Raw genomic sequence first — 55,428 nt, 5'->3', positions numbered from 1 at the left:
GACCGCGACCGCGCGGCGGACCGAACGTCCTCGCCATCCTGTCGCTGGTCTTCGCCTTCGTCTTCGCCCCAGCCGGCATCGTCCTCGGCCACCTGGCCAAGCGGCAGATCCGGCAGACCGGCGAGGAGGGCGACCAGCTCGCCACCTGGGGCCTGATCCTCAGCTACGTCTTCACCGCCATCGGGCTGCTCGCCTGCTGCGGCTGGATCGCCGTGGCGTTCTGGGCGAATTCCGACGGCGGCGGCTCCTACAACTGAGCCGGCCTCAGCGGAACTCCGCCTCGCGGACGCTGTTGCCGCCGTCGACGACGAGCATCTGACCGGTGATGTACGACGCGGCCGGCGAGCAGAGGAAGGCGATCGCCGCGGCCACCTCGTCCGGGGTGCCCGGGCGGCCGACCGGAGTGCCGAGCCCCTGCTTGATCTCGGCCATCGTGGACGCCGCCGTGTAGATGGTGCCGGGGGCGACCGCGTTGACGGTCACCCCGTCGGCGATCATCTCCATCGCCAGGGCCCGGGTCAGCCCGACCACGCCCGCCTTCGCCGCCGCGTACGCGGCCTCGGTGGGGAGCGCGTTGACCGCGCCGGCGGTGGCCGCCAGGTTGACGATCCGACCCCAGCCGCGCTCGGCCATCCCGCTGATGAACGCCCGGCTGCACAGGAACGCGGTGGTCAGGTTCCGGTCGATCTCGCCGCGCCACTCGTCGTAGCTGAGCTGGACCACCGGCCGCAGCACCTCGGGGCTGGCCCGGCTGGCCAGGCCGGCGTTGTTGACCAGCACCTCGACGTCGCCGAGCTGCTCGGCCACCGCGTCGGCGAGCGCGCCCACCTCCGACTCGTCGGTCAGGTCGGCCACGAAGCCGGTCACGCCCAGCTCGCCGGCCCGCTCGTGGATCCGCCGGGTGGTGGAGACGATCGCGACCCGGGCCCCCAGGTCGGCCAGCCGGCGGGCGGTGGCGTAGCCGATGCCGTCCGGGCTGCCCGCCCCGGTGACCAGGGCGACCCGGCCGTCGAGGCGCATGGTGACCGGTTCGGCGAGCGGCGCCGGCTGGTCCTGGTCGGCGGAGCCCGCCGGGGCGGTGCCTCGGCTGCGCCGGACCAGGCCCGGACGGCTCACATTCCGTCTCGGTCGACCACCACGCGCGTCAAGTGCCATGCCGCGATCCTGCCCGCTGTGGACCTTCCGGGCAACGCGGCACCCGGAAAGGGGGTGCTCGGTTTTGGGAAGGGCTGGCTACCCTGACGGCGCACCCGCAGCCAACGGAGATGAAACCTGATGAGCTATCCCCCGCCGCCCGGTGGTTGGCACGACCCGTCCACACCCGGCCAGCAGTCCACGCCGCCCGCCGACCCGACCCTCGCGATGGGCGGCAGCCCGATCCCCACCCAGCCGACCTCGGCCGACCCGTACGCCCCGACCAACCCGTACGCCGGGATGCCGGGCGGGCAACCCACGGCCGACCCGTACGCGGCGGCCGGCTACCCGCCGCCGGCCTACCCGGGGTACGGCTACCCGGTTGCGGCGAGGACCAACACCATGGCCATCGTGGCGCTGGTGCTCTCGCTGGTCGGCATCGCCTCCTGCATCACCGCGCCGATCGGCGCGATCCTCGGCCACGTGGCCCGCAAGCAGATCCGCGAGACCGGCGAGCAGGGCGAGGGGATGGCCAAGGCCGCCATCATCGTCGGCTGGATCCTCACCGGCCTGCTGGCGCTGCTGATCGCCTTCTACGTCGTGGTGATCGTGATCGCGGTCACCAACGGCGACACGAGCAGCCGCAGCTACTGACAGGGAAGGGCCGTCCCGGTCGGCCGGGACGGCCCCCTGCGCCGCCCCGACGGGGGCGGGCCGCGCTCACTCCGACGGCGGGGTGAAGGTCGACGTACGGGTCATCCCGGCCGCGCGCCCCTTGGCGGCGATCACCAGGGCCATCTTGCGGGACGCCTCGTCGATCATCTCGTCGCCGAGCATCACCGCGCCGAGCTTGCCGCCCGCCTCCGAGGTGTAGTGCTCGTACGCGTCGAGGATCAACTCCGCGTGGTCGTAGTCGGCCTGGGCCGGGGAGTAGACCTCGTTGGCCGCGTCGATCTGGCCCGGGTGCAGCACCCACTTTCCGTCGAAGCCCAACGCGGCCGAGCGCTTGGCCACCTCACGGAACGCGTCGACATCCCGGATCTGCAGGAACGGGCCGTCGATGGCCTGCTTGTCGTGCATCCGGGCGGCCATCAGGATCCGCATCAGGATGTAGTGGTACGGGTCGCCCGGGTAGTCCGGGATCAGCGCGCCGACCACCAGCGACTTCATGTTGATCGAGGCCATGAAGTCGGCCGGGCCGAAGATGATGGTCTCCACCCGGGGCGAGGCGGCGGCGATGGCGTCGACGTTGACCAGGCCGGCGGCGTTCTCGATCTGCGCCTCGATGCCGATCCGGCCGACCTCGAGGCCGAGGGTCTTCTCGATCTGGGTGAGCGTCAGGTCCAGCCACTGCACCTGGGCGGCGTTCTGCACCTTCGGCAGCATGATGCAGTCCAGGTTCGCGCCGGCGCCCTCGACCACCTCGATGACGTCCCGGTACGTCCACGGCGTGGTCAGGTCGTTCACCCGGACCACCCGGGTCTTGCCGGCCCAGTCGCCCTCGTTCAGGGCGGCGACGATGTTCTTCCGGGCGTCCGGCTTGGCCAGCGGGGCGACCGCGTCCTCCAGGTCCAGGAAGACCTGGTCGGCCGGCAGGCCCTGGGCCTTGCCGAGCATCTTGACGCTGGAACCGGGTACCGCGAGGCAGGACCGGCGGGGGCGACCGACAGCGGCCATGGATGCGCTCCTTCCAGCGTCCGGCGGGCACGCCGACGCCGATGAATGAAAAGCCGAAAACTTAACGATCCCAAAGGGCGTGGTGACGTCACGGTAACCTCGTGCCGTGACCGGGGTGAATGGACCTGTGGAAGATCTCACTGGGCGTCGGACCGTGGTGGTGACGGGCGCCAGCTCCGGCATCGGACTGGCCGCCGCCGTCGACCTGTCCCGCCGGGGCGACCGGGTGGTGCTGGTCGGCCGGGATCCGGCCCGGCTGCAGTCGGCCGGGGACCGCGTCCGCGAGACCTGCGGCGACCGCCCGGAGCTGTTCCGCGCCGACTTCGCCGTCCTCGACGACGTCCGCCGGCTCGCCGGGCGGCTGCGGGAGTCGTACGACCGGATCGACGTGCTGGCCAACAACGCCGGCGCCATCGTGCTCCAGCCGGCGACCACGGTCGACGGTTTCGAACTGAGCATGCAGGCCAACCATCTGGCCCCGTTCCTGCTCAGCAACCTGCTCGCCGACCGGATCGGGCGGATGGTGGTGACCGCCTCGGGCGCGCACCGCAGCGGGGCGCTGGACCCCGACGACCTCAACGCCGCGCTGCGCCGCTACCGACCGATGCAGGCGTACGGGACCAGCAAGCAGGCGAACATCCTCTTCACCGCCGAGGCGGCCCGGCGCTGGCCGGACGTGCCGGCGTACTCGTTCCACCCGGGCGTGGTGCGGACCCGGTTCGGCAACGAAAGCCGGCTGGTCGCGCTGGGCATGCGACTGCTGCCGTTCCGCAGCCCGGAGAAGGGCGCGGAGACGCTGGTCTGGCTGGCCAACCAGGACCCGTCCCGGCTGGTCGACGGCGGCTACTACCACGACCGGCGACCGCGCCGGCCGCTCGCCAAGGCGGCCGACCCGCGGCTCGCCGCCCGGCTCTGGACGGCCAGCGCCAAGGCCGTCGGCATCGCCGGCTGACGGTTTTCCGGTGGCGTCCGGCCGCGGACCGCTGCCACACTCCGCGCCATGACCACGGAGAACGCCACTGGGACCGGCAGCGCCGACACGGGTCGCGCCGACGGCGCGACAATGCGGGTGGGCGGCGCGGACGCGGAGCTGGAGGCCCGGATCGGGCGGGAGCTGACCGCGTTCAACAACGCCGCTACCGACACCGACGACGAGGCAGAACTCTCGGTGCGGGTCACCGACGCCGACGGTGAGCTGGTCGGCGGGTTGACCGGCTGGACCTGGGGCGGCCGCGCCGGGCTCAACACGATGTGGGTCCGCGCGGACCGCCGACACCAGGGCTGGGGCGGCCGGATGCTGCGGGCCGCCGAGGAGGAGGCCCGGCGCCGGGGCTGCACCGAAATCTCGGTGTCGTCCTTCTCGTTCCAGGCGCCCGGCTTCTACCGGCGGCACGGTTACTCCGACACCGGCATCCGCGACGGCATCCCGGGCGGGCACGTCGACCACCATTTCTGGAAGTCGCTGGTCGACGACCCGGCCGCCGCGCTGCGACTAGTCGCGCTGGTCGAGCTGGCCGCCGACGCGGTCGAGGCCGGTCAGCGATACGAGGACCAGGTGCTCACCCTGCTCGGCCGGCACGGCGGACGGCTGGAGCGGCGGCTGCGTACCGGCGACGGGCGGACCGAGGTGCACGTGATCCGGTTCGCCTCGCGGGCGGGTCACGACGGGTACCTGGCCGACCCGGAGCGGGCCGCGCTCCGGGCCCGGCTGGGCGACGCGGCCCCCACCGCCCGGCTGCTGGAGGTCCACGACGTCTGACCGGCCCCTCCCCCTCACTTCATCACGGGTCGGTGGGAAGAACAAGACTTGATCTTGGCATGTCGGGCTCTTGCTGAACTGTCCACGCTTCAGTCTGGTTTGGTCACGGCCCCGGCGATTCCGCGTGGCCGACCTGCCCGTACCCATAGCTGGTAGAACACTGCGGCGACGAGCAGTGCGGCGGCCAGGGAGGCGATCGGGTAGCCGCGGGCAAGGTTCACCGCCAACGTGAAGGCGACTCCGAGAGCACCTACGAGGCTGACCGCGAGCTGCACAGGCCGCCGGTCGCGACGGAAAAACACCGCCATCGCGGTCAGACCGGCCAGGAAGCTCAGAAACACCGCAACGGCGTAGAAGGCCACCAGCCGCTGCTCACGTCCGTTGGCCGCGACCGTCACAACAGCCGATATGGCGATGAACAGCAGTAGACCCCAGAACGGGGTGTGGTGAACGTTCGTACGTCCCAGCGGAGCCGGCAGGATCCCGGTTGTCTGGCCCTCGGACAGAGTCTGGCGAGCGAGCGCCTTGAGCAGCCCGGGTCCGGCCTGGAAGGAGGAGCAGGCGGCAGCCAGGAGCAGCAGTGCGGTCATGAGCTGGAATGCAGCGAACAGCGGGGCCGGCGCGGCGGCGCGGGCCAGCTCGGCGAGCTGTGTCGTGTTCGCGGGCGGTTCGCCGATTCGCAGCCGGCTGGCCTCGATCGTCAGGCCGAGCGTGATGGTGCCGACGATGCCGAGGGTCAGCCATAGGGTGATTCGCCCGAACCGGCGCCGTCCTGCGCCAACGAGTTGGCCGAGCTGAGCGATTGCCGATGAGGGGGCTTCGACTCCGGTTGCCAGGGCCATGGCGACCGGGAACGCCAGCGCGATCGCCACCGGCGGAGGGTGGGGCGGCGTCGGATTGATGGTGCCGGTGGGATGAGGTTGGGCTAGCGCCCCGTACACCAGCACCAGCAGGGCCGCCGCAATGAATCCCACGGTCATGGTCGCGAACACCGCCCGGCCGAGATGCCCGAACCAGGTCAGGCCCGCGACGGCGACGATGAGCGCAAGAGACAGAGGTACCCGCCACGGCGCCAGGGCCGGCAGGTACGCGATCAGCGCGGCGGCCGCCGCAGCGCAGCTGATGGCGATGGTGAGCACGAAGTCCACGATCAGCGCACCCATCGGCACGAACGCCCAGGCCTCGCCGAACGCGTCCCCCGCGGCGGCCGCCGCGCCGCCGCCCTGCGGATACCGGGCCACCAGCTGGTGGTAGTTGAGGATCACCAGCGCGATCAAGCCCAGGACCAGGCACATCGTGGGCAGGAGCAACGACAGGTCGCCGTTCAGTGCCCGCAGCGCGGCTTCGATGGCATACGCCACCGAGGAAACCGGGTCGGCCATGATCGCGAACGCGAACGCGAACAGCAGGACGGGACGGCTGTGCAGCCACATCAACCGGCGCGGAGGCTGTCCCGGACTGCTGGCACTGCTGGACACCGAACCTCCGCCCGCCGTGAACAGGGACTCGTCGAGACTTCCCAGGACGCCGAGCCGTAGTCGCCTCGAGCGACTGCTCGTCCCTAACCGCCCGCCGCGCTGGTGGTCGAGCACTTCGCGGCGTACCTGTGAGGCTCACTCGGGAGGGTGGACCGGGACGCTGGTGACCACCACGCCGGGCAGGGCTCGCAGGGCACCGCGCAGCCGCTTCTCGGCACGGCTGTGCAGCGGCCGGTGCCAGCGGCGGCGCAGCACCACCTCCGGCACGATCACGGTCAGGGTCAGTTCCGGCCGGGTGGCGTGCAGCGCCTCCAGGTAGTGCGCCAGCGGCCCGATCACCGCCCGGTACGGCGACACGATCGTCTCCAGCCGCAGGTGGTCGCCCCAGGCCCGCCACTGCTCGCGGAACCGGTCCGACTCGGCCTCCTCGGGAGCGATGTGCACGGCCAGCGTCGGCTGGCCCAGCGACGCTGCGTACGCCAGGGCGCGCAGCGACGCCCGGTTCAGCCGGGCCACCGGCACGACCACCAGGTGGCGTACCTCCTGGGGCAACTCCTCCCCCTCGGCGGACCCCGCTGGTCCCGGCGGCGCGCCACCTGGCGCGGACCCGGACGCCGACGGGGGCGGCGCGGGTCCGGCAGACGGCGGTGGGTGCAGCGCCAGGGCGTGGTGCAGCGTGGCGTAGTGGCGCTGGATCCGGCGGGCGAGCAGCACCAGCAGGGGTACCGCGATGACCACCACCCAGGCGCCCTCGGCGAACTTCCCGATCCCGGCGGTCAGCAGGACCACCCCGGACAGGGCGGCGCCGACCGCGTTGATGGCCAGCCGACGCCGCCAGCCCCGGTCGCGATGGCGTCGCCAGTGCACCACCATGCCGGCCTGGGACAGGGTGAACGCCAGGAACACACCCACCGCGAAGAGCGGGATCAGCGCCTCGGTGTTGCCACCGAAGGCGGCGAAGATGACCGCCGCCGCGAGCGCGAGCGCGACCAGGCCGTTGTTGAACGACAGCCGGTCCCCCAAATGCAGGAACCGGCGGGGTGCGTGTCCGTTCCGGGCCATGAAGAAGAGCAGCCGGGGGAAGTCGTTGAAGGCGGTGTTGGCCGACAGCAGCAGGATCAGCGCGGTGGCGGCCTGGAGCAGGGCGTACCAGGGGCCGACGGGGAAGGTGACCCGTCCGAGCTGGGACAGGATCGTCTCGCCCGGCCGGGGCGCCAGGCCGTTCAGGTGGATCAGGCCGACCAGCCCGACGAAGAGCACTACCAGCATGGCGACCATCCAGCTGAGCGTGGTGCGGGCGTTGCGCCACTCGGTGCGCCGGAACGCCGGTATCGCGTTCGACACCGCCTCGATGCCGGTCATCGACACCGCGCCGGAGGCGAACGCCCGCAGCACCACCAGCAGGCCCAGCCCCTCGACCGCCGGCACCGTCGGCGGCGGCACCGCCGTGAAGCCCCGGCCCGCCGCGCGCAGATAGCCGATCACCAGCAACGCGAGGACCGCGACCACGAAGGCGTACGTGGGCAGCACGAAGATGTTGCCGGCGGTCCGCACTCCGCGCAGGTTCCCGGCGAGCAGCACGGCGATCGCCAGCACCCCGAGCGGCACGGTGGCCGGTGCGAGCCCGGGCAGCGCCGAGGTTACCGCGTGCACCCCGGCCGCGATCGACACCGACACGGTGAGCACGTAGTCGAGCATCAGCCCGGCCGCCGCCGCGAGTCCGGTTGTCGTGCCCAGGTTGTCACTGGCCACGATGTACGACCCCGCCCCGTGCGGGTAGGCCGGGATGGTCTGCCGGTACGACAGCCCCACCGCGATCATCAGCACCACCAGCAGCGCGGCCAGCGGCAGGGAGAGCCCGAGCGCGGCGCTGCCGGCCAGCACCAGCACAGCCAGCATCGCCTCCGGCCCGTACGCGATCGAGCTGAGCAGGTCGGAGGAGAGGATCGGCAGGGCGACGACCTTCCGCATCCGCTCGTAGAGCACGGCGGAGCTGGACAGCGGCGGGCCGACCAGCACCCGGCGCAGCCGGGTGAGCATCCGCCCGGCCCGGGAGCCGGGCAGGTTGGCCGGCTCGGCGGCGACCAGCTCGTCCGGCTCCTCGACGGTGAACATGTCGATCGGCGTCAGCCGCCCGAACCGGCTCGGCGTCGGGCCCGGCCGGTTGCGGCCCAGGGTCGGGTCGACGGGCAGCTCGTCGGGGCCGCGCGGGGCACGCCAGCGCTCCCCGATCCGGCTCAGCGCCGCCCGTTCCTCGGGGCCCAGCGGCGGGAACTCGGCCGAGGGCGTGACGAGCGTGCCCCGATCGGCCTCGTCGTCGCCCCGCCGCACCTCTCGCGCCCCCACCCTCCGCACTCTCACCGAAAGCGGTGGCTCGGGTGGCCGAATGGGCACACTCTCCGGGAAAGTGTGGCCGCCACGTCCCACGGTGGTCGCGGGCGCCGGTCGCGTCAGTCGGCGAGCGGGGCGGCGTCGGCGGGGACGGGGACCGGCTCGGTGCGGCGGCCGGCGCGGGAGCCGCCGAGCACGACGACGGCGACGCCGGCCAGCAGCAGGGCCAGCCCCGGCAAGGCCAGCGGCCGGGGCAGCTGGCCGAGCCACACCCAGGCGATCAGGGCCGCCCCCGGGGCCTCCAGCAGGATCAGCACGCTGACCGTGGTGGCGGAGATCCGGTGCAGGGCGTAGTTGAACATCGAGTGGCCGAGCAGCTGGGCGCCCGCCACCAGGCCGAGAACGGCCAGCCAGGTGGCGCCGTCGTAGCCGTGCAGGCGTACGCCGCCGAGCAGGCAGACCACCAGCAGGATCGCCGCGCAGACGCCGTAGCAGATGGTGGTGTACGTGGTGGTGCTGATGGTGGCCCGGGCCCGCTCGCCGAAGGCGGTGTAGACGGCGGCGAACATCCCGCCCGTCACGGCGAGCAGGTCACCGGCGAAGGCCCGGCCGGAGGCGCCGAAGTCGGCGCCGGTGGCCAGCGCCGCGCCGACCACCGCCACCGCGATGCCCGCCCAGACCGCCACCGGCAGGCGCCGACCCTGCCAGCGGGCGATCAGCCCCTGCCACACCGGCTGCGTCGCGCCCAGCGCGGTGGCCGCGGCGACCGAGGTGAGCTGCGCGCTCGGCATCCAGGTGGCGAAGTGCGCGGCCAGCGCCACCCCGGACAGCACGCAGTACAGGCCCTCCCGCCGGCCGGCGCCGACGGTCAGCGCGCGGAACTCCGCCCGCCGCTTGACCAGCGAGAACGGGCCGAGCACGGCCACCGAGAGCAGGTTGCGCCAGAACGCGATGGCGAGGGCCGGGGCGGCCGCGAAGGCGACCAGCGGGGCGGAGGACGAGACGGCCGCGACGGCAACCACGACCACGCCGACGGTCAGCGGGTCCAGGGGCGGGCGGTGCGGATCGGAGGACACGGAGAGCAATCCTCACACGACGCCGGACAGCACGGACCGTCAGCATTCCGTTACGATCACGCACGTCCGCGCCGGCGACCCCCTCGACGCCCGGAGGCGCTCCCCATGCCCAGGTTCCAGGCGGTGCTGTTCGATTTCTTCGGCACGCTCACCCGGTCCGTCCAGCGCGGCGCGGCCCACCGCTCCACCGCCGAGCTGCTCGGCTGCCCGAGCGACACCCTGGTGGAGGTACTCGACCGCACCTACTACCAGCGGGCCAGCGGGCTGCTCGGCAACGCCGAGGCGACCCTGCGCTGGGTCTGCGACCAGGCCGGCGTGCATCCGTCGGACGGGGCCGTCCGGGCCGCCGTCGCGTCCCGTCACCGGGCCGTACGCGCCGACACCCGGCTGCGGGACGAGGCGGTGCCGGTGCTCGCCGGGCTGCGCCAGCGGGGCGTACGCACCGGCCTGATCAGCGACTGCACGCACGAGCTGCCGGCGTTCCTGCCCCAGCTGGCGATCGCCCCGCTGCTGGACGTCCGGGTCTTCTCGGTGCAGGTGGGGCGCTGTAAGCCGGACGCGGCGCTCTACCTGGCCGCGTGCCGGCGGCTCGAACTGGCCCCGGCCGACTGCCTCTACGTGGGCGACGGCGGCAGTCAGGAACTCACCGGCGCCGAGCGGGCCGGGATGACGGCGGCCCGGCTGGCCGCGCCGGACCTGGCCGAACACATGGTCTTCAACGCCGAGCGGGGCTGGGCGGGACGGGCGCTGACCTCGCTGACCGAGGTCCTCGAACTGGTCGACCCGGCCGTGGAGCCGATCGCCTGCGCCGTCCCCTGGCCCCGCCGCCGGCGACGGGTCGGGGGCGGTGCGTAGGGCGCCGGGGTCAGCGGCGGCGGACCTTGTGCAGCCGGAACGGCTTGCGGGTGGCCCGCACCACCGGAGCCGGCCGGGGCTCCTCCGCCAGCGACTCCGCCGGCAGGTCGGCGCCCGCGACGGGCGTACCCGCCGGCGCCAGCCGGTTCAGCGCGCAGCCCTCGGCCGCCCAGCGGTCGACCAGGGCGGCCGAGGGGCCGGACGCGTTCAGCCGCTTCGCCGCGACCAGCGGCGCGGCCGTGGTCCACTCCTCGGTGCCGGGCCGCAGCCGGGTCACCCGGGCCGGCCAGGTGACGATCCGTCCGCCGTGGTCGCCGCGGAGGCTGACCCGGGCCTCGGTGGCGTCGGCCAGGCCGGGCGCGGACTGCTCGCCGGGCCCGGTGACGACGAGCAGCGCGCCCTCGAGCGGCAGGCACCACAGCGCGTACGCCGGCCCGTCCCCGACGCTCACCCAGCAGACGGCCGCCTTCTTCATCGCCTCGTCGACCAGCGGCGTCGTCTCCCGGCCGTCCAGCTCGTCCGTCACCCGGACATCCTCTCGTACGCCGCCGGCCGGGCCGGCGGGGACCGTCAGCCGCACGGTATCGCCCGGCACGGCGTCGTGGGCGGTACCGCGGCGCGCCGGCCGGGGGTCGGTCAGCCCACGAAGGGTGGGACGGCGATCTCGCCCCGCGCCACCGGCATCACCTGGCCGGCGACGGTCGCCCCCACGGCCACCCCGCCCGCCGCGGTGACGGTGCAGGCCAGCGCGGACGGCCGGTGGATCTCGACGCCCTGGCGGACGGCGTACTCCGAGCGCCCCTCGCCGGGGAGCAGCCCGCTGGCGACCAGCCAGACGCCCAGCCCGAGGGCCGCCGAGCCGGTCGCCGGGTCCTCCGGCACGCCGAGGCCCGGCACGAAGACCCGGGCGTGCGCGGTTTGCGTGTCGGCGTCCCAGGAGAAGACGCTGACATGCTCCACGCCGTACCGCTCCGCCGCCGCCGCGTTCACCCGGGCGCGGGCCACCGCGTCCGGGCGTACCGGAAGGTAGGGGAACTCCAGGCCGCAGCCGGCCACCCGCGGCGCGGGGCCGGCGTGGTCGGCGGCGGTGAGGCCGGCCATCTCCAGCAGCGGCTCCGGGTCCAGCTCGGGGCCCAGGGTGGGCGTGCCGCCGGTGAGCGTCGCGCCCGTCACGGTCACCTCGATCGGCAGCACGCCGGCGCCGCACTCCTGGGTGACCCGGCCCACGTCGAACATCCCGCGGCGGCTGGCGGTGACCGCGGCGCCGACGCTCGGATGCCCGGCGAACGGCAGCTCCTCGGCCGGGGTGAAGATCCGCACGCGGTAGGTCGCCCCGACCTGTGTGGGCGGCAGCACGAACACCGTCTCGGACAGGTTGAACTCCAGCGCGAGCGCCTGCATCTGCTCGGTGGCCAGCCCTTCGGCGCCGAACACCACGGCCAGCGGGTTGCCGGCGAAGGGCCGGTCGGTGAAGACGTCCACGATCTCGTAGGCCAAGGTCGACATGTTGATAAACACTAGGCCTTTAGGCTGGTGCCCGTGAGCACGCCGAACCGGGTCTACATCGCCCGACTCGCCGGAGTCGCCGTCTTCGACCCGAACGGTGACCAGGTGGGTCGGGTGCGTGACGCGGTGGCCCGGCTCCGGGCGACCCAACGTCCGCCGGAGGTGGTGGGGCTGGTCGCCGAGATGCCCATGCGGCGGCGGATCTTCCTCTCCATCAACCGGATCACCTCCATCGACGCGGACGCCGTCGTGCTCGGCAGCGGCACCCTCAACCTGCGTCGCTTCGAGAAGCGCCCGAACGAGCTGCTGGTGCTCCAGGAACTGCTGGACCGGCGGGTGCAGCTGGAGCCGGGCGGCCAGGCGGGCACGGTGGTCGACGTGGCGATGGAGTGCAGCCGGGGCGGCGAGTGGTCGCTGACCCGGGTCGCGGTCCGCGAGCAGACCGGCCGGCTCACCCGCCGCGGCCACCTGCACCAGGTCGAGTGGGACCGGGTCCGCGGCCTGAGCGACATCGCCGCCAACCGGGGTACGGCCAACCTGCTCGCCGTGCTGGAGGACATGCGCCCGGCCGACCTGGCCAACGCCCTGCAGGACCTGCCCGACGCCCGGCGCAACGAGGTCGCCGCCGCGCTGGACGACGAGCGGCTGGCCGACGTGCTCAGCGAGCTGCCCGAGCACGACCAGGTGGAGATCCTGGCCGCGCTGGACCGGGAGCGCGCGGCCGACGTGCTGGAGGAGATGGACCCGGACGACGCCGCCGACCTGCTCAACGAGCTGCCCCCGCCGGAGCAGGACGTGCTGCTCGACCTGATGGAGCCGGACGAGGCCGACCCGGTCCGCCAACTGCTGCGCTACGCCTCGGGCACGGCCGGCAGCGTGATGACGTCGGAACCGGTGATCCTGCCGCCGGACGCCACCGTCGCGGAGGCGCTCGCCCGGATCCGGGAGGAGCAGCTCTCCCCCGCCGTGGCCGCGCAGGTCTTCGTGACCCGCGCGCCGATGACCACCCCCACCGGCCGGTACCTGGGCATGGTCCACTTCCAGCGGCTGCTCCGCGAGCCCCCGGCGGACCTGCTCGGCGGGGTGGTGGTCAACGACATCGACCCGCTCCGGCCGACCACGCCGCTGCCCGAGATCACCCGCCGGATGGCCACCTACGACCTGGTCGCCATGCCGGTGGTGGACCGCAGCATGCGGCTGGTTGGGGCGGTCACCGTGGACGACGTGCTGGACCACTCGCTGCCCCGCGACTGGCGGGACCGGGACGCCGTACCGGGCCCGTCCGCCGCCGAGGCGGAGCCGGACGGCACCGATGGCTGACCAGCGACGGGCCGAGCGGCTGGACCAGCCGCGCGAGCCCCGCGGCGTCAAGCTGCCCCGGTTCGACCCGGAGGCGTTCGGCCGGTGGTCCGAGGGCATCGCCCGCGGCATGGGCACGGCGAACTTCATCGTCTACATGACGGTCGTGATCGCCGCCTGGTTCGCCTGGAACACCATCGCCCCGGCCGACCTGCGCTTCGACCCGTACACCTTCACGTTCCTGACCCTGGTGCTCTCGTTGCAGGCCTCGTACGCGGCGCCGCTGATCCTGCTCGCGCAGAACCGGCAGGCGGACCGGGACCGGGTGGCACTGGAGGAGGACCGGCGGCGGGCCACCGCGCAGAAAGCGGACACCGAGTACCTGGCCCGGGAGATCGCCGCGCTGCGGATCGCGATGGGCGAGGTGGCCACCCGGGACTTCCTCCGCTCCGAGCTGGCCCGGCTCGCCGAGGAGCTGGACGAGGCGGCGCAGCGCCGGCAGAAGCTGGAACGCCGGCAGCAGGAACGCGCCGCACGCGGCGGCGGCGGCGAGCCGCTCGACGAGCCCCGCGACGACCTGGACGGCGACTTCGCGACCCGGGAAGGCCGCCCGGAGGGCTGAGCCCGACGGGGCCCGGTCCACCGGCCCGGGCCTTGGACGGTGCCATCGATTCGCTCACACCGCCCCCCGCCAGCGGCGACCGCCGATGACCACCGACGTAACATTGCCGGCATGTCAGCACCCGTCAGCACCGTCTCCGACGCGATCCAGGCCGCCCTGGCCACCGTCAACGACCCGGAGATCCGTCGGCCGATCACCGAGCTGGGCATGGTCCGTTCCGCGGTGGTGGGCGACGACGGCGTCGTCCGGGTCGAGCTGCTGCTCACCGTGGCCGGCTGCCCGCTGAAGGACAAGCTGCGCAGCGACATCACCGCGGCCGTGGCCGCGGTGGCGGGTGTGACGGGTGTCGAGATCGAGTTCGGCGTGATGAGCCCCGAGCAGCGCCAGGAGCTCCAGTCGAAGCTGCGCGGCGGCGGCGCCAGCCAGGAGCCGGTGATCCCGTTCGCCCAGCCCGGCTCGCGCACCCGGGTGTACGCCGTGGCCAGCGGCAAGGGCGGCGTCGGCAAGTCCAGCGTCACGGTCAACCTGGCCGCCGCGCTGGCCTCCCGCGGCCTCGCCGTCGGTGTGGTCGACGCCGACATCTACGGCCACTCGGTGCCCCGGATGCTCGGCGCCGAGGGCAGCCCGACCCGGGTCGAGGACATGATCATGCCGCCGCAGGCGCACGGCGTGAAGGTCATCTCGATCGGCATGTTCACCCCGGGCAACGCGGCGGTGGTCTGGCGCGGCCCGATGCTGCACCGGGCGTTACAGCAGTTCCTCGCCGACGTGTACTGGGGCGACCTGGACGTCCTGCTGCTGGACCTGCCCCCGGGCACGGGCGACATCGCCATCTCGGTGGCCCAACTGCTCCCCAACGCCGAGATCCTGGTGGTCACCACCCCGCAGACCGCGGCCGCCGAGGTCGCCGAGCGGGCCGGCGCGATCGCGCTGCAGACCCACCAGCGGGTGGTCGGGGTCATCGAGAACATGTCCTGGATGGAGCTGCCGGACGGCTCGCGGGTGGAGGTCTTCGGCGCCGGCGGCGGCGAGGCGGTCTCCGAGTCGCTGAGCCGGACCATCGGCGCGCAGGTGCCGCTGCTGGGTCAGATCCCGCTCGACACCCGGGTCCGCGAGGGCGGCGACGCCGGCAACCCGATCGTGCTGGCCGAGCCGGACGCCCCGGCCGCCAGGGCGCTCAACCAGATCGCCGACCGGCTGGCGGTCCGGCGCGAGTCCCTCCTCGGCAAGCCGCTCGGCCTCAAGCCCGCCGGCCGCTGACCACTGCCTGACGACGACGAAAGGGGCACCCCGTGGCGGGGTGCCCCTTTCGCGTGTCCGGATCCCGCTTCCGCGCCCGTCCCACGCCGGGCGGCCGACCGAGGACCTGCCCCGCGCGCCCCTTTGCTCTGCTTCAGCGGGAGGCAACACCTCGCGCTGCCCGTGGTCCGATCCCCGTCAGGCCCCGTCAGGGCCCAGCGTGTTGCCGGGAGTGAAGCAGAGCAAAGGAGGCGGGCGAGTACCTCCCGCCCGGCGAGCGAGCTGGCGAGAGCCGGCTGGAGAGCCGAGGGACGCCGCAGAGAGCCGAGGGAACAGGACCGGCCCGACGGTCAGGTGGCGTCGTCGTAGCTGGGGCGGGGAGCCGGGGCGGGGACGGCGCCGCCGGTGGCCGTGGTCGGGCGGGTGCCGTTGCCGCGCAGGTCCGCCGCGTTGGCGACGTCCTTCAGCTCGTTGTGCACGCCGGTGACGTCCGAGCGCAGGTTGTCGTACATGCTCTGCAGGGGCTTCCGGATCGCCTGCTCGTCGTCCTCGCTGAGCAGGTGCTTCCGGATGAACGCCTTCGGGTGCAGATCCTCCAGCTGGATGTCGGTGCCCAGCTCGCGGCTCAGGTCGCCGGTGGCGTTGCGGGCCATGTTGCGCAGGTTGCGGACCATCCGGAGGCCGTCGTTGATCACGGCGGGCAGCCGGTCCCCGAAGATCAGCAGCGCCAGGAGCAGCAGCGCGCCGATCTCCCACCAGTTCAGGTTGTCGAGCACTCCGGCCTCCTCGTCCGTGTCAGGGCAAGACTACGCACGTCGGGGGGCGCTCCGGGAGGGGGTGACCGGTGCTCACTTCGCATCTGCGGCGAGCGTCACCGAGGCGTTCTGCCGGGTGGATCCCCGCCGGTACTCGACCGTCACCACCGACCCGGGCGCGTACTTGCGGACCAGCGCGACCAGGTCCGTCGGCTCGGTCATCGGCCGGCCGTTCAGCCGCAGGATCACGTCGCCGGCCTTCAGCCCGGCCGCCGCCGCCGGGCCGGACGGCTCCACCGCGTTGAGGCGTACGCCGTTGCCGGCCGCGGCGCCCGTGCCGCCCACCTGGGCGCCGATCACCGTACGCCGGGCCCTGCCGGTGCCGATGATCTCCTGGGTGACCCGTTTGGCCTGGTTGATCGGGATGGCGAAGGCGAGCCCGATGTTCCCGGCCTCCTGCCCGTCGGCGACCAGCGACTTGATCGTCGAGTTCACCCCGACCACCCGGCCGCCCCCGTCGACCAGCGGGCCGCCGGAGTTGCCGTGGTTGACCGCCGCGTCGGTCTGGATCGCCGCGTAGTAGCGCACCGGGCCGCCCGGCTCACCGGCCTGCATGGTCCGGTCCAGGGCGCTGACGATTCCCGCGGTGACCGTGTTGGCCAGCGAGAGCGGCGAGCCGATGGCGAGCACCGGGTCGCCGACGGCCAGCGCGTCGGAGTCGCCGAACTCCACCGGCTTGAGCCCGCTCCGGGACACCTTGATCACCGCGATGTCCGACTCCGGGTCCTGCCCGACCACGGTGGCCGCGGTCGTACTGCCGTCGTTGAAGACCACCGTGGCCTTGCCGGTGGCGCCCGCGACCACGTGGTCGTTGGTGATCACGTGCCCGTCGGCGCTGACGATGAAGCCGGAACCCTCGCTGATCCCGCCGAGGCTGGCCACCCGGACGGTGACCACGCTGGGCAGGACCTTCTCGGCGACGCCGGCCAGTGACTCCGGCTTGCGCTGGGCCAGGGCCGGGCCCTCGGCGGGACGGGCGCCGAGCACGGTGGCGGGGCCACCCCCGCGCAGGAAGGCGTAGGTCAGGGCGCTGCCGAGCGAGCCGGCCAGCAACGCGGTGATCAGCGAGATCAGCACGACCTGGCGCAGCCTCGGGCGATTGGGGGCGTCCGGGTCGGTGACCGGCTCCGGCTCGCCGCCGTCGGCGGGAGCGGCCGGCACCACCACCGCGGCCGGCGCGTACGGGTCGCGCCACGGGTCGTTGAGCGCGTCGGACCACCAGGGCGACGTCTGGCCACCCCCGTACGGCCCCGGTGGGGACCCGGACGCCGGCCGTCCCGCCGGTCCCGGAGTTCCGCCGGGCTGGCGCCAGTCCCAGCCGTCGGTCACGTCGGTGCCTCCCAGTCCGTCCCGCATCCCGCGCCGCGATCCGGCGGAGCCGTCCGGCAACGCCACGCCGGATACCGTCCAGGATTGCACGGATGCCCCGGGTGGAGTCAGCGGTTGCCGCCCGTGATCGTCAACCGACCGACTCGCGGCTGCGCCCGTCGGGTCCCGCCTCTAGGCTCATACCGCCCACCCGCCCCCCGCACCACTCCCGCCGCCCGGAGGTGTCCCATCGCCACGGTCGCCAGTTCCGGCAACTCGACGGCACAGGCCCTGCAGTTCGCCGAGTCCTACGTCACCGAGGATCTGGTGCTGCGGACCGCCCGCAGCCTCGCCCGCGAGGTGGGTGTCGACGCGGTGACGCCGGGCGCCGGCGCCGCGCTGCGACTGCTCGCCGCCGCCGGCAACGCCCGGGCGGTGGTGGAGATCGGCACCGGCATCGGGGTCAGCGGCGTCTGGCTGCTGCGCGGCATGCGGGCCGACGGGGTGCTCACCACCATCGACGTGGAGGTGGAGCACCAGCGGATCGCCCGACGGATCTTCGTCGAGGCGGGGTTCCCGTCGGGGCGTACCCGGATCATCACCGGCCGCGCCCTCGACGTGCTGCCGCGGCTCGCGGACGGCGCCTACGACCTGGTCTTCGTCGACGCCGAGGCGACCGGCTTCACCGCCTGCGTGGACGCCGCGCTGCGCCTGCTGCGGCCCGGCGGGGTGCTCGCCCTCAACGGCACGCTGGCCGGCGGGCGGATCGGCGACCCGGCCGCCCGCGACCTGGAGACGGTCACCGTCCGGGAGACGATCAAGGCGATCCGGGAGTCGGAGCACTGGATCCCCGCGCTGCTGCCGGTCGGGCACGGCCTGCTCGCCGCCGTGAAGTGCTGAGCCGACCCCGCGTCCGGCGCACCGCCGGGTCCGCCGGGCGCGGGGGCGGACCGGGCCGTCAGCCCAGCGTGGGCAGCCAGCGCAGCAGCCCGCGTACGCCCCAGCCGGTGGCGCCCCGGGTCAGCTCGGCGTCGTCCTCCTCCGACCAGGAGGGGGCGGACATGTCGACGTGCACCCAGCGGTCCCGCAGGTCACCGGTGAACTCGCGGAGGAAGAGCGCGGCGGTCACCGAGCCGGCGCCGCTGGCCGGGGAGCTGTGCAGGTCGGCCAGCTCGCTGCCCAGGTACTCGACGTAGTCGGCGGGCAGCGGCATCCGCCAGGCCGCCTCACCGGCGGCGTCGATCGCGGCCAGCAGGTCGGCGGCGAGCTGGTCGTTCTCGCTGTAGAGGGCGCCGTGCCGCTTGCCGAGGGCCACCGCGTTCGCGCCGGTCAGGGTGGCCAGGTCGACCAGCAGGTCGGGGGCGAGCTCCTGGACCGCGTACGCCATCGCGTCGGCGAGCACCAGCCGCCCCTCGGCGTCGGAGTTGGTGGTCTCGCTGGTCAGGCCGCCGTAGTGGCGGACGATGTCGCCCGGGCGGAACGCGGACCCGCTGACCATGTTCTCCGCCAGCGGCGCCAGCGTGGTGATCCGCACCGGCAGCCGGAGCGCGGCGGCGCCCAGGGTCGCGGCGAGCACGGCGGCGGCGCCGGCCATGTCCTTGCGCATCAGCTTCATCGCCGGCACCGGCTTGATCGAGATGCCGCCGGTGTCGAAGGTGATCCCCTTGCCCACCAGCACGACGTGGGTACGCGCGTCCGCCGGGTGCCAGTCCAGCTCGACCAGGCGGGGACCGCTGGCCGAGCCCTGGCCGACGGCGAGGATCCCGCCGAAGCCCTCGGCCGTGAGCTCGTCCGGCTCCCGTACCCGCAGGCGCAGGTCGGGCTGGCCGGCAACGGCCGTCGCGATCTGCTCGACGAACCACTGCGGGTTCTTCAGCGAGGAGGGGGTGTTGGTCAGGTCCCGGGCCAGCCGGGTCATCTCGGCGGTGGTCCGGGCCGCCGTCAGGGTCGGGGCGAGCGCGTCCGGGTCAGCCACCACGACGTCCACGTCGGCGAGCGCGGGTGCACCACCGGCCTCGGTCATCCGGAACCGGTACGACCCCAGCAGCAGCCCCTCGGTCAGGCCGCGCAGCGCCGTCGAGGCGTCGCCCGGAAGCATCACCGTGATGTGCGTCTCATCCCGGGCGGCCCGGGCGAGCGCCGCGCCGGCGGCCCGCCAGCCCCGCTCGTCGCCCTCGCCGACGCCGAGCAGCACCAGCCGCTGCGGCGTCGCGCCGGGTCGCAGGTGCTCCCGCAGCTCGCCAGCGCGCCCGGTCAGCCGCGCGGCGGGCAGCAGGGCCTCCGCCTCGGCCAGCACCTCGCCGGAAGGCGGGGACGCGGTCGTGACCAGCGCGGCCGGGGCGTCCGGGCCCTCGCCCGGCCCGACGGGACGAATGGGCAGGACGAGGGTGTCGAGCCGCGTGGGCCCGCTCACCAGACGAATGGCCAGCACGCTGGACCGTACCTCCAGAAAAGTTCACGAAGCGGGACAGACCGCCGCTCCCCAGCCTGCGAAGACCCTGAGCCACCGGCGGGGCCGGTGGCTCAGGGCAGGATGAACCGTCCGCACGGCGTGCGCCGCGCGGACCGCTCCTCGATCAGCCGGCGGCTGCCTTCAGTGCGTCACCGAGCGCGTTGGCCTCGTCGGGAGTCATCTCGACGACGAGCCGGCCACCACCCTCCAGCGGGACCCGCATGACGATGCCCCGGCCCTCCTTGGTGACTTCCAGCGGACCGTCGCCCGTCCGCGGCTTCATCGCCGCCATGTTGTCTCCCCTCAGACCTACACCAGGGTCGGTGGGTTGCCCCACAGCCACTTCGTCATCACCGCCGCAGCCTTCGCGGGGTGTCGACCAATGATTTTCCCTGATGAACACCGCCGGACCCAAACCGAAGCAGCATTGATGTAACAGCATCTAGCTTATCTTGGATAGGCCTGTCACAATGTGCGGTCATGCAGGCACGGTCGGCACTCTTCGACCTGTACGGCGACCACCTCCGGGCGAGGGGTGGGCGCGCACCCGTCGCCGCCCTGGTCAAGCTGCTGGCGCCGCTCGGGATCGCCCCTCCGGCCGTGCGCACCGCAGTCTCCCGGATGGTCCGTCAGGGCTGGCTCGACCCCCTCCGGCTGGCCTCCGGCCCGGGATATTCGATCACACCCAAGGCGGCCCGCCGACTCGACGAGGCGGCCGTCCGGATCTACCGGACCGGGCGGATCAGCTGGGACGGTCGGTTCGACCTGCTGGTCCTGGAGGCCCCCGCGTCCCGCCGGGAACGCCAGCGGCTCGCCGCCAACCTGACCTTCCTCGGCTACGGCACGCTCGACGACTGCACCTGGGTGGCCACCCGCCCCGGAGAGGACGTGGACCTCCTGCTCGCCGAGGCGGGCGTGCGCTACGAGCGGTTCACCGCCGCGCACGCCGCCGGCACCCCGGGGGCGATGGGCGTGGTCCGCCGCGCCTGGGACCTCATCGAGATCGGCCGGGCGTACGAGCGGTTCGTCGCGGAGCAGAAGCCGCTGCTGGCGGGCGTGACCGTGCGCAGCAGCGACGAGGAGGCGTACGCGGCCCGGTTCCGGCTGGTGCACGCGTGGCGTACCTTCCTCTTCCGGGACCCGCAGCTCCCTCCGGCGCTGCTCCCCGAGCGCTGGCCGGGCACCAGCGCGGCCAGTTTCTTCGACCGGCACGCGGCCCGGCTCCGGCCGGCCGCCGACCGGTACGTCGAGCACTGCCTCGACGGCAACAACCGCCTCGCCCGACAGAAGGGTCGTTGAGAACGTGACCGAGCCACTGCTCGTCGACCGCACCGACGCCGTCGTCACCCTGACGCTGAACCGACCGACGGCGATGAACTCGCTCGACGTGGCGCTCAAGGAGGCGCTCCGGGACACCCTCGCCGAGCTGGAGACCGACCGCTCGTGCCGGGCGGTCGTGCTGGCCGGGGCGGGCGGGTCGTTCAGCGCCGGGCAGGACCTCCGCGAGCACGTGCAGACCCTGGAAGCGGCCGACGCCGACCCGCTGGCCACCGTGCGGGCCCACTACAACCCGATCGCCGCCCGGCTGGCCAACCTGCCCAAGCCGGTGGTCGCCGCGGTCCGCGGGATGGCGGCCGGGGCCGGCGCCTCGCTGACCTTCCTCGCCGACTTCCGGATCGGCGGCCCGAAGACGCGCTTCCTGATGGCCTTCGCCGGAGTGGGGCTCGCCGCCGACACCGGCGCCTCCTGGACGCTGCCCCGGCTCGTCGGCCACGCCAAGGCCGTCGAGCTGCTGATGCTCGCCGAGCCGGTGGGCGCCGAGGAGGCCTGCCGGCTGGGCCTGCTGAACAAGCTGGTGGACGACGACGAGCAGGTGCTGCCCACCGCTCAGGAGCTGGCCGCCCGGCTCGCCGCCGGCCCGACCGTGGCCTACGGGGCGATCAAGCGGCAGCTCTCCATCGCCGACGCCGGCACGCTCGCCGACGCCCTCGCCGCCGAGGCGCAGGCCCAGTCGATCTGCGGCGCCACCAGCGACCACAAGGCGGCCACGATGGCCTTCGTGAACAAGCAGAAGCCGGTCTTCGAGGGACACTGACCGCTCCAGGTCGCGGGCCTCGCTCGCGGCCGGGCGGCCGTCAGCGGGCGACGTAGCCGCCGTCGACCGGGACGGTGTGGCCGGTGATCCAGGCGGCCTCGTCCGAGGCGAGGAAGGCGACCACCCCGGCCACGTCGTCCGGGGTGGGGATGCCGGGCTTCGGGTTGAAAGACTCCATCTGCCGGCGCATCTGCCCCGGGTCCGGCGCGCTGTCGATGAAGTGCTCCACCAGCGGGGTCATCACCACCGTCGGGGCGACCGCGTTGACCCGGATGCCGCGGGCCGCGTACTCGATCGCCGCCGAACGGGTCAGGCCGACGATGCCGGCCTTGGTGAAGGTGTACGGGGAGATGTTCTCCTGGGCGGCCAGCGCGGTGGTGGAGGAGGTGTTCACGATCGCGCCACCGCCGCCGCGCAGCATCGCCTCGATGCCGTACCTCAGGACGAAGAAGACGCCGTCGCCGTTGACCCGGCGCACCCGCTCCCAGTTCGTCACGTCCATCTCGTGCAGCGGCTGCTGCTGCCCGTCGATGCCGGCGTTGTTGAAGATGACGTCGATCCGCCCGTACCGCTGCATGGCGTCGGCGATGCCCTGCTCGACCGAGGCGGCCTCGCCGGTGTCCATGGTCACCGGGTAGCCGTCCGGCAGACCGCCGGCGACCCGCTCGGCGCCCTCGGCGTCGATGTCGGCGATCACCACCTTCGCGCCCTCGGCGGCGAACCGGCGGGCGGCCGCCTCGCCGAGCCCGGACGCCCCGCCGGTGACCAGCGCGACTCTGTCCTGGAAGCGCATTGGACCCCCTCGCGCGACCGGCCGGCGCCGGCCCTCCCCGGCACCGTAACCGGGCGCCGGTGGATCAGTCGTCCTCTTCGGGATCCTGGTTGGCCTCCACGCCGAGCACGAACGCCTGCATGGCCAGCTCGTCGCCGGCCGGCGAGACGAAGGCGGGCAGCTCGCGCGGCCCCAGCTCCTGCACGTACGCCCAGAAGAGCCGCACCGCCTCGGCGGGCGAGGCCGCCTCGATCGGCAGGTCCAGGCTGACCAGCCAGGAGCGGCGCGCCGGCGGCGGGCCGAGCCGGTCGGCCAGCGCCCGCCAGGTGGCCTCGTCCAGCCCGGTCACCGGCCCGTCGAGGGCCAGGCCGCCCGCCGGCACCGGCTCGTCGAAGACCCGCCGGGTGTACGTCACCACGAGCGCGCCCGGAACGGCCTCGGACTGCGGGTCGTCCGGATCCTCGCGGGTCTCGGCGGTGGCCGCGGCGACCCGACCGAGGGCCACCAGCCGGAGCGGCGCGTCGACCAGCACCGCGACCGGGTCGCCGGGCCGGGGCCGGGCCGGCCCGTCCAGCCCGGTCAGCTCCAGGGTGTCGTGGTGCACGAGCCGCTCGGCCTCGTACCGCTCGGCGGGCAGCAGCACCGCCCAGGCGCCGGGCCCGCTGCCGCCGTCGATCGTTCCGCTCGCGCGGACCTCGGTGTCGGTCATGGTCCAATCCCATCACGCCGGATCGGCACCGGCGCCGTCACGTCGCCCGGACGCCGGCGCCGTCACGCCCGGCCGGCGGCCCCGACCCCATCGACGGGCACGTGACAGCCGGCGAGGTGGTCGTCGACCATCCCGGTGGCCTGCATCAGCGCGTACGCGGTGGTCGGGCCGACGAAGCGGAAGCCGCGCTTCTTGAGCGCCTTGGCCAGCGCGGTGGACTCGGGGGTGAGCGCCGGCACCTTGGCGAAGGACCGCGGCCGGCCGGCCCGGGCCGGCGGCGCGAACGACCAGAGCAGCGCGGAGAGCCCGTCGGGCAGCTCCAGCGCGGCCCGGGCGTTGGCGATCGCCGCCTCGACCTTGGCCCGGTTGCGCACGATGCCGGTGTCGGCGAGCAGGCGGGCGACGTCCGCCGCGCCGTAGCCGGCGACCTTGTCGATGCGGAACTCGTCGAAGGCGAGCCGGAACGCGGGTCGCTTGCGCAGGATGGTCAGCCAGGACAGGCCGGACTGGAACGCCTCCAGGGTCAGCCGCTCGTAGAGCGGGTCATCGCCGCGCAGCGGCCGGCCCCACTCGGTGTCGTGGTAGAAGGCGTAGTCCGGGGTGCTCGCGCCCCAGGCGCAGCGGGGCAGCCCGTCCGCGCCGGTCACCAGGTCAGTCACGGCCTACACGCTAGGCCAGCCCCCCGACAACGGGCGGCGGTCAGGGCAGCCGGCCCTGCTCCACCAGCCGGGCGAACTTCTTCAGCGCCTGGGTCAGGCCGAACTTCGAGCCGGGCCAGAGCACCGGCCGGGCGACCCGGCCGGCGGCGCCGCCGGGCAGGTGGAACCACTCGTGCCAGACCACCTGGGTCCGGTCCCGCTCCACCGGGGTGCAGCGCAGCACGCCCGGCCCGCGCAGCAGCCGCCCACAGTGCACCACCCCGACCTCGTACGGCGCGTCGACCCGGACCACCCGCATCTCGTCGCGGAGCACCGCCGGGCCGAGCGCGGTGACCGCCTCGACCAGGCTGCCCTCGCCACCGTCCCCCTCGACCACTCGGACGGTGGTGAAGGGGACCCAGTCGGACTGCCGTTCCCAGGCGGTCAGCGCCGCGAAGACCCGCTCGACGGGGGCGTCGACGATCACCGTGGCGGTCACCTCACCGGCACCGGGCTGGGCGGCCTCGGCCAGCCCGTCGGCGCCTTCGGGCCCGGTCACGCCCGCTCCGACCGGACCACCGCGCCACGCTCCCGCGCACCGTCGCTGTCGCTGTCGTCGGCGGCGGCGGCCGGGCCCTGCGCCGTCCGGCCGACCTTCCCGGTGGGGTCGGTGGCCGGGGCGCTGGCGGCAGGGGAGGAGGTGGGGTCGGCCGGCGGCCGGACCGGGACCTCGCGGTCGGTCGGCTCCTGGTCGACGGGCGCCGCGACCGGGACAACCCCACCAGCGGGCGTCGCCGGGGCGGGCGTGGGGAGCACCGCCTCGTCCTCGACGGCAGCCGCGGCGGGCGCGGCCGCCACCCCGGCCTCAGCGTCCGACGCGTCAGCCAGGGTGTCGCCGGCCGAGCTCACCGCGTCGGTCGGGGCGGCGGCGGGGCTCGCGCCGGCGGAGGCCTCGCGGGCGTCGCGCAGCGCGTCGGCGTCCGCCGTGCGGCCCTCGCGCAGCGCGGCGACCTCCGCCTCCAGCACGCCGATCAGCTCGGATTTGTAGCCGATGTCGTAGGCCGCCCGGCGCATCGCCTGGTCGACCTGGGCCATCCGGTAGCCGCGCAGGGCGGTGTCGAAGCGGGCCTCGGCGACGTCCGACTCGTGCAGCGGGCGGCTCCCCGGCAGGGGCACGGCCCGCCCGTCCGGCTCGGCCGGCGCCAGGCCCGGGTCGCGCCCGGAGACCAGCACCGTCACCCCGAACACCACCGCCGCGACGGTCAGCGCGACGACCAAGAGGAGCAGAACCTGACCCATGGGGAGATCGTGGCACGCGGGCCGGCCCCGGGCGAGCCCTCCACCCGCTCCGATCATGATTCGCAGCCCCGGGACGTACCGGACGGGGCGGTCGGCGGCGGACCGGATAGCGTCGGGGGCGGCCGGCGGTACGGCCGACGGCGGGCGGAGACCAGGAGGCGGGATGGCCGGGACGCTGCGGCTCGGTGGGCGGGTGTTCGCCCCCGGGGAACTGGTGGTGATGGCGATCGTCAACCGCACGCCGGACTCGTTCTTCGACCGGGGCGCCACCTTCGCGGCCGACAGCGCGCTGCGCGCGGTGGAGCGCGCGGTCACCGACGGCGCGGAGATCATCGACATCGGCGGGGTGAAGGCCGGGCCGGGCGAGGAGGTCGACGTCGCCGAGGAGATCCGCCGGACGGTGGACACCATCGCCGCGGTCCGGACCGCCTTCCCCGAGGTGGTCATCTCGATCGACACCTGGCGGGCCGAGGTGGCGGTGGAGGCGGTGGCGGCCGGCGCCGACCTGCTGAACGACACGTGGTCGGGGGCGGACCCGGCGCTGGCCCGGGTCGCCGCGGCCACCGGCGCCGGGCTGGTCTGCTCGCACGCGGGCGGGCTCAGTCCGCGTACCCGGCCGCACCGGGCCGCCTTCGACGACGTGGTGGCCGACGTGGTCGCGACGGTGACCCGGCTCGCCGAACGGGCGGTCACCCTCGGCGTACGCCCCGACGGCATCCTGATCGACCCGGCGCACGACTTCGGCAAGAACACCCGGCACTCGCTGGAGATCACCCGGCGGCTCGCGGAACTCTCCGGCACCGGCTGGCCGCTGCTGGTGGCCCTGTCGAACAAGGACTTCATCGGCGAGACGCTGGACCTGCCGGTGCCGGACCGGCTGGAGGGCACGCTGGCCGCGACCGCGGTCTCGGCGTGGCTGGGGGCCCGGGTGTTCCGCGCCCACCAGGTGCTCCAGACCCGTCGGGTGTTGGACATGATCGCCTCGATCCGGGGCGACCGGCCGCCCACCCTGACCCGGCGCGGCCTGGCCTGACCGATGGTCGGCCGGGCCGGCGGGGGTCAGGTCCAGCGCAGGATGTTCTTCCGCCAGGCGTAGAGGATGCCGAGCGCGACCACGGCGACGAAGATCCCCATCTCGACCACGGTCGTCACGCCGAACCCGGGCCGGTCGAAGACCAGCGCCCAGGGGAAGAGGAAGACCGCCTCGACCGCGAAGAGCACGTAGAGATACGCGTAGACGTAGTAGCGGATCTGCATCTGCGCCCAGTCGCCGCCGACCGGGTCGAGTCCGCACTCATAGCTGGTTCGCTTGCCCCACGGATCGGCCGGACGGCTAGGACGTAACACCCGATTGGCCGAAAACGCCGTAACGAAGAAGAGAACGCTGGCGAGCAGCAGGAGACCGAGCGTGGCGTACGAGCCGAGGTAACCGGTCACGGAGGACGACCCTACCGTGCCCGCCGCCCGCGCGGACCGAACACGTTACGGATTTGTTTCCTCGGGGAACTAGTGTCCCTCGGCAACTATTACCGAATAATGAAACCTCACTGAGTGTCGCGGAGGACAGATGGCCGACCTGCCCGTACGCCCCGACCGGCGGGTTGCCCAGCGACGGACCTCCGCACTGCTGGCGGCCTCGCTCGCGGTCGGGCTGGCGACGGCGGTCGCGGTCGGTCCCGCGTGGGCGACCGCGTCACCGACGCCGACGGCTGTGGTCACCGCGGCCACCGATCCGGGGGGCGAGCCCGCCGCCGACCCGACGGACAGCACTCCCCCGGCCGAGCCGACCGCGACGGACCCCACGTCGACCGAGGCGCCGCCGACCGAGAGCGCGCCACCGGAGACCACCCCGCCGGCCCCGACCACGACTGAGCCCGTGCCGGCGACCACCGCCCCGGACGACCCGGCGCCGACCACCACGGCGCCCACCACCGCCCCGGCCCCGCCGCCCCCGCCCGTCGTGCCTCCGGCGCAGCCCCCGGCCCCGCCCGGCCCCGGCCGGCCGGCCCCCGCCCAGCTCGGGGTCCGGGTGACCACCGAGGACGTCGCGCTCACCCCGGCCTACTGGAACGCCGACAGCACGGTGACCACGCTGCGGGTGACCGTCACGAACACCGGCGGCGTGCCGGAGCTGATCCGGCTCGCCTACCGGCTGCCGGCCGGGCTCACCGATGCGGGGACCGCCGGGTGCGCGCCCGCCGGCGGCGGCAGCTACCGCTGCGGCGGGTGGACCACCGCGCCCGGCGCCCGGTTCAGCAGTTCGATCCGGGTCCGGATCGACGGTGCGGCCTGGCGCTCGATGCCGCTCAGCGGCTCGGTCGGGGTGACCGCCACCGCCCCGGGCTTGACCGGCGCGGCCGTGGACGACGAGGGCTTCGCGGTGCTCTTCCCGCCCGGCCCGCCGGTACCCGGCATCTCGCTCCGCGCCGACGAGGTGCTCTTCGACATCAGCGGCGCCCCGAGCGTCCTGACCGTCCGGCTCGGCAACACCGGCCGGGTCGACGCCGCCGGCCGGGTCGAGGTGATCCTGCCCGACGGGGTGACCGCGTCCGGCCCGCCGGCCGGCTGCGTTCCGCTGGCGCCGATCCGGACGCGGTGCGACCTGGGCATGGTGCCCGCCGGGCGCACGGCCACCCTCCGGCTGCCGGTGACCGCCACGCCGGCGGCGCAGGCCCGGGCTCCGCTGGCCGGCGCGGTCGTCGGCCGGCTCGACCCGCGCAGCGGCCGGAGCCGGCAGGTGCAGATGAGCTTCCGGATCAACGCCGCGGCCGCCGTGTCCACGCCGGTCGCCACCCCCGCGCCGACCGGCTCCCACGGCGTACTCGCCGCCGCCGAGCCGGCCGCCGACGGGGGCGGCTTCAGCTCGGTCCGGCGGACGGCGATCACCCTGATCGCGGTCTCCGGGCTGCTGGTGGTGCTCGCCCTGGTCCTGGCCACCACCTCGCTGCGCCGGCGGATGACCGCACCGCCGGCCGACCCGACCGTCGCCCCCGCCGCATCCGAGTGAGCGCCGCCGGCCGGAATGCCCCCGGCCGGATCGACCGGGATGCGGTGATCTCGATTACGGATGCCGGTACTAAACACCGCAAAGCCGGGCATACAGCGGGCCGGTCAGGTCCCATACGTCGGACCTCCACCAAGGTGGCCCTAAGGAACCGACGTAGGCTCTGACGTGAGGAACGGAGCGGGCCGGACAGCTTCGGACGGCCGGCGACAGCAGCGCGTCAAGGAGGTCACGTGGCGGGGCAAGGCGGGGTCACCAACATGTTCAGCCGCCCGTGCGACGGCGCTGAGCGAAGCGAGGTGCGGGCGTGACCAAGCAGATCCGTCAACTCGACCGGGTGGTCATCCGGTTCGCCGGCGACTCCGGCGACGGCATGCAGCTCACCGGCGACCGGTTCACCTCCGAGACGGCGCAGCTCGGCAACGACATTTCGACGTTGCCGAACTTCCCGGCCGAGATCCGGGCGCCCGCCGGCACCCTCCCGGGCGTGTCGAGCTTCCAGGTGCACTTCGCCGACTACGACATCCTGACGCCGGGCGACGCCCCGAACGTCCTGGTCGCGATGAACCCGGCGGCGCTCAAGGCCAACCTGGCCGACCTGCCGCGCGGCGCGGACATCATCGTCAACACCGACGAGTTCACCAAGCGCAACCTCGCCAAGGTGGGGTATCAGGTCAGCCCGCTGGACGACGACTCGCTCGCCGGCTACGTGGTGCACCCGGTGGCGCTGACCTCGATGACGGTCGGCGCGCTGGCCGCGCACGAGGTGTCCAAGAAGGACGCCGAGCGGGCCAAGAACATGTTCGCCCTGGGCCTGCTGAGCTGGATGTACTCCCGGCCGTACGAGTCGACGCTGCGGTTCCTGGAGCGCAAGTTCGCCGCCCGGCCCGAGCTGGTCGCGGCGAACGTGGCCGCCTTCCGGGCCGGCTGGAACTTCGGCGAGACCACCGAGGACTTCTCGGTCCGGTACGAGGTGAAGCCGGCGAAGATGCTGCCGGGCACCTACCGGAACATCACCGGCAACGCGGCGCTCTCGCTCGGCCTGGTGGCCGCCGGGGTCCGCTCCGGGCTGCCGGTCTTCCTCGGGGCGTACCCGATCACCCCGGCCTCGGACATCCTGCACGAGCTGAGCAAGCACAAGCGGTTCGGCGTGATCACCATGCAGGCCGAGGACGAGATCGCCGCGGTGGGGGCGGCGCTCGGCGCGTCGTACGGCGGTTCGCTCGGCGTCACCACCACCAGCGGCCCCGGCGTGGCCCTGAAGAGCGAGACGATCTCCCTCGCGGTGGCGCTGGAGCTGCCGCTAGTCGTCGTCGACGTGCAGCGGGCCGGGCCGTCCACCGGCATGCCCACCAAGACCGAGCAGGCCGACCTCAACATGGCGCTGTACGGCCGGCACGGCGAGGCCCCGGTCGCGGTGATCGCCCCGAAGTCGCCGTCGGACTGCTTCCACGCCGCCCTGGAGGCGGCCCGGATCGCGCTCACCTACCGCACGCCGGTGCTGCTGCTGTCGGACAACTACGTCGCGAACGGCTCCGAGCCGTGGCTGCTGCCCGACGTGGAGTCCCTGCCCGACCTGCGGGTGGAGTTCGCCACCGCGCCCAACGGCGAGGACGGCACCACCTTCCTGCCGTACCTGCGTGACCCGGAGACCCTGGCCCGACCGTGGGCCATCCCGGGCACGCCGGGCCTGGAGCACCGGATCGGCGGCCTGGAGAAGGCCGACAAGACCGGCGACATCTCGTACGACCCGGCGAACCACGACTTCATGGTGCGGACCCGGGCGGCCCGGATCGAGACGATCCCGGTGCCGGACATCGAGGTGGAGGACCCGGACGGCGACGCCCGGGTGCTGGTGCTCGGCTGGGGCTCGACGTACGGGCCGATCGGGGCGGCCTGCCGGGGCCTGCGCCAGCGCGGGCTCTCCATCGCCCAGGCGCACCTGCGCCACCTGGCCCCGATGCCGGCCAACCTCGGCGAGGTGCTGCGCGCCTACGACCGGGTCGTCATCCCCGAGATGAACCTCGGCCAGCTCGCCCACGTGATCCGGGCGAAGTACCTGGTCGACGCGATCGGCTACAACCAGGTCCGCGGCCTGCCGTTCACGGCCGCCGAGCTGGAGACGATGCTGGAAGAGGTCCTGAAGAATGTCTGAGCCCCTCGCCCTCAAGCTCACCGCCAAGGACTTCAAGTCCGACCAGGAGGTGCGCTGGTGCCCCGGCTGCGGCGACTACGCGATCCTGGCCGCCGTCCAGCAGTTCATGCCGGAGCTGAACATCCCCCGCGAGAACATCGTCTTCGTCTCCGGGATCGGCTGCTCGTCGCGCTTCCCGTACTACATGAACACGTACGGGATGCACTCGATCCACGGCCGTGCCCCGGCGATCGCCACCGGCCTGTCGGTGTCCCGCCCGGACCTGTCCGTCTGGGTGGTCACCGGTGACGGCGACGCGCTCTCCATCGGCGGCAACCACCTGATCCACGCGCTGCGCCGCAACGTCAACCTGAAGATCCTGCTCTTCAACAACCGGATCTACGGCCTGACCAAGGGGCAGTACTCGCCGACCTCCGAGGTCGGCAAGATCACCAAGTCGACCCCGGTCGGCTCGGCGGACGCCCCGTTCAACCCGCTGTCGCTGGCGCTCGGCGCGGAGGCCACCTTCGTCGGCCGCACCATCGACTCGGACCGCAAGCACCTCCAGTCGGTGCTGCGGGCCGCGGCGGAGCACGAGGGCTCGGCCTTCGTGGAGATCTACCAGAACTGCAACATCTTCAACGACGGCGCGTTCGACCAGCTCAAGGAGCCGGGCACCCGGGACGACTACCTGATCCGGCTGGAGCACGGGCAGCCGATCATCTTCGGCGCAGCTGGCAAGCCGAACAGCCAGGTCGGTGGCAAGGACGGGCAGTTCTGCGTCGTCCACCCGCCGGGCGGCTTCGGCCTGGAGGTGCGGGAGACCGCCTCGGTACGCCCCGAGGAGATCGTCGTGCACGACGCGACGGTCAGCGACCCGGCGTACGCCTTCGCGCTGTCCCGGCTGCCCGGGCTGGACCTGCGGAACACCCCGATCGGCGTGTTCCGCTCGGTCAGCCGCCCGTCCTACGACAGCGCCGTGCAGGAGCAGGTCGCCGCGGCGAAGGCGAAGGTCACCGAGACCCCGGAGCAGCAGCTCGCCGGCCTGCTCGGCAGCGGCGACACCTGGACGATCCTCTGACCCGCTGACGGCACGACGTCGAAGGAGGCCGCTCCCCGCCCGGGGAACGGCCTCCTTCTTTCGTTGGTCAGGGGGCGGAGGCGGCGGCCTGGGGGCGGTCGTCGCGGACGTGGACCAGCATGTCGCCGGTCTCGATCACCGCGCCGGCCCGGTCGCTCAGGGTGACCACCTTGCCGCGGCGGACCAGGGCGATGACCAGGGAATCCAACTCGCGCGGCGACCGGCCCACCTCGTCGCGCTCGGCCGAGCGCATGGCCAGCGCCATGCCCTGCCCTGGGGTGAGCAGGTCCTCCACCACGTCGATCAGCGGCGGGGCGGAGGTGGAGAGGCCGAGCAGCCGGCCGGCGGTGGCCGAGGAGACGATCACGTGGTGCGCGCCGCTCTGCTTGAGCAGCGGCGCGTTCTCCGCCTCGCGGACCGCCGCGATGATCCGGACCTGGCCGGCCGTGAGCTGCCGTACGGTCAGCGCCACCAGCACCGAGGCGTCGTCGCTGTCGGTCGCGATGATCACCGATTTGGCGGTCCGGACGTGCGCCTCCTCCAGCACCGACGAGCGGGTGGCCGAGCCCTCGATGGCCACCAGCCCGGCCGAGGTGGCCTGGCGCAGGGCCGGGCCGCTGCGTTCCACCACCACGATGCGGGAGCGGTCCAGCCCGTTCTCCAGCAGGGCGGAGACGGCGCTGCGGCCCTTGGTGCCGTAGCCGCAGATGATGACGTGGTCCTTCACGATCCTCCTCCACCGCGACAGGCGACGGCCGGTCCGGTACTGCTCGGTCAGGACTTCCAGGGTGGTGCCGACCAGGATGATCAGGAAGAGCACCCGGGCCGGCGTGACGAACAGGACGTTGACCAGGCGCGCCGAGGGGGTCGCCGGGGTGATGTCGCCGTACCCGGTGGTGGAGAGCGAGACCACCGCGTAGTAGAAGCAGTCGAGGAGGGTGAGCCCGTCCTCGTTGACGTCGCGGTAGCCGTCCCGGTCGAGGTAGACCGCGGCGACCACGGCGACGACCAGGCCCACGGCGGCGAGCAGGCGCAGGCTGAGCGCGCTCAGTGGCCCCCGCCGTTGCGCGGGAAAATGGATCACCGTCGGTCCTGCCCCGCCACCGTCGCTCGCACGCCCACAACATAGCGGGTACCGCGTCCGTCGGCCTCCCGGGTGGCCGGTATCGATGTCCGGCCGGCCCGGGCGGGCACCCGGCCCGCCCGGGCCACCGGTGACGCCGACCAACGGGCATGATGGGGTTGTCCCGGGATGACGACCGCGAGGAGGCCCACATGTCGTTGCTGCGACGGGTGATCGGCGGGGTGCTGCGCCGGGTGCGCCTGCAGCAGGGCCGCACGCTGCGCGAGGTCGCCCTGGCGGCCGGGGTGTCGCTGCCCTACCTCTCCGAGGTGGAGCGCGGGCGCAAGGAGGCCTCCTCGGAGGTGCTGGCGGCGATCTGCCGGGCGCTCGGGATCAACCTCTCCGACCTGCTGGAGGAGGCCCGGGACGAACTGCGCCGGGTCGAACGGCGGGTTCCCGCCACGTCCGGGACGGCCCTGGCCCACCTCGACCGGGTGCCGGCCGCCCGCCGGGACGCCGCCGGCCCCCGCCTGCGCATCGGCTTCCACCCCGAGGTGCCGCACCCGGACGGGCCGACGTCGTCCGTCGGCGCGGCCCGGGGCAGCCGGCACCTGGGCATCACCGGCTCGTACGAACCCTCGCTCGGCGGCGCCGGACTCTTCGCGGGCGGGTCGACCGGGCACGTCGGGTCGACGGTCGGCGGCGCGGGCCTGCGGGTCCGGCTGATCGCCTCCGCGCCGGCCGGGCGCCCCCGTCCGCGTACCTCCGGCGCGCTGGCCCGCAGGCGGGCCCGGGCGGGCCGGCGGCGGCTGACCGCCGGCTAGGCCGGCCCGGTTCTGCCCACGGCCGATCTGCCCGGGGCAGAATCGTTGGGCCCCGGCGGCCGGGCCGCCGGAGGCTGGAGACCGCCGGTTCCCCGGGCGGTCCGTCGCCCGCCGGCGGCGCGGAGGGCGGTCAGGTCATGGGGTACGGCGTGTGGATGCTGGACGGCGGCAAGCCGTCCTTCGGCGACCAGGTCTTCGAGCGGCTGCTCCGGGAACGGATCATCTTCCTCGGCACCGAGGTCACCGACGAGTCGGCGAACCAGATCTGCGCGCAGATCCTGCTGCTGGCCGCCGAGGACCCGGACCGCGACATCTACCTCTACATCAACTCGCCGGGCGGCTCGGTCAGCGCCGGAATGGCCGTCTACGACACCATGCGCTACGTGCAGAACGACGTGGCCACCCTGGCCCTCGGCATGGCCGGCTCGATGGGGCAGTTCCTGCTCTGCGCGGGGGCGGCCGGGAAGCGGTTCGCGCTCCCCCACTCGCGGATCATGATGCACCAGCCCTCGGGCGGGATGGGCGGCACGGCCGCGGACATCACCATCCAGGCGGAGAACATGCTGCACGTGAAGCGGACCATGCAGCAGCTGATCGCCGAGCACAGCGGGCGGACGCTGGACGAGATCCAGCGGGACTGGGACCGGGACCGCTGGTTCACCGCCGAGCAGGCCCGCGAGTACGGCCTGGTCGACCGGGTGCTCAGCCGCGCGGAGCAGCTGCCGGCCTGACAGCCCGCGACCCGCTGGCCGGCACGGGGGCGGCCGGCGGGATGGTCCCGCCGGCCGCCGGTGGCGCGGATGGTCAGGGCAGGTCGACGAACTCGTCGAGGAAGCCCCGGGCGCTCGGGGTGTCGAGCCGGTACGACACGTTCGTCGCGTAGCAGGGGCCGTCCCCGGTGATGGTGGTGGCGGCGAGCACCAGCTCCCCGTCGACGGTGACGAAGTTCGGGCCGCCGGAGTCGCCGTAGCAGGCGCCGCCGTAACCCCGGCTCTCGTTCATCGCCAGCCGGACCCAGGTCTTGTTGAGCGCGTCGAAGCCGACCTCGGCCTTCATCCGGACGCCGCCACCCGGGTGGGCCTGGCCGCCGGGGCCGTTCAGGGCCTCCTGTGTGCCGTATCCCATGACCTGCCAGGTGGCCGCGTCCAGCTGCCGCGTGCCCATCGCGTCGAACTGGCCGGCGGTCGGCAGAGTGGCCGGGGTGAACGACCAACGCACGGCGAGCGCGGCGGCCTGGGCGTCGGTGAACTCGACCACCGCGATGTCGTGCGCGTCGGCCGAGTTGCCCGGGTAGTCGGGGCTGGTGTGCGCGGTCCCCTCGACCCCGACCTTGGCCGCGATCTGCTCCGGGGTGAGCCCGTCGGCCTTGGCCTTGTCGAGCTCGCCCTGCACGTCCTGCTCGAGCGAGACGAAGAACCGGACGCCGGGCGCCCAGTCCGTGGTGCAGTGCGCGGCGGTGAGGAAGGTGTTCTCGTCGATCATGGTGCCGGAGCAGTACCAGTCGATGACGTCCGGCGTGGCGGGATTGAGGTCCCGGTCCCACACGACCAGCAGGGCGCCCACCTCGTGGCGCTCCGGGGCGGGCTGGGCGTTGTAGGTGTTGATGGCGGATGCTGGCGTGGCACCGGCCATGACGGCGGCGACGGCCGTGCTGGTCAGTGCGGCGAGCAGTGCGGAACGAAACGGGCGCAGCGCGTTCCGGCGAATTCCTGTTACATCGCCGGTGCGCCGCGCCCGCCCTCACGTCACGGGTAACTGACCACCGGGCTGGTGCCGTACGAGCCGACGACCGGGGTGCCGGCCTCGTTGATCGTGCGCTCGATGCCGCCGTCGCCGTCGAGGAAGACGGTCACCGCGTCGTGGAAGCGCACGCCCGCCCGGCGCGGGGCCTCGATCGCCCGGTCGCAGCGGATGTCCACTTCCTGGTTGAAGTAGGAGTAGACGCCGAGCCCCCACGCCTCGTGCTCGCGCACGTGGTCGGCGACCTTGTACGACGCCCAGCCCCGCCCGGTCGGGCTGCGCCAGGCGGCCTGGCTCGGCGGGTCGTAGGGCAGCTCGCTCTGGTAGAAGACGGTGCGGCCACGCTCGCCGTTCCAGATCGTCTGGTAGCGCTGGTAGTGCTCGACGAAGAGCCCGTACGCGGTCACGTCGTCGCCGTTGACCACCACGCCGGTGTCGGCGGTGTTGGTGGTCCAGCCGACGGTGCCGTCCTTGCCGTGGTCGCCGCGCCAGGCCCAGATGTTGTCGACGATGGTGTGCCGGCTGTTGACCACCAGGCTGGTCACCGCCCGGCCGACGCCGGGACCGCCGATCCGGAAGAACACGTCCTGGAGCGAGATCGGGTTGGTCGCGTGGCCGCGGTGGCTGTGCCGCTTGCCGACCTCGACCAGCACCTCCGACTCCTCCGGCCCGGCGTCGACCAGCACGCCGGCGATCCGTACACCGTCCACGTCCTCGATCCGCAGGGCGGCGTCGCCGGTGGACGGGGCGAGGCTCGGCATGCCGACGCCGAGCACGACGGTGTCCGGGTGCTTGACCCGCAGCGCCCGGTCCAGGTGGTAGACGCCCGGGGTGAGCAGCAGGTGTCGGCCCCGGGACAGCTCCTGGTTGATCCGCTGTGCGGAGTCGGTGGGCTTGGCGATGAAGAAGTCGCACAGCGGCAGGGAGGGGATCGGCCGGGCGCCCGCGCCCCAGGTGGTGCCGGCGGTGTCGTGCCGCAGCCCGGGTACGGCCACCCGCCAGCCGCCGTCGGCGTCGACGAAGAGGTACGGCTTCTCCCGGGTCACCGGGCTGGTCGGCAGCGTGGTGTACGGCGGGTTCGGGAAGCCCTGCGCGGGCGCGCCGAGCACCCCGGAGAAGACCTGGTTCCAGACCCCGTTGGTCCAGTCGCCGCCGAGCTCGCTGTCCCGGGTCAGCCACTGCTGCTGGGAGCCGTTGATGGTGATGCCGTCCACCTTGGAGTCGGCGATGTAGCCGCCGCTGGAGTAGCCGCCGCCGCCGGGCTCCAGCCAGAGGATGCCCTTGATGTGGACGCGGCGCATCGGGGAGGCCTGGGAGACCGCCCACTGGTTCGACCAGTCGGTGGGCGAGACGGAGAGGTTCTCCGCCGATCGCCAGAAGTTGGTCAGGGCGGAGATGCCGGCCGGCGAGTTCGGGTCGGGCTGACCGACGACCCGTACCGCGCCGTGGATCTCGACGTCGTCTGGGTGACCGCCGAGGCCGGCAACGGTGGTGTAGTAGCCCAGCTTGGCGTTGACCTCGTACCGGCCGGGCTTGAAGAGCACCGCGTACCGGTCGGCGCCCATCTCGTTGTGCTCCTGAGCGGCGAAGAGCCGGTCCAGGGTGGCCTGGATCTCCGCGGTCGGGGTCGACGGGTCGTACACGAAGACGTTCGGGCCGAAGTCGGGCTCCGCGTCGTCGGTGCCGGCGGCCGCGGCCGCGGCCGGCAGCGCCGGGAGCCCGAGGGCGGTGAGGGATGCCGTCGAGGCGGCGGTGAGGGTGAGGAAACGGCGGCGGGAGGGGTCGAGTGGTCTCATCGGCCTGCCTGTCGGTGGGGTACGGGATCGGCCGCGGCGCGGAGAGCGCTCTCACGGCCGGGACGTCCTGTTTCTACCCCGTTGACGTCGGCTGCGCCAGACCGCGCCGGTTCCGGAACTTCAGCGGGCGTCGTAGCGGGCCTGGGCGGCCTCCACCTCGGCGAGGTGGGTGGTGGCCCAGGCCTCCAGCCCGGCGACCAGGTCGAGCACGCTGCGACCCAGGCCGGTCAGCGCGTAGTCCACCCGGGGCGGGACGCTGGCGTGCACCGTGCGGGTGACCAGGCCGTCCCGCTCCAGGCCGCGCAGGGTCTGGGTGAGCATCTTCTGGCTGATCCCGTCGATCCGCTCGGCCAGCTCGCCGTAGCGCTTGTCGCCGTCGGCGAGGGCGAGGACGACGAGCACGCTCCAGCGGTCGCCGATCCGGTCGATGACCTTTCGGCTGCCGCAGTTCCGGTTGAAGAGATCCGGGTTCACGCCAATACTCTCTTTCGGTGCGTACCGAACTTCAAGGTGCCTACTCTCCAACGGGAAGTGAGCCTGCGCTGTTCCCGTTCCTGTGGGATGAAGTCCTTATCGCAACCCAGGGAGTTTCCATGTCCATCGTCGTCACCGGCGCCACGGGCCAGCTCGGCCGCCTGATCATCGAGTCGCTGCTCAGTCGGGGCGTACCGGCCGACCAGATCGTGGCGGTCGGCCGCGACATCGACCGCCTGGCCGACCTGGCCGGGCGCGGGGTGGTCACCCAGTTGGCCGACTACGACGACCCCGAGTCGCTGCAGGCCGCCTTCGCGGGCGCCGAGAAGCTGATGTTCGTCTCCGGCAGTGAGGTCGGCCGACGCGTGGTGCAGCACGGCAACGTCGTCACCGCAGCCAAGGAGGCCGGCGTCGGGCAGGTGGTCTACACCAGCATCGCGAAGGCGGACACTTCCAGCCTCGTGCTCGCCGCCGAGCACAAGGCGACCGAGCAGCTGATCCGGGACTCCGGCCTGCCGTACGTCTTCCTGCGCAACAGCTGGTACCTGGAGAACTACACCGCCCAGCTCCCGACGTACCTCCAGCACGGCGTCGCGGGCGCGGCGGATGACGGCCGGGTCAGCGCGGCCACCCGCGCCGACTACGCCGAGGCGGCCGCGGCGGTGCTCACCACCGAGGGCCACACCAACAAGGTGTACGAGCTGGGCGGCGCCCCCTTCACCCTGACCAACCTGGCCACCGAGATCTCCCGGCAGACCGGCACCGCGGTCTCGTACCTCGACCTGCCGGTCGACAAGTACACCGAGCTGCTGGTCGCGGCCGGCGTGCCCGAGGGGTACGCGGCCGTGCTCGCCGACGGCGACCGGGGCCTCGCCCAGGGCGACCTGGAGGTCGGGGACGACCTGGCGAAGCTGCTCGGCCGTACGCCGACGACGCTCGCCGAGGCGGTCCGCGCCGCGCTCTGACGTCGCCGACACCGCCGCCCCGGGTCTTTGATCCGGGGCGGCGGTCTGCGCTCAGCGGCTACGCGCGGTCCACGCGCAGCTTGACCAGGTCGTCGACGAGGGCCTCGACGTAGTCGGCCGTCTCCTCCCAGCGGGTGACGGCGACCGTCCGAATGCCCATGGCCTTGATTGGGTAGTCGTTGCCGCCGTGGTCCAGCCGGTCCCCGACGAAGAGCACGTTGTCGATCTTCAGGTCCAGGCACTCCAGCAGCTTCCGCATGCCGTACGCCTTGTCCACGCCCTTGCGGGTCACGTCGATCGACGTGGAGCCGCCGCCGCGTACCTCCAGGTCGGGCAGCTTGGCGGCCACCGCGTCGCGGAGCCGCTTCTTCTTGTCGCCGTCCGGGTCCCAGCCGTACTTCTCGGCCGGCGGGGCGGACTGGCCCAGCGCGGAGAAGGTGATCTGGCTGCCCCGGTCCTCGATCACGTCACCCCAGGTCTTCGTCTCCCAGAGGTCCAGCGCCTTCGCCGACTCGGTGAGCACCTCGATCACCTGGGCCTTGTCCTCGGCGCTCAGGTCCTCCGCGTAGACCTGCCACCACTCCCCGTTCTGCCAGCGGTAGTAGCGGGTGCCGCAGGTGGGCATCAGGTGCAACCGCCCGCGCTGCTCCTCGGTGAGGTCCAGGTGCGCGAGCACCTGCGACTCGAACTGCTCGAACCGCCCGCCGGAGATGATGAGCACGTCGACCTCGGTGAGCAGGTGGCCGAGCAGTTCCGCCATGCGACGATCGATCTGGGACTTGGAGACAGCCAGGGTGTCGTCCAGGTCGAACGCCACCACTCGAAGATCGTTCATCAAGTACCACCATGTCGTCGCGGGCAGGCCAGGACTAGCAGGGTACCGACCATGACGTTCCGGGGCCCGCGAGGCCCGTTCGTCACGCTCCGCGCTCCCCGGAGGGTAACAGCCGCTCGTCGGCCGGCACCCCGCGTTCTGCCAGGCCCGAACGGGGATGCCGCCGCGACCGGTCCGTCGTGGTCCGCCGCCGGGGACGACGCAGCCGCTTGACCGTTCCGTACCTTGCCGCACGGTGGCCCACCTGGTCGGCGTCGTGGCGAATATGTGACCAGCGCGGCGGTCGACGTGGACGGCGGTTTCACCGGCTGACCGGCGTCGGGCGCGGCGGTGCGATGCTACCGCCGTACCCGGCCTCAACCATTGCGGCGACGGGAGGCGTCTTACCTGGCGAGGGGGTGGGCATGACCGAGACGTTCCACGAGTTCGTGGTGCACCGCTCACCGGCATTGTCCCGAAGGGCCTACCTGCTCACCGGCGACCACCAGCTCGCCGAGGACCTGTTGCAGAGCGCGCTGGCCAGGACGTACCGGCACTGGCGGCGGATCCGTGGCGGCGACCCGGAGGCGTACGTGCGGCGGGTGATGTACCACCAGCAGGTCTCCTGGTGGCGGCGGCGCCGGCTCGCCGAACGGCTGGAGTCGGAGCCCACCGACCGGCCCGGCGCCGACCACTCCGACGCGACCGCCCTGCGGCTGGCCCTGGCGGCTGCGCTGCGTCAGCTCACCCCGCGCCAGCGCGCCGTGGTCGTGCTGCGGTTCTACGAGGACCTGACCGAGGCGCAGGTCGCCGAGGTGCTGGGCTGCTCGGTCGGCACGGTGAAGCGGCACGGCCACGACGCGGTACGCCGGCTGCGCGCCATCGCCCCCGACCTGGTCGACCGGACGGCGGAGAGGAGCCCGCGATGACCGCCCGACTGCGCGAGTCGCTGCACACCGCGGCGGCCGACGTCCCCGCGTACCCGGTCTACGAGCGGGCGCTCGCCACCGCCCGCCGCTCCCGCCGCCGTACCGCGCTCGCGGCCGTGGCGGCGCTGGTGCTGGTCGCGCTGGCCGGGGCGATGCTGCCGCTGGCGGGTACCCCCGCCGTCGACCCGGCGGCCGGCGCGGACGCCGCGCTGCCTGACCGGGTCGGCGTGCCGCCCTTCGGCAGCTTGCGCGCCACCGATCGGCCGCGACTCGGTCCCGCCTCGGTGATCTTCACAGGTCAGGCCCCGGGTCTGGTGCATGGCGAGGAGGGCAGCATCATCGCGGTCGTCGGTGCGGACGCCGACCGCTACCGGATCATCAAAGGCGAGATCGAGGCGCAAGCCGGCGAGGACACGGTGCTCTCCCCCGACGGTCGCCGGGTCGCCTTCACAGCGATCGGCTCCACGTATCCCCGAGTGGAGATCGTCGACCTGGTGACCGGGCGCAGCCGTACCGTGGGCAGCGGGGTCTCCGGCACGGTCGTGGTCGAACCGGCGGGCTGGTCGCCGGATGGCCGGGCGCTGGTCGTCCGGGACACCGTGCCGGCCAACCCGGAGGGCAGCGCCTACCGGCAGGTGCTGAGCATCGTCTGGCTGGACGGCGACCGCCGGACCCGGCTGGCCGACGATCATGAAGGGCTCGCATCGCCGGTCGCATTCGCCCCGGACGGTGCACGGCTCGCCATGCAGACCGGACGGACGGTCTCCGTCGCCGACCTGGACGGCCGGCGGCTCTCCTCGTTCACCCTCGCGCCGGAGACGGAGCTGGCCGGCAAGGGTGCCTGGAGCACCGATGGCCGGGCGTTGACGGTCACCCGGCGGGACGGCGGCAGCTGGAGCCTGCGGCGGGTCGACCCGGCCACGGGCCGCGACCTCGGCGCGATGGACACGCCGGCCGTCTCCGGTGTGACCGCCATTCGGCTACTGGGGTGGGCGGCGGACGGGTCCGCCAGGGTCGTCGCCTACCAGCCTGAACCCCGCACGCCGACCGTGTTCGACGCGCCCCTCGAGATGGATCAGCGACTGGCGTACGGCAACGTCGGCACCGTCCGGGTGCTGGCCCTCGGCCGGGGCGCGGACACTCCCACCACCCTGCTCACCGCCCCAAAAGACGTCGTCGCGATCGACGTTTCCGACGACGTGATCCGCAGCGGTCGCACCCGCGACGCAAGCCCACCCCACGGGGTGGGCCCCCGATTCTGGTTCTGGACGTTCCTCATCACCGTCCTGGTGGCCGGCATCGCGGCGTACCGCACTCGCGAAGGGCTGGCGCGCTGGCTCGACGACCGGCGGGTCAGGCGCGCGCGTGGGCTGGGTGGCTGATTCTCAACAGGTGCAAATCGAGGCTCGATACCGCGACTTCACCGTTCCCGACGTCGGTGATGACGCTACCGACTCCGACATCATCAAGGTCCAACGGGACATCTACGGCGGCATCGACGCCGGCAACAGTGCGATGATCGACGTAACCGCCGGCAGCGACACCACGATCGACGCCGGCCTGGTCGAGGTGCTCATCTCGTAACAGCAGACCCACCCGCGGCCCCGGCAGCTACCCGCCGCGGCCGCGTTGTCGGTTAGTGGCGCTGAACTGCTCGGCCGATCGAACCCTCCGACCTGCTCACAAGTCGGCTCCCGGCCGCTGGTCCACCGCCTGGTCCTCCCGCCCCACGCGCTGTCCCGCTCCGCGATCGTCCGCCGGTGATCGGTGGGCCGGTGGCCGCCTACGTGCGCACGGTGAAGACAGCGTCGGGTGCGACGGCGGTGCAGATCGTGCACTCGTCGCGGCGTAGTGCGCGGGATATCGAGCATCTCGGGTCGGCGCATGACGACGCCGAGTTGGAGGTATTGAAAGCCGCCGCTCGGCATCGTCTGACGGCCGGCCAGGCCGAGCTCGATCTGGGTCTGGACTTCGCGGCCGCCATGCCTGCTGGCGGGCGGGGTGGTCCGCTGCCGATCACGCGGCGCGGATGGGGTATCTGGTGGATGTCCTGATCCATGCCCACCGGGTGCTCGGGTTTGAGCAGGCCGTGAGCGGGGACGCGGTGTTCGGTCAGTTGGTGCTGGCCCTGCCGAGGTTCGCGAAGGAATCGTGGCGGCAGCACCTCGCCGTGGCCTGCGCCGCGCACGCCTTGAGACGCTCGTGCCGCCTGGTTCCCGACCAGCACGGCGTGTCCTCACCGACCACGACCGCGTTCCAGGTGCGGGTCGGGCCGTTCATGGCATCGCACCCCCTCGTGAACCGCGGTCAGAATGTGGCGATCGGGTTGACCGGGCTGCCGGACGTACCGGCGAAGCGGACCGGCGCGACTGCGAGGTGGAAGTCCCACTGGCCGAGCTCGGCAGCCGTTGTCGCGCACACCTCCAGGTCGCAGTTGTCGAGCAGCCACAGACCCATCGCGACGAGACTCACGGCGTGAACCGGCATCAACACGTCTTCGTACCCCGACGGCTGAACGTCCTGGGGGGTGTCAGCGCCGATCAGCGCGACGTCGCGTTCATGTAGCCACGGCAGGCAGGACGCGTGCCAGCCGGCCTGCGTGAAACCGCTGGCCTCACCGGCCTCGTGCCGGACGCGGCCATAGCCGGTCCGCAGGAGTACCGCATCGCCGGATCGCACCCGTACACCCTGGCGACGCTCGGCCTCCTCGAGATCGTCGGGAAACACACCCTGCCCCGGTTCCAACCACGGCACATCGCGGGCCCTCGCAATGTCCAGCAGGACACCACGCGTGATGATCCCGTTCGCCGCCGCCGTGACGGCCGCCCACGCCGATCCCGTTGCGGCGTCGACCAACGAGTGCGACCGCCCGTTGTACATCGTGCCGTCCCAGAAGATGTGGCACGGCGAGTCGACGTGGGTGAGGGTGTTGCCGTGGAACGTGATGCCGAGCCGCTCGGACGAAAAGCCCCAGCGCCGGTCGGCGTGAAAGCCGGGCACCGGCATGTTCTCGGCACCCGGCATGTCGGCGGCGCACGGGCACGTCGTCGTCGACCGCTCCATGTCTTCCGATACGGCAACCTCCCATGCGCAGGACACGCTCCTGCCGTGGCGCACGGCCCGCGCCGCCGCCAGCCGGACGTCGTCGGTGATGTGGTTCAGAGTTCCGAGCTCGTCTTCGTCGCCCCACCGTCCCCAGTTCGACAGCGTGTTGAAGTACCCGAGCACGTCGTCCTGTGTGGGCATCGGTCGCCCTGCCGTCATCCCAGCATCGACTCCTCCGGTCACGCGGTTCGAGGCACCGCAGGCAGGGTATCCCGCCGCTGGATCGAAGACCGCAATGACTGGTCGATCAGACGACTCGTCCGCACCGCCGGCCGCTACCGCGTCATCGAAATTCAGGCCGGCAGCCACACCATCACCGCCACCGACCTACTACCCGACGACCTCCGCACCGCCGGCGCCGGGATCACCCAAGGTGCGCACTAATTTGAGCCAAGTCGGGAGCTACCCGCCGCGGCCGCGTTGTCGGCTAGTGGCGCTGAACTGCTCGGCCGATCGAACCCTCCGACCTTCTCACAAGTCGGCTCCCGGCCGCTGGTCCACCGCCTGGTCCTCCCGCCCCACGCGCTGTCCCGCTCCGCGATCGTCCGCCGGTGATCGCTGGTTTGGCTGCTTCTTTGGCTGCTCGGCGGCCGGTTAGGCGCCACAGCATGGCCCACCTGGGGACAAGCGTCCTACGTAGCAGCTCAGGGATCGATGGCGGCCATCGCTCGTGCTACTTTCACGCGATGATGTCATTACGGGGCAAACCTCGCATGAGATGGATTCTTGCTGCAATAGGGCTGGCCACCATGCTGGCTGTACCGGGCGTGGCAAATGCCATCGCCAACGGAACGCCCGTCTCCGACGGCCAGTACCAGTTCTCGGCGAAGCTCACCATGACCAACATCCCACGTGCCGACGGAACCCTCTACGACAGTGCGTGCTCCGGTGCCCTCGTCGCTCCCCAGTGGATCATCACCGCTGGTCACTGCTTCCACGACGTGTCGGGCAACCGGGTCGGCGGCCCGGTGCCGTACGCGACGACCGCGACCGTCGGCCGCACCGACCTGACCGCCACCAACGGCTACGTCGTCGACGTGGTCGAGGTGCGGCAGGCGTCCCGCCACGACGTGGCGCTGGCGAAGCTGGCGACGCCGATCACCGACATCGCGCCGATTCCGGTCAGTTCCACGTCGCCGCGGACCGGCACGATCGTCCGGATGACCGGCTGGGGCGCCACGAGCTCCGTCAACCCGACGCCGACCACTCACCTGCAGACCGGCCAGTTCAAGATCACGCGAGTCTCCGGCTCGTCCGTCATGGTGGTCGGCTACGCGCCGGAGGCGAACACGAGCGCATGCCAGTGGGACTCCGGTGCCCCGTACTTCATCGAGAACCCGGACGGCACCCAAACGCTGGTCTCCGTCGAATCCGACGGTCCCTCGTGCCCGCATGACAAGCAGGAAACGACGGCGCGGGTCGACCGGCTCGCCGACTGGATCCAGCAGACCACCGCATAAGACAGCGTTGTAAGACGCGGCGCCCACTGTCCAACCCTTCGGGTCCCAGGCAGTGGGCGTCCCGCTTCTGTAGGAGGCCGCGCTTGTGTACCGGACCGATCGGATGACCGCGGCCGACACCGCCGCCACTCTCTTGCTCGACGCCCACGCTCGCCAGCTCGTGGCCACCGTCCCCAAGGGGCTGGAGGAAGAGGTCACCAGTCAGCGCTCGCCAGGCCCCGCCAGCGGATCAACCCTCGCCGTCCGGACGACCACGCACTGCTCCCGCGCCTCTGATCACGGCGTATATGGCGAGACCGAGACTGAGAAGGGCGACGACGGCCACCCATTGCAGGCGCAGACCAAGCATCAGCGGTACGAGCCCAAGCATCGACGGGATCGCCAGCAGGCACGCGACCCCCATCAGTGGACTCAACACCATCAGTCCCACCTTTTCGCCGCGGACTGACCACCAACCGTTTGCAGTACGGAGCTTGAGCCGCGCAGCCTGGAACAGCATGGGCAGGCCGGAGACGGCAAACATCCCGAGGAACAGGGTCTGCAACCAGCCGCGGTGGCCCCAGGCCTCGGTTTCGACCCGATCGCCGGCCGGCAGTTCGATCGCGACGGGGGTGCCCTCCCACAGCAACGCCTCTGCCTCTGCGTCATCGCTGAGTCTGCGGCTGCCCGAGGTGGGGACGTCGGTCTCGGCAAAGAACACGAACTCACCGTCCTGCTCCACCATCAGGTGCCAGTCGCTGCCGGGGCCACGGCTGTGCCACGGGCCGGACACGGTGACCGGGATCCGCTCGAGACAGCCCTTCGGCGGATCGACATCCGGCTCCACACGCGCGGTCCACGCGGGGCACTCCACGGCTCGCCGCATCGCGACCGCGTCGCGGATGCCGTCTGGGACGTCGGCCAGCGCCAACAGTCCGAGCGCGCCCGCCAGCATGCCGTAAAGCACGAGGAGCGCCGGCCGTGTCCAGAACGCTCGGCGCCAGAACTGCCAGCCGCGAGGAGGTGCCTTCGTTCGCCTGGACACAGCAGCCACCTCCCTCCCGATTGTGGCGTGCCGTTGCCCGGAGTGGAGGGCGTCGCCCTAATCTGCGCATTACGAGTCGGTTCCCGGCTGCTGCTCCCTGGGTGCTCGCCCTGCGGCAGCTGCCGTCCGGGTCCGCGACCGTCCGCTCCTGCTTGCTGGTCTGGCTGCTCGGTTGGCTGCTCGTCGGCCAACTCGTCCAGGAGCTACCGGCAGTCGTAGCCCACCGCATCATCTGGGTACCGCCGACATGGATCCGCCACTGTAGCGGGACCCGATCGGTCGTAGGGCTGGTTTCGGCTGGAACCGGCTGAGCCCTTAGGGGCCTAGAACGAACCGACGGCGCGCACCAGCAGCAGGTACTCGTCCATACCTGAACGCCTTCGGGTTGAGAACACCTCACCGAGGACTCATGCTGGTCGATGAGATGGGCGCCGTGGGAAGGGGCGGATCATGGGGGCCCGGACGAGCACACTCACCCGCATCGCGACATCCGTCACGCTCATCCTGGCGGCCACGCTCGCCGGCGCGTCACCGGCACGCGGCACGGAATCCGCCGGTTCGGCGATACCCCTGGACGTGGCGACGATCTGGACGATGGCGCACACACCCGACAACTCCCGGGTCTTCCTCGCGGCCGGCGACGACGGACTGTTCGTCGTGGACGCCGGCGCCACGGCCCTGCGGCACGTCGACGGCATCGGGCGGGCGATGGGTGTGGAGATGGGAGCCGACGGCCGCACGGTTTGGGTGGGGCTGCCACGGGACCGCCAGATCGCGGCGGTGGACACGACCACCCTGACCGTCCGCGCCCGGTACGACGTGGGATCCGACCTGTGCCCGGGTGACGTCGCCCAGACCGGGCCGTACGTTGCGTTCTCGTTCTCGTTCTCCTGCATTCTCTACAACGACGAGTCGACGCCGCCGCCCAGCGGCGTCGGTGTGCTGGATACGCGAACCGGCGTGGTGCTGCGGGCGCCGGGCGACCCTTGGAAAGCCATCGTCGCTGCCTCCTCCGCGGTACCGGGGCGGGTCTTCGTTACCCAGTACCTCATGCACGAGGTGACCCTGGACCTGCTCGACCTGCGTAGCGGCAGCCACGAGTTGACGCACTACCGAAAGTTGGGCATGGCGGATCCGACGGACCTGGCTGTGTCGCCGGACGGCAGTCTCGTAGCGGTTTCCGGAGCCGAGCACGCGACCGTCGCGACGTTCGCCACCTCCGATCTCAGCCCGAGCACCAGCTACCAGGCCCCCTGCCCTACCCGGGCGGTCGCCTGGTCCGCTGACAGCAGCAAGCTCGCCGCCAGCTGCAACCTCCCCGACACCAAGCTGCTGCTGTACGACCGCGGCAATTCCGATCCGGTGGCCACCGCGAGACTGGAACTCGGACCGCGGCGGGCCCCGGACTACCGCGACCTCGTCCTCGATAGCGACGCCGGACGCGCCATCGTCGCGAGCCGGGCCGAGGAGGAGGGGCCGATGCACTACGTGGACCGAGTCGGCCTGCGCCCGGCCGCGGCCACGGTGACCGGCCCCGCGACCGCCACCTGCACCCGCACCGCCTCGTTCACGGCCAAACTGCTGCTGGGCGGGGCGCCCGCGCCGGCCGGCACACCCCTGTCCATCTACCGCGAGCAGCCTTACAACAGCACGCTCCTGGGCACCTACCCCACCGACAGCACCGGCACGGTGACCTTCACCGACGCGCCGCCCAGCAGCGGCACCTGGTCGTACCGGGCGCACTTCGCCGGTAATGAGAACTACACGTGGACCGACGGCGCGTACAGCCTGCAGGTCGACAAGTTGCCCACGTCGCTGTCGGTCACATACCAGACCGGCAAGACCCGGCATCACACCAATTACGGGTCAGTGGTCGTCACGCTAGGGCCGACCGTCGGGCACCGGTCGGTGACCGTCACCGCCACCACAGCCGCAGGCACCGTGCCGGTGACCAGCGCGTCCGTACCGACGGACGGGCCGCTGGTCGTGTCGTACCCGATCACCGGGCCGACCACCTTCACCGCCACGTACGAAGGGAGCATCTGGCAGCAGGCGGCCAACGCCATTACCACCGCCTCCCCCTGACCAAGGGCATCGCGAGCAGGGCAATCAGGTACGTCCCAGCCGCGAGCCGGCTTCGATCGCCTTGATCTCCACCCGGATGACCTTGATGCCCCAAGACGGGGTCTTCTCGTCGAGCACCTCGGTCAGATGCACGGTGATCTCGTCACGGCTGGCGCGCGCCCGCTCCAGATTCATGGAGCCCATGAGGTTACGCAGGGCGGTAATGGTCGACATCTCCATCGCCTGCACGGAGTCGGCTATCTCGTACGTGGCCCGGACGGGGTCCACCACCTGGTAGTACAGGACGGTGCCGATACACGCGACCAGGTTGTCGGAGGTGATCGCGGGCTGTGGCGGGAAGCTGGCGACCTGCTCTTGCATGTTCACCTTCGCGCGCACGGATTCGATGAACGGGATCAGCAGGTGGATCCCGGGCTCAAGCGTGCGCCGGTACCGGCCGAGCAGCTCCACGACGTATGTCTGTTGCGGTTGCACGGCCCGAACGGACGCCAGCAAGCTAGAGAAACGACGATGGTGGTAGCAACGCCTGCAGACATGCATCGATGTTTCCATGGCGCTGCATGTGCCGCAGCGATTAGTGGTGACCGTTGGTTCACCTCAGACAGCCTGCAAACGGCCTGATCTTGATGGCCCGTGTGGCCTGCCGCAACAGGTACCGCGAGATCGGTCGCGCCGTCCCATATCTCGGGCCGGCCAGCGCCCCTACGATCCATGCAGATGCGTCGCAGGGCATACCGCGTCGATCGGAGGCGCGTCATGGCACGCAACAGGAACCCTCGCCGCGTTCGTGGGGGCCACGCTGGCCCAACTCGGGCTGGGAGTCGCGCCATCGCCCGCCCGGGCGTTGCCCGCCCCGCCGCGGTACCGATATCGACTGGGTAGCTACTCCTGGTCCTGGACCTAGCTTCTCGGGCTTCCCGGCGAGAAGTTCGAGGCACGTTGATCAACGCGGTGGCCTGGTGCCCCGGGCAGGACTCGAACCTGCGACACACGGTTTAGGAAAGGGCTGGCGCGACGCTGCACCTCGGTTCCTCCAGCTGCGAAAAGGGCGCCAGTCGGGCAGCACGCCTCCTTGATCAATCCGCACATATTCCGGATTTTGCTCTTATCTGCTTTGGCCGCTGCCCCAGCGCAGGGAGTGGCTCAGCTGGACTCGGGATTGCTGCGCCCAGGTGCCGCTGTCACAGCTCTGCGTTGGTTCCCGTTCCCAAGGCTCGGCTTGACACCTTGCGCCCCCTGATATTAGGTAAGGCTATGCTAAGTAGCGACGTCCTGGGGCGCGGCTTGCGCCTTGCGCCCGTGCTCGGCCTTGCCCTCACCGTCGGCATCGGTGCACTGGCTGGCTGCTCCGCTGGCACCTCGGCCACCCCAGCGCACAGCGCACCTACGTCGGGGGGTGGGTCCGCGAACACCGGAGTGCCCGAGGGTGTGGCAATGGAGCAGGCGACCCTCGCGAAGGAGATCAAGGCCGAGGGCGGGGAGAACACGGCCGGCCCGTGGCGTATCGCCTACATCGTCGAGGGCGCCGAACCGTGGTACCGCGCCGACGGCGGCAAGCAGGTGCTGCGCGAGCCGGCCGCCGGGGAGACCCACCACATCGAGATCATCCCCATCGAGGCGGCAACCGGCCGGGTCATCCCCGAGGTGCCGATCCGACTGGAGGTTATTGACGCCTCCGGCAAGGTCGTCGACGCCAAAGACCTGAACTTCTACTACGCCGAGTTCTTCCACTACGCCAACAACTTCGCCATCCCCCAGGCCGGCACCTACACCCTACGTGCCACCCTGGGGGTACCGACGTTCCTGCGCCACGGGGAAAAAGGCCACGAGCCTGCCCTGGCCGAAGGGGCTACGGCGACCTTCACCGGCGTCAAGCTCGAACCGACCACGTAGTCTGCGATGAACCTCGTCTCGGATATCGGTATCGCAGCGCCCGGCGGCGACCCCACCCTCCAGCCGGCAGCGACGCCCGGTCCGTCACCACTGCCGCGCCGGACGGCACGCCTGGCGTCGAGCGCCGTTGTCGGAGTGTTGGCCGCAGCCATCTGGGTCTCGGCCCACATCCACGTCCACGTCAACCCAGTCCTGCACCGCGCCGCGCTCTTCGTTCACCTGATCTCGCTGGTCATCGGATTCGGCGCAGTGCTCACCGTCGACTGGTTCGGGCTGATGTGGCTGCTGCGCCGACGTCCGCTGCAGCAGGTGCTCGCCGTCGCAGACGGCGCTCACCTGCTCATCTGGCTCGGCCTCGCGGGGCTGGTCGCCAGTGGGGCCCTGCTGCACCCGGACCTCACCTCACCCCTGACCCTGGCCAAGCTGGCGCTCGTGCTGCTGGTCGCCCTCAACGGAGTCCACGCCTGGGCCGTCAACCGGCGCGCGGCGGCGTACCCCGCCAACCTGCCCCGGCGCCTGCTCGCCCGCACCGTCCTGGTCGTACTGATCTCCCAGGTCGGCTGGTGGGGCGCGACCGTGATCGGATTCCTCAACAGCCGACCATGACCCACCCCGCGGCACCGACCGACGGCCGCGAACATTCACAGGCCCGGATCGGGCGGTCCCCGTGCCGCCTCCTGGCGCCTGCCCCGGCCGGTGGTGACGCCTCGCTTACAAGTTCTGGGCGCTTCGTCCGGTGGGGTCCGTCCGCATCCGCGACCTCGGGCGACTCTCCGCACGCGCCGGTCGGCCGCTGTCGTGGTCTGGGCCCGTTGCTGTCGGCAGCCATCCACGCGTGCGTTCCCGCGTAGGCGGCGCCAAGGATGAGGAGCGCCAACACGGCCATCTGCAGCAGACGAGTCAGGGGGAGGTCGGGTCCTGCCCGGCGGCGAGTCTGTCTGCCCGGCGGTAGAGGCCCTCGGCGATGGTGTTCCAGTCCGAGCCGAAGGCGTGGAGGTCCGTGGCGCCACACGTAGCAGCTCAACATCCTCCGGCCGTTGAAGGCACGCCAGGGTCACCTTGGCCATTGCTAGGCAAACGTGGGTCAGCCAGCAGTACGACACGGTCAGCTTCGACATCGAAGCCCAGCACCGGATGCTGGTAGTCGCCCTCGGGAGCCATCAAGACCCACTTGCCGAGCCGGCGCCCGATCGCGGCAAAGAACCCGCACAGTATGTTCAGCCGCTCCTGACCTTGCAGCTCCCGCAGGTCGATGTCAAAGTCGATCTCGGCCGCCGCGTATGGCCAGAAGTTCACAAGGACGCCAGGGACCGGCCATACTCGCAAGATCGGCAGCTCAGCGCCAGCAGGTCTCGCCAGCACGTCGGCTGCTGAAGGAAGCGGTGAGACGGCGTCGCCCTCTGAATACTCCCACCTCCAGCCCTGCGCCTGGACCAGGTCGAACACCGCCTGCCAGTCCTCCACGGAAGCATCTTCGACACGGACGTCTGGCAATGCACCCATCAGGTTCGGGTCGAAGAAGTTCTTCACGTCGTTCCATGCAAGGTCAGGCACCCCGTCATGCTGGCTGACCACTGGTGAGGATGCAGCCCTTATTCGGCGCGGCATACTGCCTCTTGCAGCCGCACTGCAACGACCCCTCGCTTGTAAGTTCTGGGCGCTCTGTCTGGCGTGGTCCGCCCTCGTCCGCGACCTCGGGCGACCGTCCGGGGCCGGCCGGCAACAGTCGCCCCAGTCCGAGTCAGTTGCTGTCAGCGTTGCTGTCGACAGCTCCGCCCCGATCTCCTCAGACCGTCACCAGCCCATGTCTTGACTGACCTCTGCCTTCGCCGCATCGGTCTCCTCGTGCGTCGCCACCGCCGCGTCGGTCTCCTCCAGACGGGTCAGCAGGTCCATCAACGCCTGCTTCTGAGCCGGATGGCTGATCGGCACCGCGTTCAGGTCGATTTCCTGGAGCCAATCGAACAGAACGAGCGCATCCGCCCGCCAGAGCTCGAGAGCGACCTTTGGAAGATCCTTGTTCACCCCAGCAGTATCCGGCGTACTGGCCGACTCGTCCGTCGCCCACGGGGCCAGCCGCCCTCACACGGCTCTGTTGCATCGGCGATCGCCGCCACGGCATGTCTGGCCGTGTCGGCAGGGGTGGGCAGTCGTCAAGACGGCCGAGGCAGGCAAGGGTGAAGCGACCCGGTAGCCGCCGCAAACGCCTACCTGCTGGCGGTGTTCGCTTGGGGCGGGGATGGTCTAGGCGTGGACCGGTGCGTGTGCGACAGCCGACGCGGCGCGCTGCTTGAGGAGGCAGAGCAGATGCGCGGCCAGGTCGCGGCCGCGTCAAGAGGTTCCCGAAGAAGATGTTGCAAGGATGTCGAGAACGGCCCGGCGGCTCTGTCTCAGGGGCGGATGCGGCCACCGTGGCCGTACCACACCAAGGAGACCCAGCATGACGATCCAGCGGATGGACAACGTCCTCATCGTTGTCGACGACCTTGACGCTGCTATTTCGTTCTTCGTCGAACTTGGCATGGAGCTGGAGGGCAAGGCGCCAATCGAGGGACGTTGGGTGGAGCGGGTCATCGGGATCGACGACGTCCGACAGGACATCGCAATGCTGCGGACCCCGGACGGCCACGGCCGAATCGAGCTGGCGATGTTCCACACGCCGAAGGCGATCAGCGCCGAGCCGAAGGATGCACCGGCGAACACGCTGGGCATTCATCGCGTCATGTTCGCCGTCGACGACATCGAGGACGTCGTTGCCCGCCTGCGCACCCACGGAGCTGAACTCGTCGGCGAGCTGGCGCAGTACGAGGACGTCTATCGGCTCTGCTACGTCCGCGGCCCCGAGGGCATCATCGTCGGACTGGCCGAACAGCTCAGCTGAAGGCCGTCGAAGGGACCGTCCACCCAAAGAACCTTCCGCTCGAGTCCGATCAGGCTGCCCCGGCTGAGCGGGCGGCTACGTACTCCGCTTGATGCGTTACGTCGTGGCTTCACTTGATGCGTGCCACGATGCGCTGGCTCGTTGGCTCCCCGCTGTGAACGCGGGGCGGCCGGAGAGGACTGGCCTATCCGCTTCTGCCGATGAGCGGACATCCGATCTTCCAGGGCAGGAGCGTCTACCAGGGCGAGGCTGGCTGCGTCGCGTGTTGTCAATCTGCGGGTGCCGGCTCGGTGGGCCGCGGCGTGAAGAAGCGGATGATGTCGTCGGCTGCGGTGGGGGACAGCATCATTGCCTGGACTCGTGCGGACATTTCGGCGATCGGGTGGGTTCTGATGAACATCGCCTCCTCGTACGTCCGGATCGCCGAGTCGGGGTCGGCGGGGTTGGTGGCAAGTTCGGCGGCGAGTTCGGCGGCGTCGAGCATGGCTTGGTTGGCGCCCTCGCCGACCGGCGGCATGAGGTGCGCGGCGTCACCGATGAGGGTGATGCCCGGCTGGTGGGCCCAGCGTGTACCGGTGGGCATCGCCTCGATCCTGCGTGGGGTCGGCGGCCTGTCGCCGGCTTCGATGAGTGCGGTGAGGCTGGGGTTCCAGCCATCGAACATGTCCAGCAGAGCGCGCTTGCTGCGGTAGGTGTCTATGTGGCGATCGTCCGCGCGTAGGGAGATCCCGACTCGGATGCTGCCGTCGCCGGAGCGTTGTGCTGCCAGGATCTGGTTCACGCCGATGCACCAGAGGTTTCCGGGGCCGACCAGATCGGCGAGATCCGGGTGGCGCCGGTCGGCGTCGCTGATGCTCAGCTCTACCAAGGTGGCCACGTAGGACAGTCTCGCGTCGGTCAGCAGCGACCGGACGATCGAGCGCGCGCCGTCCGCGCCGATGAGGACGTCGCAGTCGCCGCTGCGGCCGCCATCGAACGTCAGCCCGAAGCCTCCGTCGGGTCGTGGCGTCGCCGCGACGAGCCGGTGCTGCCACGCGACCGCGTCGCGAGGGAGCGAATCGAGCAGAAGATCACGCAGTGCGCTGCGGTCGATCTCGGGGCGTCCGGAGAATGAGCCGGGTCGTGGCTTGTGGTGCACGAGGGTGCGTCCGGCCGGGTCGAGGATGCGATGTTCCTCGCCCTCCGGCCGTGCCTCGCACCGGAATCGGCCGGCGAGACCCGCCGCGGCCAGGGCCTGTTGCCCGGACTCCGGGTGCAGGTCGAGCGAGCCGCCCTGCGATCGCGCGGATCGGCTTGCCTCGCGTTCGTACACCACCGCGCCGATGCCGTGCCGGTGCAGGATTCGGGCCAGCGTCAGGCCGCCGAGGCCACCGCCGGCGATCGCAATTCGCATCAACATCTCCGTTACCGTACGCTGTATCTTATGGATACGCCGTACGGTAGCGCACTGCTGCCCGTCTGGGAACGGCCCGAGCCTCAGCCGCGGGCGACGCCGGTGCCGCTGAGCCGCGCGAAGATCGCCGCCACGGCGATCCGGCTCGCCGACGCACACGGCCTCGACGGGCTATCGGTGCGCAAGATCGCCAAAGAGCTCGGTGTCGGTCCGATGCGGCTCTACGACTACGTGATCAACAGATCCGAACTGCTCGATCTGATGGTCGACACCGTGTATGCCCAGATCGCCGAGGCCGGCCAGCACCCCGAGTGGCGCGCCACGGTGCTAGCCCTCGCCCAGGCGACCCGCGAAGCCGCCCTTGACCATGAGTGGTTCGCCGACCTGCTCGGCGGAAGGCCACACTTAGGACCTCACGCGCTCGCCGTGGGCGAATCGACCGCGGCGGCGCTCAGCCAGGCCCCCGGCGTGCGCGGTATCGACGATCTTCAGCGGGCCTTAGGCGCCCTCAACGCGTTCATCGTCGGAGCGCTCCGCAGGGAGATCACCGAGCGACGCACCGCCCGTTTAACCGGCACCGACGTGTCCGCTTGGCAGGCCGCCCTCGGACCCTACCTGACACGCATGCTCGAAACAGGCCGCTACCCCACCGTCGCCCGGCTCGTCATCGACGGCGCCCACCTCAACGCCGAGGAAACCTTCCACCACAACCTGATCACCATCCTGGACGGCATCACCAGCCATCCCCACACGTGACCTACTGCTCGCAGGCCAGTACCGGCTGAACACCGATACACATCGATCAGACATCCGGATCTGCTGCGATCAGGGCGCGGGCTCACCGGTCGCTGCAGGACCGGATCTGCCGATGTGAGGGCGTTCGCCGCGCGGTACTGAGGGAGGCGCGATGGGCCGAGACTGCGGTCACCGCTCGTCCGCTATGCCGCCTCTGGCCAATCGGACACAATGACCAGAGGGACAGACTCCGGCGACCGGTATTCGTCATCCGAAAGGTACTCGATGTGCTGATGCCGGTGAACTCCGCGATCCTCAGCGCTTTCGGCTTGCTCAGCCACACCGTCGAGGGCGTCCCAAAGGATGTCGAGATACCGATGAGCGCCGGAAAGATGCAGCGTTGCTTCGCCTCGAAGGCTGACGGTCAGCGGTCCTGCTGTCCGCTCCTGAACGACAACTCCGCCCGAAACCTGAGCTTCCACCCGCTCCCAAGGCTCGCGGAGCAGCCGGGCAAGGGCACGAAGAGCAGCCGGCGGTCCGGCAAGCTCTAGTTCGCCGTCAGACGTCGAAAGACGGCACAGCCGGTAATCGTTCACTGGCGCAGTCTTCCTCATGGCCGGGACACGCCCTCGCCTGCAACCGATAACGAACGGAAGCATCCTCACATGCCGCGTTCAGGTTGTACGGAGCTTCGATGGCGGCTTAGCGGGGTTCATGGCTCAGTCGAGCAACCAGCCATGTAGTTGGGTGCCGTACGGAGTCAGGGCGAGCGTCGCCAGCGCGAACCACACTCCCGTGCTGATGACGAGCCAGCCGAATGCTTTCCGGTCGCCGGTCCGCCAGGTACGGATAAGGGATGCCACGCCGAGGATCAAGGTCAGGAACGCGAGCGGGTAGACGAACATCGCCACCACGCGGCTGATCCCGAACACCCAGACCAGCGGGTTCCACACCGAGTCCGGAC

56 protein-coding genes and 2 pseudogenes (2 of these 58 running past the window's edge) are annotated in these 55,428 nt (G+C 72.0%); 28 read left to right on the top strand and 30 right to left on the bottom strand.

Going from position 1 to position 55,428, the window contains the following annotated elements; all coding sequences use genetic code 11:
* Window positions 1-257, top strand: partial view of a DUF4190 domain-containing protein gene (locus EV384_RS07415; protein ID WP_130331344.1) — the 3' portion only. Its footprint begins 169 nt before the window's first position; 257 of the gene's 426 nt are visible here — the last part of the coding sequence; its start codon lies beyond the left edge, outside the window; its stop codon occupies window positions 255-257.
* A 7-nt stretch (window positions 258-264) separates the two neighbouring features.
* Here EV384_RS07415 and EV384_RS07410 read toward each other — a convergent pair whose 3' ends face one another.
* Window positions 265-1,155 carry an SDR family NAD(P)-dependent oxidoreductase gene (locus EV384_RS07410; RefSeq protein WP_130331342.1) on the bottom strand — a complete coding sequence of 297 codons (891 nt, stop codon included), beginning with the start codon at window positions 1,153-1,155 and terminating at the stop codon, window positions 265-267.
* A 120-nt stretch (window positions 1,156-1,275) separates the two neighbouring features.
* On the opposite strand from EV384_RS07410, the gene EV384_RS07405 reads away from it, so the two are divergent.
* Window positions 1,276-1,788, top strand: coding sequence for a DUF4190 domain-containing protein (locus EV384_RS07405; protein ID WP_130331340.1), 513 nt, complete (start codon window positions 1,276-1,278; stop codon window positions 1,786-1,788).
* A 66-nt stretch (window positions 1,789-1,854) separates the two neighbouring features.
* On the opposite strand, the gene EV384_RS07400 is transcribed toward EV384_RS07405, so the two are convergent.
* Entirely contained in the window at window positions 1,855-2,811 is a 957-nt protein-coding gene (locus tag EV384_RS07400) for an HpcH/HpaI aldolase/citrate lyase family protein (RefSeq protein ID WP_130331338.1), read from the bottom strand.
* Window positions 2,812-2,938: 127 nt separating this feature from the next.
* On the opposite strand from EV384_RS07400, the gene EV384_RS07395 reads away from it, so the two are divergent.
* Both EV384_RS07395 and EV384_RS07390 read left to right on the top strand, forming a co-directional pair.
* Window positions 2,939-3,763 carry an SDR family NAD(P)-dependent oxidoreductase gene (locus EV384_RS07395; RefSeq protein WP_130331336.1) on the top strand — a complete coding sequence of 275 codons (825 nt, stop codon included), beginning with the start codon at window positions 2,939-2,941 and terminating at the stop codon, window positions 3,761-3,763.
* A 48-nt stretch (window positions 3,764-3,811) separates the two neighbouring features.
* On the top strand, window positions 3,812-4,570 hold the full coding sequence (locus EV384_RS07390) for a GNAT family N-acetyltransferase (protein WP_242623974.1): 759 nt from the start codon (window positions 3,812-3,814) through the stop codon (window positions 4,568-4,570).
* 89 nt (window positions 4,571-4,659) lie between these two features.
* Here the strand turns inward: EV384_RS07390 and EV384_RS07385 are convergent, their stop codons facing one another.
* From EV384_RS07385 to EV384_RS07375, 3 genes are all read right to left on the bottom strand, one after another.
* A complete protein-coding gene (locus tag EV384_RS07385) occupies window positions 4,660-6,048 on the bottom strand; it encodes an APC family permease (protein WP_207232259.1) in 1,389 nt (462 codons plus the stop codon).
* Window positions 6,049-6,183: 135 nt separating this feature from the next.
* Window positions 6,184-8,394 (bottom strand): APC family permease, encoded by a 2,211-nt coding sequence (locus EV384_RS07380; protein WP_242623973.1) that lies wholly within the window; start codon window positions 8,392-8,394, stop codon window positions 6,184-6,186.
* A gap of 104 nt (window positions 8,395-8,498) precedes the next feature.
* Window positions 8,499-9,455, bottom strand: a complete 957-nt coding sequence (locus EV384_RS07375) for a DMT family transporter (protein ID WP_130331334.1) — start codon at window positions 9,453-9,455, stop codon at window positions 8,499-8,501.
* A 105-nt stretch (window positions 9,456-9,560) separates the two neighbouring features.
* Here EV384_RS07375 and EV384_RS07370 point away from each other — a divergent pair, with 105 nt between their 5' ends.
* On the top strand, window positions 9,561-10,310 hold the full coding sequence (locus tag EV384_RS07370; protein WP_130331332.1) for an HAD family hydrolase: 750 nt from the start codon (window positions 9,561-9,563) through the stop codon (window positions 10,308-10,310).
* A 10-nt stretch (window positions 10,311-10,320) separates the two neighbouring features.
* Here EV384_RS07370 and EV384_RS07365 read toward each other — a convergent pair whose 3' ends face one another.
* Entirely contained in the window at window positions 10,321-10,785 is a 465-nt protein-coding gene (locus EV384_RS07365) for a hypothetical protein (protein WP_207232566.1), read from the bottom strand.
* 161 nt (window positions 10,786-10,946) lie between these two features.
* Complete coding sequence (locus EV384_RS07360) at window positions 10,947-11,816, bottom strand: PhzF family phenazine biosynthesis protein (protein WP_130331328.1); 870 nt, start codon at window positions 11,814-11,816, stop codon at window positions 10,947-10,949.
* Between the two features lie 33 nt (window positions 11,817-11,849).
* Here EV384_RS07360 and EV384_RS07355 point away from each other — a divergent pair, with 33 nt between their 5' ends.
* The 3 genes from EV384_RS07355 (at window position 11,850) to EV384_RS07345 (ending at window position 14,997) form a co-directional block, all read left to right on the top strand.
* Complete coding sequence (locus EV384_RS07355; RefSeq protein ID WP_130331326.1) at window positions 11,850-13,136, top strand: magnesium transporter MgtE N-terminal domain-containing protein; 1,287 nt, start codon at window positions 11,850-11,852, stop codon at window positions 13,134-13,136.
* Entirely contained in the window at window positions 13,129-13,737 is a 609-nt protein-coding gene (locus EV384_RS07350) for a DUF1003 domain-containing protein (RefSeq protein ID WP_130331324.1), read from the top strand. The genes EV384_RS07355 and EV384_RS07350 overlap by 8 nt, the downstream gene beginning before the upstream one ends.
* Window positions 13,738-13,848: 111 nt before the next feature.
* On the top strand, window positions 13,849-14,997 hold the full coding sequence (locus EV384_RS07345; protein WP_130331322.1) for an Mrp/NBP35 family ATP-binding protein: 1,149 nt from the start codon (window positions 13,849-13,851) through the stop codon (window positions 14,995-14,997).
* A 329-nt stretch (window positions 14,998-15,326) separates the two neighbouring features.
* On the opposite strand, the gene EV384_RS07340 is transcribed toward EV384_RS07345, so the two are convergent.
* The gene (locus EV384_RS07340; protein ID WP_130331320.1) at window positions 15,327-15,752 is read right to left on the bottom strand and encodes a twin-arginine translocase TatA/TatE family subunit; all 426 of its coding nucleotides are present in this window, start codon (window positions 15,750-15,752) and stop codon (window positions 15,327-15,329) included.
* A gap of 72 nt (window positions 15,753-15,824) precedes the next feature.
* Window positions 15,825-17,135 (bottom strand): S1C family serine protease, encoded by a 1,311-nt coding sequence (locus EV384_RS07335; protein WP_207232565.1) that lies wholly within the window; start codon window positions 17,133-17,135, stop codon window positions 15,825-15,827.
* Between the two features lie 255 nt (window positions 17,136-17,390).
* Here EV384_RS07335 and EV384_RS07330 point away from each other — a divergent pair, with 255 nt between their 5' ends.
* Window positions 17,391-17,999, top strand: coding sequence for an O-methyltransferase (locus EV384_RS07330; protein ID WP_207232564.1), 609 nt, complete (start codon window positions 17,391-17,393; stop codon window positions 17,997-17,999).
* 58 nt (window positions 18,000-18,057) lie between these two features.
* On the opposite strand, the gene EV384_RS07325 is transcribed toward EV384_RS07330, so the two are convergent.
* Both EV384_RS07325 and EV384_RS07320 read right to left on the bottom strand, forming a co-directional pair.
* On the bottom strand, window positions 18,058-19,530 hold the full coding sequence (locus EV384_RS07325; RefSeq protein ID WP_130331316.1) for a leucyl aminopeptidase family protein: 1,473 nt from the start codon (window positions 19,528-19,530) through the stop codon (window positions 18,058-18,060).
* Window positions 19,531-19,675: 145 nt separating this feature from the next.
* Entirely contained in the window at window positions 19,676-19,843 is a 168-nt protein-coding gene (locus EV384_RS07320; RefSeq protein ID WP_007455245.1) for a DUF3117 domain-containing protein, read from the bottom strand.
* Window positions 19,844-20,031: 188 nt separating this feature from the next.
* Here EV384_RS07320 and EV384_RS07315 point away from each other — a divergent pair, with 188 nt between their 5' ends.
* Both EV384_RS07315 and EV384_RS07310 read left to right on the top strand, forming a co-directional pair.
* On the top strand, window positions 20,032-20,850 hold the full coding sequence (locus EV384_RS07315; protein ID WP_130331314.1) for a PaaX family transcriptional regulator: 819 nt from the start codon (window positions 20,032-20,034) through the stop codon (window positions 20,848-20,850).
* Window positions 20,851-20,854: 4 nt separating this feature from the next.
* Window positions 20,855-21,646 carry an enoyl-CoA hydratase/isomerase family protein gene (locus EV384_RS07310; protein WP_130331312.1) on the top strand — a complete coding sequence of 264 codons (792 nt, stop codon included), beginning with the start codon at window positions 20,855-20,857 and terminating at the stop codon, window positions 21,644-21,646.
* 40 nt (window positions 21,647-21,686) lie between these two features.
* Here EV384_RS07310 and EV384_RS07305 read toward each other — a convergent pair whose 3' ends face one another.
* The 5 genes from EV384_RS07305 to EV384_RS35845 form a co-directional block, all read right to left on the bottom strand.
* The gene (locus EV384_RS07305; protein WP_130331310.1) at window positions 21,687-22,439 is read right to left on the bottom strand and encodes an SDR family NAD(P)-dependent oxidoreductase; all 753 of its coding nucleotides are present in this window, start codon (window positions 22,437-22,439) and stop codon (window positions 21,687-21,689) included.
* Window positions 22,440-22,503: 64 nt separating this feature from the next.
* On the bottom strand, window positions 22,504-23,127 hold the full coding sequence (locus EV384_RS07300) for a hypothetical protein (RefSeq protein WP_130331308.1): 624 nt from the start codon (window positions 23,125-23,127) through the stop codon (window positions 22,504-22,506).
* Window positions 23,128-23,189: 62 nt separating this feature from the next.
* Window positions 23,190-23,786, bottom strand: a complete 597-nt coding sequence (locus tag EV384_RS07295) for a DNA-3-methyladenine glycosylase I (protein ID WP_130331306.1) — start codon at window positions 23,784-23,786, stop codon at window positions 23,190-23,192.
* Between the two features lie 40 nt (window positions 23,787-23,826).
* The gene (locus EV384_RS07290) at window positions 23,827-24,324 is read right to left on the bottom strand and encodes an SRPBCC family protein (protein ID WP_130331304.1); all 498 of its coding nucleotides are present in this window, start codon (window positions 24,322-24,324) and stop codon (window positions 23,827-23,829) included.
* Window positions 24,321-25,064, bottom strand: a complete 744-nt coding sequence (locus tag EV384_RS35845) for a DivIVA domain-containing protein (protein WP_242623972.1) — start codon at window positions 25,062-25,064, stop codon at window positions 24,321-24,323. The genes EV384_RS07290 and EV384_RS35845 overlap by 4 nt, the downstream gene beginning before the upstream one ends.
* 163 nt (window positions 25,065-25,227) lie before the next feature.
* On the opposite strand from EV384_RS35845, the gene folP reads away from it, so the two are divergent.
* Window positions 25,228-26,097, top strand: a complete 870-nt coding sequence (gene folP / locus EV384_RS07280; protein WP_130331302.1) for a dihydropteroate synthase — start codon at window positions 25,228-25,230, stop codon at window positions 26,095-26,097.
* A 26-nt stretch (window positions 26,098-26,123) separates the two neighbouring features.
* Here the strand turns inward: folP and ndhC are convergent, their stop codons facing one another.
* Entirely contained in the window at window positions 26,124-26,501 is a 378-nt protein-coding gene (gene ndhC / locus EV384_RS07275; RefSeq protein ID WP_130331300.1) for an NADH-quinone oxidoreductase subunit A, read from the bottom strand.
* Between the two features lie 130 nt (window positions 26,502-26,631).
* Between ndhC and EV384_RS07270 the strand changes: the two genes are divergently transcribed.
* The 3 genes from EV384_RS07270 to EV384_RS07260 all read left to right on the top strand — a co-directional run bounded on the left by EV384_RS07270 (window position 26,632) and on the right by EV384_RS07260 (window position 31,283).
* Entirely contained in the window at window positions 26,632-28,071 is a 1,440-nt protein-coding gene (locus EV384_RS07270; protein WP_130331298.1) for a hypothetical protein, read from the top strand.
* Between the two features lie 304 nt (window positions 28,072-28,375).
* Window positions 28,376-30,223: a 2-oxoacid:acceptor oxidoreductase subunit alpha gene (locus EV384_RS07265; RefSeq protein WP_130331296.1), complete on the top strand. Its 1,848-nt coding sequence runs from the start codon at window positions 28,376-28,378 to the stop codon at window positions 30,221-30,223.
* Window positions 30,216-31,283, top strand: coding sequence for a 2-oxoacid:ferredoxin oxidoreductase subunit beta (locus EV384_RS07260; RefSeq protein ID WP_130331294.1), 1,068 nt, complete (start codon window positions 30,216-30,218; stop codon window positions 31,281-31,283). The genes EV384_RS07265 and EV384_RS07260 overlap by 8 nt, the downstream gene beginning before the upstream one ends.
* A gap of 67 nt (window positions 31,284-31,350) precedes the next feature.
* Here the strand turns inward: EV384_RS07260 and EV384_RS07255 are convergent, their stop codons facing one another.
* Entirely contained in the window at window positions 31,351-32,367 is a 1,017-nt protein-coding gene (locus EV384_RS07255) for a potassium channel family protein (protein ID WP_130331292.1), read from the bottom strand.
* Window positions 32,368-32,558: 191 nt separating this feature from the next.
* On the opposite strand from EV384_RS07255, the gene EV384_RS07250 reads away from it, so the two are divergent.
* Together EV384_RS07250 and EV384_RS07245 are read left to right on the top strand one after the other, a co-directional pair.
* Window positions 32,559-33,170, top strand: coding sequence for a helix-turn-helix domain-containing protein (locus EV384_RS07250; RefSeq protein WP_130331290.1), 612 nt, complete (start codon window positions 32,559-32,561; stop codon window positions 33,168-33,170).
* 137 nt (window positions 33,171-33,307) lie between these two features.
* Window positions 33,308-33,901 carry an ATP-dependent Clp protease proteolytic subunit gene (locus tag EV384_RS07245; RefSeq protein WP_130331288.1) on the top strand — a complete coding sequence of 198 codons (594 nt, stop codon included), beginning with the start codon at window positions 33,308-33,310 and terminating at the stop codon, window positions 33,899-33,901.
* Between the two features lie 73 nt (window positions 33,902-33,974).
* Here EV384_RS07245 and EV384_RS07240 read toward each other — a convergent pair whose 3' ends face one another.
* The 3 genes from EV384_RS07240 to EV384_RS07230 form a co-directional block, all read right to left on the bottom strand.
* A complete protein-coding gene (locus EV384_RS07240; protein WP_207232258.1) occupies window positions 33,975-34,802 on the bottom strand; it encodes a trypsin-like serine protease in 828 nt (275 codons plus the stop codon).
* Between the two features lie 113 nt (window positions 34,803-34,915).
* Window positions 34,916-36,706, bottom strand: coding sequence for an adenylyl cyclase (locus tag EV384_RS07235; RefSeq protein WP_130331284.1), 1,791 nt, complete (start codon window positions 36,704-36,706; stop codon window positions 34,916-34,918).
* A gap of 120 nt (window positions 36,707-36,826) precedes the next feature.
* A complete protein-coding gene (locus tag EV384_RS07230) occupies window positions 36,827-37,180 on the bottom strand; it encodes a winged helix-turn-helix transcriptional regulator (protein WP_130331282.1) in 354 nt (117 codons plus the stop codon).
* A 119-nt stretch (window positions 37,181-37,299) separates the two neighbouring features.
* Here EV384_RS07230 and EV384_RS07225 point away from each other — a divergent pair, with 119 nt between their 5' ends.
* Window positions 37,300-38,145: an SDR family oxidoreductase gene (locus EV384_RS07225; RefSeq protein WP_130331280.1), complete on the top strand. Its 846-nt coding sequence runs from the start codon at window positions 37,300-37,302 to the stop codon at window positions 38,143-38,145.
* 58 nt (window positions 38,146-38,203) lie between these two features.
* On the opposite strand, the gene EV384_RS07220 is transcribed toward EV384_RS07225, so the two are convergent.
* On the bottom strand, window positions 38,204-38,980 hold the full coding sequence (locus EV384_RS07220; protein WP_130331278.1) for an HAD-IIB family hydrolase: 777 nt from the start codon (window positions 38,978-38,980) through the stop codon (window positions 38,204-38,206).
* Between the two features lie 404 nt (window positions 38,981-39,384).
* Here EV384_RS07220 and EV384_RS07215 point away from each other — a divergent pair, with 404 nt between their 5' ends.
* The 4 genes and pseudogenes from EV384_RS07215 to EV384_RS07200 form a co-directional block, all read left to right on the top strand.
* On the top strand, window positions 39,385-39,888 hold the full coding sequence (locus tag EV384_RS07215) for a SigE family RNA polymerase sigma factor (RefSeq protein WP_130331276.1): 504 nt from the start codon (window positions 39,385-39,387) through the stop codon (window positions 39,886-39,888).
* Window positions 39,885-41,270 (top strand): TolB-like translocation protein, encoded by a 1,386-nt coding sequence (locus EV384_RS07210; protein WP_130331274.1) that lies wholly within the window; start codon window positions 39,885-39,887, stop codon window positions 41,268-41,270. Before EV384_RS07215 ends, EV384_RS07210 begins: the two co-directional genes overlap by 4 nt.
* Window positions 41,254-41,472, top strand: a complete 219-nt coding sequence (locus tag EV384_RS07205; protein WP_130331272.1) for a hypothetical protein — start codon at window positions 41,254-41,256, stop codon at window positions 41,470-41,472. The genes EV384_RS07210 and EV384_RS07205 overlap by 17 nt, the downstream gene beginning before the upstream one ends.
* A 191-nt stretch (window positions 41,473-41,663) precedes the next feature.
* A pseudogene (locus tag EV384_RS07200) lies at window positions 41,664-42,079 on the top strand (IS1634 family transposase); the annotation flags it as partial.
* A gap of 116 nt (window positions 42,080-42,195) precedes the next feature.
* On the opposite strand, the gene EV384_RS07195 reads toward EV384_RS07200, so the two are convergent.
* A complete protein-coding gene (locus EV384_RS07195) occupies window positions 42,196-43,302 on the bottom strand; it encodes a cyclase family protein (protein WP_242623971.1) in 1,107 nt (368 codons plus the stop codon).
* 404 nt (window positions 43,303-43,706) lie between these two features.
* On the opposite strand from EV384_RS07195, the gene EV384_RS07185 reads away from it, so the two are divergent.
* Window positions 43,707-44,453 carry a S1 family peptidase gene (locus EV384_RS07185; protein WP_130340319.1) on the top strand — a complete coding sequence of 249 codons (747 nt, stop codon included), beginning with the start codon at window positions 43,707-43,709 and terminating at the stop codon, window positions 44,451-44,453.
* Between the two features lie 229 nt (window positions 44,454-44,682).
* Here EV384_RS07185 and EV384_RS34710 read toward each other — a convergent pair whose 3' ends face one another.
* Complete coding sequence (locus EV384_RS34710; protein ID WP_165439886.1) at window positions 44,683-45,399, bottom strand: hypothetical protein; 717 nt, start codon at window positions 45,397-45,399, stop codon at window positions 44,683-44,685.
* Between the two features lie 672 nt (window positions 45,400-46,071).
* Between EV384_RS34710 and EV384_RS07175 the strand changes: the two genes are divergently transcribed.
* Complete coding sequence (locus EV384_RS07175) at window positions 46,072-47,562, top strand: YncE family protein (RefSeq protein ID WP_130331264.1); 1,491 nt, start codon at window positions 46,072-46,074, stop codon at window positions 47,560-47,562.
* A gap of 51 nt (window positions 47,563-47,613) precedes the next feature.
* On the opposite strand, the pseudogene EV384_RS07170 reads toward EV384_RS07175, so the two are convergent.
* Window positions 47,614-48,114: pseudogene (locus EV384_RS07170) on the bottom strand (SPFH domain-containing protein); the annotation flags it as partial.
* Between the two features lie 882 nt (window positions 48,115-48,996).
* On the opposite strand from EV384_RS07170, the gene EV384_RS07165 reads away from it, so the two are divergent.
* Both EV384_RS07165 and EV384_RS07160 read left to right on the top strand, forming a co-directional pair.
* Complete coding sequence (locus EV384_RS07165; protein WP_207232255.1) at window positions 48,997-49,455, top strand: hypothetical protein; 459 nt, start codon at window positions 48,997-48,999, stop codon at window positions 49,453-49,455.
* A 135-nt stretch (window positions 49,456-49,590) separates the two neighbouring features.
* A complete protein-coding gene (locus EV384_RS07160) occupies window positions 49,591-50,061 on the top strand; it encodes a hypothetical protein (RefSeq protein WP_207232254.1) in 471 nt (156 codons plus the stop codon).
* Window positions 50,062-50,475: 414 nt separating this feature from the next.
* Here the strand turns inward: EV384_RS07160 and EV384_RS07155 are convergent, their stop codons facing one another.
* Together EV384_RS07155 and EV384_RS07150 are read right to left on the bottom strand one after the other, a co-directional pair.
* Window positions 50,476-51,009, bottom strand: coding sequence for a hypothetical protein (locus tag EV384_RS07155; RefSeq protein WP_130331258.1), 534 nt, complete (start codon window positions 51,007-51,009; stop codon window positions 50,476-50,478).
* Window positions 51,010-51,249: 240 nt separating this feature from the next.
* The gene (locus EV384_RS07150) at window positions 51,250-51,480 is read right to left on the bottom strand and encodes a hypothetical protein (RefSeq protein ID WP_130331256.1); all 231 of its coding nucleotides are present in this window, start codon (window positions 51,478-51,480) and stop codon (window positions 51,250-51,252) included.
* Between the two features lie 415 nt (window positions 51,481-51,895).
* On the opposite strand from EV384_RS07150, the gene EV384_RS07145 reads away from it, so the two are divergent.
* Window positions 51,896-52,336 (top strand): VOC family protein, encoded by a 441-nt coding sequence (locus tag EV384_RS07145; RefSeq protein WP_130331254.1) that lies wholly within the window; start codon window positions 51,896-51,898, stop codon window positions 52,334-52,336.
* Between the two features lie 268 nt (window positions 52,337-52,604).
* Here EV384_RS07145 and EV384_RS07140 read toward each other — a convergent pair whose 3' ends face one another.
* Window positions 52,605-53,735, bottom strand: a complete 1,131-nt coding sequence (locus EV384_RS07140) for an FAD-dependent oxidoreductase (RefSeq protein WP_242623970.1) — start codon at window positions 53,733-53,735, stop codon at window positions 52,605-52,607.
* 24 nt (window positions 53,736-53,759) lie between these two features.
* On the opposite strand from EV384_RS07140, the gene EV384_RS07135 reads away from it, so the two are divergent.
* On the top strand, window positions 53,760-54,485 hold the full coding sequence (locus EV384_RS07135) for a TetR/AcrR family transcriptional regulator (RefSeq protein WP_165439884.1): 726 nt from the start codon (window positions 53,760-53,762) through the stop codon (window positions 54,483-54,485).
* Between the two features lie 182 nt (window positions 54,486-54,667).
* Here EV384_RS07135 and EV384_RS07130 read toward each other — a convergent pair whose 3' ends face one another.
* Entirely contained in the window at window positions 54,668-55,060 is a 393-nt protein-coding gene (locus EV384_RS07130; protein ID WP_130331250.1) for an Imm32 family immunity protein, read from the bottom strand.
* Window positions 55,061-55,183: 123 nt separating this feature from the next.
* Window positions 55,184-55,428 carry the 3' portion of a hypothetical protein gene (locus EV384_RS07125; RefSeq protein WP_130331248.1) on the bottom strand. 202 nt of this gene lie beyond the right edge of the window, so the window shows 245 of its 447 coding nt (coding positions 203-447); its start codon lies off the right edge, out of view; its stop codon occupies window positions 55,184-55,186.

Origin of the sequence: Micromonospora kangleipakensis (assembly GCF_004217615.1) — a bacterium.
Classification (GTDB): domain Bacteria; phylum Actinomycetota; class Actinomycetes; order Mycobacteriales; family Micromonosporaceae; genus Micromonospora; species Micromonospora kangleipakensis.
This window is presented reverse-complemented; position numbering and strand designations above follow the sequence as displayed.

What these genes read in the sequence shown, in the direction of transcription:
- EV384_RS07210 (WP_130331274.1), top strand. Translation starts at nt 39,885, where the DNA reads ATGACCGCCCGACTGCGCGAGTCGCTGCACACCGCGGCGGCCGACGTC.
- EV384_RS07260 (WP_130331294.1), top strand. Translation starts at nt 30,216, where the DNA reads ATGTCTGAGCCCCTCGCCCTCAAGCTCACCGCCAAGGACTTCAAGTCC.
- EV384_RS07220 (WP_130331278.1), bottom strand. Translation starts at nt 38,980, where the DNA reads ATGAACGATCTTCGAGTGGTGGCGTTCGACCTGGACGACACCCTGGCT.
- EV384_RS07250 (WP_130331290.1), top strand. Translation starts at nt 32,559, where the DNA reads ATGTCGTTGCTGCGACGGGTGATCGGCGGGGTGCTGCGCCGGGTGCGC.
- folP (WP_130331302.1), top strand. Translation starts at nt 25,228, where the DNA reads ATGGCCGGGACGCTGCGGCTCGGTGGGCGGGTGTTCGCCCCCGGGGAA.
- EV384_RS07270 (WP_130331298.1), top strand. Translation starts at nt 26,632, where the DNA reads ATGGCCGACCTGCCCGTACGCCCCGACCGGCGGGTTGCCCAGCGACGG.
- EV384_RS07135 (WP_165439884.1), top strand. Translation starts at nt 53,760, where the DNA reads ATGGATACGCCGTACGGTAGCGCACTGCTGCCCGTCTGGGAACGGCCC.
- EV384_RS07365 (WP_207232566.1), bottom strand. Translation starts at nt 10,785, where the DNA reads ATGAAGAAGGCGGCCGTCTGCTGGGTGAGCGTCGGGGACGGGCCGGCG.
- EV384_RS07225 (WP_130331280.1), top strand. Translation starts at nt 37,300, where the DNA reads ATGTCCATCGTCGTCACCGGCGCCACGGGCCAGCTCGGCCGCCTGATC.
- EV384_RS07320 (WP_007455245.1), bottom strand. Translation starts at nt 19,843, where the DNA reads ATGGCGGCGATGAAGCCGCGGACGGGCGACGGTCCGCTGGAAGTCACC.
- EV384_RS07245 (WP_130331288.1), top strand. Translation starts at nt 33,308, where the DNA reads ATGGGGTACGGCGTGTGGATGCTGGACGGCGGCAAGCCGTCCTTCGGC.
- EV384_RS07235 (WP_130331284.1), bottom strand. Translation starts at nt 36,706, where the DNA reads ATGAGACCACTCGACCCCTCCCGCCGCCGTTTCCTCACCCTCACCGCC.
- EV384_RS07400 (WP_130331338.1), bottom strand. Translation starts at nt 2,811, where the DNA reads ATGGCCGCTGTCGGTCGCCCCCGCCGGTCCTGCCTCGCGGTACCCGGT.
- EV384_RS07140 (WP_242623970.1), bottom strand. Translation starts at nt 53,735, where the DNA reads ATGTTGATGCGAATTGCGATCGCCGGCGGTGGCCTCGGCGGCCTGACG.
- EV384_RS07215 (WP_130331276.1), top strand. Translation starts at nt 39,385, where the DNA reads ATGACCGAGACGTTCCACGAGTTCGTGGTGCACCGCTCACCGGCATTG.
- EV384_RS07390 (WP_242623974.1), top strand. Translation starts at nt 3,812, where the DNA reads ATGACCACGGAGAACGCCACTGGGACCGGCAGCGCCGACACGGGTCGC.
- EV384_RS07410 (WP_130331342.1), bottom strand. Translation starts at nt 1,155, where the DNA reads ATGGCACTTGACGCGCGTGGTGGTCGACCGAGACGGAATGTGAGCCGT.
- EV384_RS07240 (WP_207232258.1), bottom strand. Translation starts at nt 34,802, where the DNA reads ATGGCCGGTGCCACGCCAGCATCCGCCATCAACACCTACAACGCCCAG.
- EV384_RS07185 (WP_130340319.1), top strand. Translation starts at nt 43,707, where the DNA reads ATGAGATGGATTCTTGCTGCAATAGGGCTGGCCACCATGCTGGCTGTA.
- EV384_RS07350 (WP_130331324.1), top strand. Translation starts at nt 13,129, where the DNA reads ATGGCTGACCAGCGACGGGCCGAGCGGCTGGACCAGCCGCGCGAGCCC.
- EV384_RS07345 (WP_130331322.1), top strand. Translation starts at nt 13,849, where the DNA reads ATGTCAGCACCCGTCAGCACCGTCTCCGACGCGATCCAGGCCGCCCTG.
- EV384_RS07315 (WP_130331314.1), top strand. Translation starts at nt 20,032, where the DNA reads ATGCAGGCACGGTCGGCACTCTTCGACCTGTACGGCGACCACCTCCGG.
- EV384_RS07405 (WP_130331340.1), top strand. Translation starts at nt 1,276, where the DNA reads ATGAGCTATCCCCCGCCGCCCGGTGGTTGGCACGACCCGTCCACACCC.
- EV384_RS07305 (WP_130331310.1), bottom strand. Translation starts at nt 22,439, where the DNA reads ATGCGCTTCCAGGACAGAGTCGCGCTGGTCACCGGCGGGGCGTCCGGG.
- EV384_RS07300 (WP_130331308.1), bottom strand. Translation starts at nt 23,127, where the DNA reads ATGACCGACACCGAGGTCCGCGCGAGCGGAACGATCGACGGCGGCAGC.
- EV384_RS07165 (WP_207232255.1), top strand. Translation starts at nt 48,997, where the DNA reads ATGGAGCAGGCGACCCTCGCGAAGGAGATCAAGGCCGAGGGCGGGGAG.
- EV384_RS07370 (WP_130331332.1), top strand. Translation starts at nt 9,561, where the DNA reads ATGCCCAGGTTCCAGGCGGTGCTGTTCGATTTCTTCGGCACGCTCACC.
- EV384_RS07145 (WP_130331254.1), top strand. Translation starts at nt 51,896, where the DNA reads ATGACGATCCAGCGGATGGACAACGTCCTCATCGTTGTCGACGACCTT.
- EV384_RS35845 (WP_242623972.1), bottom strand. Translation starts at nt 25,064, where the DNA reads ATGGGTCAGGTTCTGCTCCTCTTGGTCGTCGCGCTGACCGTCGCGGCG.
- EV384_RS07175 (WP_130331264.1), top strand. Translation starts at nt 46,072, where the DNA reads ATGGCGCACACACCCGACAACTCCCGGGTCTTCCTCGCGGCCGGCGAC.
- EV384_RS07360 (WP_130331328.1), bottom strand. Translation starts at nt 11,816, where the DNA reads ATGTCGACCTTGGCCTACGAGATCGTGGACGTCTTCACCGACCGGCCC.